Here is a 57,671-nt window from a genome sequence, read left to right as displayed (position 1 = left end):
TAGCAGCTCGACCATTGGCGCATTGAGCCACAAAGGCACGCCCTTCTGATCGAGCGACAGCTTGAGCCGCCCGATCAGCGCATTGCCCCCGGTCAGCCGGCGCGAGCGCTTGGTCTTGAAGCGCCACGGAATGTCGAAAATGTAGCGCGTCATCAGCTTGAACAGCAAAGACTTGGCGCCGGGGCTCATCGTCAGCAGCAGCTTCGCCTCTTCCATCGTCCAGGTGAAGCGGCCGAAGGTGAGGGTGAGCGTGTGCGGCGGCTCCATCCGCTCGAAATCCTTGCCGAGCCGGTCGGCCATCAGCGGGATCGGATCGTGCGTCCGCCAGCCGCCGCGCGCGCCCGCCACGTCCATATGATAATCGGCATAGGCATAGGCGGTGTAATGCACCTCGGACTTCTGCTCGAGGTAGCTCAACATGCGATGCGCATTGTCGATATAGGCATGGAGCTTGGCATCGGGGACGTCGTCGCCGATCAGTGCCTTGATGTAGCCGAAAGCCTCGCCGGGATCGTCGGCATGGCCCTTGGCGCGTGCGTCGTCGCTATTGGGGATCCAGATGCCGCCGCCCGAGGTGGCGGAGGTGCCGCCGAACTTCGCCGCCTTTTCCACCACCAGCACGCTCGCACCGACGTCGGCCGCGGTGAATGCGGCGGTCAGCCCGCCCGCGCCCGAGCCGATGACGAGCAGGTCGACTTCCTCATTCGCTGCCACGGTAAAGCAATCCCTCTCTTGTTTGCCGGCGGTTGTCGCACGCGAAATGCGTTACGAAAAGAGAAAATTAATACGCAAAGTGTGATATTCGACCGTGTTCGGTGAAGCGTGTTGACGATCGGGCGCGCAAATGTACATCTGCACCCAACTGGAGAAATTGCGTTGCGAGCAGAAGCCAAGGGGGAACGTCGCGGACGCGGCAAGGCCCAGAACGGCAGGGAAGCTGCCGAGTTCGAAACCGACGATATGGATGAGCGGATCATCGCCGCGCTGCGCCAGAACGGCCGCATCGCCAACCGCGATCTCGCGCGCGACATGGGCGTCAACGAAGCCACCGTCCGCACCCGGCTGCGCCGGCTGGAGGAGGCCAATATGTTGCGCGTCGTCGCGATGCGCGATCTGTCGGCGATGGGCTTCGAATATCTCGCGCCGGTCGGGGTGCAGGTGAAGGGCCGCGCGGCGACCGCGGTGGGCGAGGAGCTGGCGCGGCTCGAACGGGTGATCACCGTCAACGTCGCGATTGGCACGCACGATCTGGAAATCCAGGTCGTGTCGAGCTCGCTCGCCGAAATGGAGGAATTGCTCACCAACGTCATCGCCAAGATCGACGGGGTCGAGCGGCTGTTCCCGAGCCTTGCGCTCAAGGTCCTCAAATACAATCCGGAATGGGCACCTCTATGACTCGCATCGCGCTCGACGAACTGGACGAGCGGATCATCGAGCGGCTGGGGCACGACGCGCGCGTCTCCAATCGCGAGATCGGCCGCGAATTCGGGCTGACCGAAGGGACGATCCGCTCGCGGCTCAAGCGGCTGCTCGACAATAAGGTGATCCGCGTCGCCGCGGTGACCAATGCCAATCGGCTGCGCAACCCGATCCTCGCCTATCTGTGGGTCGAGGCGAACAGCGCGTCTGATATCGAGCGGGTGTCGCGCGCGCTGGCCGATCTGCCCGAGATCGGCTTCGTCGCGACGATCCTCGGCCGCGCCGACGTATTGGCGATGACCCTGGTGGAAAATGGCGCGGAACTGACCGACTATCTCCACCAGACGATCGACAAGATCCCCGGCGTCCACCGCATCCGCTACAGCCTCGGGCAAAATTTCATCAAGCACGACTATCGCTGGTGCTCGCTGGTCGATTGAGCGAAAAAGGGGCGGATAGGTTACCGCCCCGGCGAAGGCCGGGGTCCAGCATCGGGCCGATCGTAACTGGACCCCGGCCTTCGCCGGGGTGGTTAGTCTTTGTGTCCCCGCGAAGGCGGGGACACAGACTGGGCTCCCGCCTTCGCGGGAGCACAAGTTCTGTCGCGTCCCTACCCGGCCGCGACCCAGCCGGCCTTCACCCCCTCCGGCCCGATCGCGCCGTCGACGATCGCGCGCGGTTCGGAGCGCGAATAGCAGATGCGCCAGCCCTCGGGGGTCTTGCGATAGCGATCCTGATAGAAGTTCGCGAGCAGGCGGAAGGTGCCGCTGCGCGGATCGTAGGTCGCATAGCCGAGGTTCCAGCGCGCCTTGGCCTCGTCGCCGTCGACCTCGATCTCGCCATTATGCCCCTGATGGACGTCGACGATCGGCGTGGTCGCCGCCATTTGCGTGAACACGTCGATCAGCCCGTCGACCCCGAAGGTGCCGATCGGCGGAAAGTCGATCTCCGCGTCGGGGGTGAAGCAGGCGCGGATCGCGTCGACATCCTTCGCGTCGCAGGCGTTGAGATAGCGCGCCTTCAAGCGGCGGATATCGCTTTCCGCTTCCAGCCGCGCGATGCGGGTTTCGAGATCACTCATGCAAATTTCTCCACGCGTGTCACCGGCACGGGATGCTCGGTCGCCCCCGTCCAGCGCAGCAGCATCGTGCCGTGTCCGTGCCCGGCGGTGTCGACCCAATTGCCGAAGCCGGGATCGCGCGCGGCGACCACGATCGTCACCGTGCCATTCGGATTCAGCGTCGCGCTATGCGCGTTCACATGCACCTTATGGTGGCGATAATCGAGCGATTCGAACCAGATATTGTCGACCTGGAAATTCCAGAAGGTGCAATCGGGCACCGGCGTTTCGATCACCAGCATCTCGTCCCGTGCGAGCTTCCAATAGCCGTGAAGGTAGAAGATCGTCGGATCGCCGCCGGCCTTGTAGAACATCGTCTGGTCGGTGGTGGCGAGCTGGTTGAGCGCCGGCATCAGCATATCGGTCCAGCGCAGGAAGGTCCGCGCGGTGCCCTCGACGAAGGCGGCGGCGCGTTGCAGCCCTTGCTCCAGCTTTTCCGCGGTGAGCGGCTCGGGGGTTTCGCGCGGGCGATCGATCGCCTCGATTTTCACCGTCGCCGGCACCTCATTGTCGCGATCGAGGAAGGTTTGGCGGACGAGCAGCATCGATGAATCGTCGGCCAGCGGCAGCCAGTTGCCGTTCTCGCGCTCCTTGCTCGCGATGATCTGGAAGCTGCCGTCTTCCTCGAACTCGATATCCGCCGAATCGAGTTCGCCGGTGGAGGCCATCGTCCCGTCGATCGCATAGCGGTTCGCCTTGGTGCCGAAGCTCAGGATCGGCACCGACCCGCGATTGCCGCTGATGCGATAGCGCCGCGCCCCGCTGATCGCGGCGTTCATGTAGATATTGTCGGGATTGTCCGCGCCGATCTTCGCCGTCGGGTGCGACGCGGCGTAGAAGCCGGGGAAATCGGTGTCGGCATTCTCCAGATGCATATCGAGTGCGATGCGCGTCAGCCGGCTGAGGTAGCGATAGCCTTCGGCCTGATCGATCGGGGTGTCGGCGATCCTGGTGCTCAGCACCACCTCGCCGATCGCCTCCAGCCGGCGGCAGAAATCGCGCCACACCTCGCCCGAGGCGACGCGCTGTTCGGTGTCCTTGGTCATGATCAGGGTGCCATATACTGGCCGCCATTCACGTCGAGCGACGCGCCGGTGACGACCTTGGAATAATCGGAGAGGAAGAACAGCACCGCCTTGGCGCAATCTTCCTCGGGCGGAATGATGTTGAGCGGGATGCGCGAGGTGATCTCGCCTTCCACTTCGGCGCGGTCGCGCCCGGCGGCGACTTCGCGCGCGATCCAGTCATAGACCGGTTTGCCGCCGATCCACCCCATGCGGGTCGCGTTGACGCGGATGCCGTGCGGGCCGAAATCCTTCGCCATATGCCGGGTCAGCGCGTTGAGCGCGCCCTTCCCCGAGGCATAGCCGCCCTCGCCGGGGAAGGGGTTAACGGTCGACATCGTCGAAACATTGATGATCGCGCCGCTGCCCTGCGCCTTCATCGTCGGGAACACCGCCTGCGCCATGCGCAGCGCGCCGAGGCAATTGACGTCGAGCACCTTGAGCCAGTCGGCGGGATCGGCCCGATCGACGGTAGTCCATTCGCCGTGGATATAGGCGGTATTGACGAGGCCGTCGATGCGCCCGAACGCGTCGAGCGCCGCCTGCACGAGCGCCTGGCACTGGCCCGCATCGGTCACGTCGGTCGAGCGGGCGACGGCTTCGCCGCCCGCGGCGCGGATTTCGCCCGCCACCTCATCGAGAAATTTCTGGCTACGCGCGCCCAATGCGACCTTGGCGCCTTCCTCGGCGGCGATGCGGGCGAGCGACTGCCCCATCCCAGGGCCGACCCCGCTGACCACGATGACTTTGCCTTTGAGCAACATATGTTTTCCTCTCTCCTCCCCGCGGCTGCCCCTGCCGTCATGCCGGGCTCGACCCGGCATCCAGAGCCACGGGCGATGTCCCTTGTGGCTCTGGATGCCGGATCAAGTCCGGCATGACGATGAAGGGGTGTTCGGGTTCATTCGCTTCAATCCAATCAGTAACGAAAAAAGATGCGGACCAGCGGTTCAGCCCGCCTTCTCCGGCGTGAAATTCTGCGGCGGATCCTTGACCCACGGGTCGGCCTCGGCGCGGCGCGTGATGCGCCAGCCGTCGGGGGTGCGGACGAGATCGTCGACATAGGTTGCGCCGACGAAGAACAGGTGATCGCCGCCCGGCTGCGCGAGCTGCATCGGGTTGAACAGCATCGTGCGCGAGGTGGCACGATCGCCGTCGACGCGGATCAGCGGCAGCCCGATCAGATGCTGGGTGACGGGGAAGGGGGCCAACGCCTTGGCGAGCCACGGCTTGATCGTGGCATAATCGCCGATCTCGCCGCCGGTCACCGAATAATCGAACGTCGCGTCCGGGGTGAACACGCGATCGAGCGTGTCGAAATCCTTGGCGTCGATCGCATAGACATAAGTGGCGAGGAGCTGCTGGATCTCGATGATGTCCGATACGGCGCGCAGGTCCATGCCCTTCCTCTCCCTTATCCGTCAGTCGAAATTGGCCTGCCCGCCGTCGAGCGGGATCGTCGCGCCGGTGAGATAGGCGAATTCGGGGCCGCACAGCCCGGCCACCGCCTCGCCGATATCCTCTTCGCATTCGCCGACACGGCGCAGCGGGATCGTGCGGAAAAAGGCTTCGGCCTCCGCCGGGTTGTTCTCGATCCACTGGACGAGCCCAGGCGATTTGGCGTGGGGCGCGATCGTCAACACGCGGATTCCGTCGACGCCCCATTCGGCCGCCGCGGCGCGGCTCAGCGAGCGGATCGCCTGTTTCACCGCGGCATAGGCGCCGTAATTGGCCATGTCCCAGCGCACCGCCGCCGAGCTGGCGAGGTTGAAGATCACCCCGCCGCCGCGCCGCTTCATGTGCGGGTGACATGCCTTCATGAAACGGAAGGTGGCGAGCGGGCCGGAGTCGAACCCGGCCTCGAATGCCGCGTCGCTCACCGCCATCAGCGGGCCGAGCGGGACTTCCTGCGCATTGTTGACGAGGATATCGACCCCGCCGAACGCGCTTGTCACCCCCGCCACGGCATCGCCGATCGAGGCGGCATCCTTGACGTCGCAGGCGAAGCCCTGTGCCGTCCCGCCGAACGCGGCGATCTCCGTCGCGACGCTATCGAGCTTGGCCTTGGTTCGCCCGAGCAACGCCAGCGTGGCGCCGCGCTTCGCCAGCGCCAGCGCGATGCCGCGCCCGACGCCTTGGCCGGCGCCGGTGACGATCGCGACCTTGCCGGAGAGCGCAGCCATCGCCTTAGACGCCCAGACCGGCGGGCGCGCCGGGGAGCACCGGCTGGTAATAGCCGGCGGTCCAGCCGCCATCGACCGCCAGTTCGGCGCCGCTGATATAGCTGGCCTCGTCGGAAGCCAGGAACAGGCTGGCGCGCGCGATTTCCTCGGGCTCGCCGATGCGCTGGAGCGGCACGCGCTCATAGCCGCGGTTGAGATCGGCGCCGGTCGCGCCCATCGGGTTGCCCATCTGGGTATTGACCCCGCCCGGATGGACCGAGCAGACGCGCACGCCGCGCGGTCCCAATTCCATCGCCAGCGATTTGGTCAGCCCGCGCACCGCCCATTTGCTCGCGGTGTAGATCGGCAGGCCGTTGCAGCCGCGGAGGCCGTCGACCGACGAGATGTTGATGATCACGCCGCGCCCTGCCTTGGTCATCACCGGGGCGATATGCTTGGCGCCGAGCATCGTGCCGATCACGTTGATCGACAGCACGCGCTCGGCGTCCTCGACCTTCAATTCCTCGATCGCGGTGAAATGGACCACCGCGGCGTTGTTGATGAGGATGTCGACCGTGCCGAACGCCTCGGTCGCGGTGGCGACGATCGCCGCCCAATCCGCCTCGGAGCGGACGTCGAGCTTTGAGAAGCGCGCAGCGGCGCCGATCTCGGCGGCGAGCGCCTGGCCCTTGTCCTCGACCACGTCGCCGATCACGACCTTCGCGCCCTCGGCGGCGAACAGCCGCGCGGTTGCCGCGCCCATGCCCTGCGAGCCGCCGGTGACGATCGCCACCTTGCCGTTCAATCGTCCCAAAAATTCTCTCCTCGAAATAGCATGGCGGAATTGAAATCCTCCGCCGTCATGCCGGGCTCGACCCGGCATCCTGAGTCACGAGCGATGGCCTTTATGGCTCTGGATGCCGGATCAAGTCCGGCATGACGGTATCTAACTAGGCGGCTTGTTCTTCGTCCCACGGCGCGGTGGTGGTGCCGCGCGTCACGGTGGTGCCGTTGACGCGCTTCTGGAATTCGCCGGCGCGGGCGCGCGGGTTGTAGAATTGGCGATACCAGATGCGGACCTTGCCGATCGGCCCGTCGCCGCGCACCGCCAGCGGGTTGAAGCACGGGCGCTTGTTCGACCAGATCTCGAAATCCTGGCTGAACGCGGCGAGGCTGGCATCCTGATAGGCGCGGGCGAGACCGATATCTTCTTCGGTGGGCGTCGCATTGCCGACCTTGACGAGCAGGCCATGCCACACGCGCACCACGCCGTCCTCGACCGGGGTATGCGCGATGAGGATGATCGAGGGATATTCCCCCGCCATCTCAGAGATCAAGATGCCCGGCCCGGTATACCAGGTGTTGGTATAGAGCGCGCCCTCGGTAACCAGCGTGCGGTGCCCCGAGCGGAAGCGCTGGACGACGATATGATCGTTGAAATCATTCTCGAACAGCTCGATCCCCTCCGAGCCGTGGACCGGGCCGAAATGGCCGCGATCGGCCATATTGTCGAGGATTTCGATCGGGTGGCTCTTGAGCTCGCCGAGCTGGTCGATCTTCCAGTCGACCCAATGCGGGGTGCCATATTCGGCGAAGGCGGGAAGATCGTAATCGGGCTCGCCACCCTCGGGATCGTTCCACATCCAGATGCAGCCAGCGCGCTCCTCGACCGGCCAGCTCGGCAGGCACGCGGCCGCCGGGATCTTCTGCGGCGAATAGGGGATTTCGTTGCATTTGCCGTCCGGCCCGAAGCGCCAGCCGTGATAGGGGCAACGGATCGAATCGCCCTCGATCTGCTCATCGTCGCGGATGACATAGGAGGTGGTGTTCTTCGCCAGATGCGCGCCCATGTGCGGGCAATAAGCGTCGACGAGATAGACCTTGCCCGAACGCCCGCGATACAGGACCATGTCGCGCCCGAAAAACCGGACGGCGTGGGCCTTGTGCCCCTCCAGCTCGTCCGACGCCGCGATCATGAACCAGCCGCGCGGGAACTGATGTTCGCCGAGACCATATTCGGCGGTCGTTGCCATGTTTGCCTCTCTCTATCCGCAGATGTCCGTCGGTAAAATCACAATATGCGTGTTTTTCACGCTTATCAATTGCGCATTTCGATGTAACCTCGCATGAACGGCCGCATCATGCAAGGCAAGCAGAGCTAATGGAGGATGTAATGGGCGATGAACGGCTCTTTCCGGAGGGCGCGGCGCTGATCTTCGGCGCGACGGGCGGGATCGGGCGCGTCGTCGCGCTGGAATTCGCGCGCGCGGGCAGCGATGTCGCGATCACCTGGCGGTCGAAGCGCGAGGAGGCCGAATCCATCGCGCGCGAGATCGAATCGCTCGGCCGTCGCGCCAGCGTCCACGAATGCGACGTCACCGACACGGCGATGCTCGATGCGACGATCGCGGCGGCAGCGGCGGCGCACGGGCGGGTGCATACGATGGTCTGGGGCGCGGGGCCGCTGGTGGCGCAGGTGTTCCTCACCGAGACGACGCCCGAGCAATGGCGCCGTGCGATCGATGTCGAGGTGCATGGCTTCTTCAACGCCAGCCGCGCGGCGATCGCGCATATGCGCGGCGCGGGCGGCGGGTCGATCGTCCATCTCGGCTCGGCGGGCGATTTGCGTTGGCCCGACAAGGACGGGCTGTCGGTCGCGCCCAAGGCCGCGAACGAGGCGCTGGTGAAGGGCTTCGCGCGCGAGGAGGGCAAGAACGGCATCCGCGCCAACACCGTGCTGGTCGGGGTGATCGAGGCGGGGATGTTCCTCGAACTCAGCAAGCAGGGCGTGTTCGACGAGGAATGGACCCGCGAGGTCCACAAGAATCTCGCGCTCAAGCGCTGGGGCCAGCCCGAGGAGATCGGCCATGCCGCGGTGTTCCTCGCTTCGTCCAAGGCCGCCTATGTCACCGGGCAGCAGATCGCCGTGGCAGGCGGCTATGGGATTTGACGATAGGGTCACCAACCCGTTTATCTAACTCGTCATTCCCGCGAAGGCGGGAATCCATTCACTCAGCCCTCCGCGAAGAATCGCAACGGCAGCGTCAATGGATTCCCGCCTTCGCGGGAATGACGGAGAGAAGATGGCGGAGTCCTGCCTCCCCCTACAGCCCGAACGCGCGGCGAAGATCGGCACCGGCGAGATCGAGCGCGGCGTCCGCCGGGGGCAGCACGCCGGGCATGCTGGCGAAGCCGTGGAACACCCCGCCGACCCGCTCCAGCCGCACCGGCACGCCGGTCGCCTGCAACCGCTCTGCATAAGCCACGTCCTCGTCGCGCAGCGGGTCATATTCGGCGGCGATGATCGTCGCGGCGGGCAGCCCGGCGAGATCGGTCGCGCGCAGCGGCGCGGCGAGCGCGGGGGGATTGTCCACCGCGTCGCCGACATATTGCTCCCAGAACCAGCGCATCATCGGGCCGGTGAGGAAATAGTCGGTGCCGTTGGTGCGATAGGAGGCACGGGAGAAATCGGTATCGAGCACCGGATAGATCAGCAGCTGATGCGCGATCGCCGGGCCGCCGCGCTCCTTGGCGAGCAGGCACAAGGCCGCAGCGAGATTGCCCCCGGCGCTGTCGCCAGCGACCGCGATTCGACTGGCGTCGACATTCGGCCCGACGGTGGCAAGCGCCGCGAGCGCGCGATAGCTCGCGTCGAGCGGGGCGGGGAATGGGTGCTCCGGCGCACGCGGATAATCGAGCGACACCACCGGCAGCCCCGCCTTGAGCGCGAGCGCGCGGCAGGTGACGTCATGCGTTTCGATATTGCCGCATACCCAGCCGCCGCCGTGGAGAAACAGGATCACCGGCAGCTTTTCGTCGGGGCGCGGGTGATAGAGCCGCGCCGGCTGCGCGGCGAGAATCAGGTCGCGCACCTCGGCCACCGGGGGCTTGGGGAACGGCATCGGCTGCGTATCGCCGACGCGGAACGCCTCGACCGTGAACGGCCCGACGGCGGACGGAAGCTGCTTCATCATCTCGAGGATCGACGCCGCGGCGGGGTGCAGGGCCATAGTCATTCTCCGTTGGTGGTCGGTGGGAAAGGGGAATGGGTATTTCCGCGCTTACCGTCATGCCGGACCTGATCCGGCATCCAGAGCAACAGGCGCTGCCGTTCGTGGCTCTGGATGCCGGGTCGAGCCCGGCATGACGATGGGTGGGCGGGATGTAGATTCCCCTCTAAAGGAAACGGCATGGCGAAACGAGATCAGGACGGGTTTTCGGCCCTGCTGGAAGCGCTTTACGGCGGGTTGCTGCAACAGGCGCCGTGGGAGCCGTTCCTGCGCGCGCTCGCGGCGTGGCTCGATGCGACTTATGCAACGCTGATCCTCACCGCGCCCGGCATGACGACGCCGGGGACGATCCTCACCCCCGGTGCGCCGACGGTAACCGCCGACGAATATGCCGAGAGCTTCTTCGCCAGCGATCCGTTCAAGGGATTGCCCGAGGGCAAGGTGACCGCCTTCGCCGAATTCCTCGGCGGCGAGGCGGCGCGCGACAGCGATTTCTACCGCGATTTCCTCGCCGCGGCGGGGGGCGACCAGATCCTCGGGGTCGATCTGCGGTTCGAGAGCGGGTTCGAGGCGCGGCTGCGCGCGACGCGCGATCGCAGCCTGCCCGATTTCGGCTCGGCCGAGCGCGAAGCGTTCCAGGCGATCGTCCCGCATCTGCGCCACGCGATCGGGCTGTTCGAGCGGCTCCAGGTCTCGGGCGCCGAACACGGCGTCTATCGCGGCACGGTCGAGCAGATGGGGGTCGCCGCGATCATCCTCAATCGCGACGGGCGGGTGGTGCGCACTAATGTCGTCGCCGATCGCCTGCTGGAGGCGGGGGACGGGCTCACCCTCGCCGATTGCCGGCTGCGGCTGAAGGACGGGGCGCAGCGCAAAGAGTTGGAGGCCTTGCTCAAATCGCTCGACGCCAACCCCGCGCCGCAGCGCTTTCGCATCGCCCGCGCCTCGGGGCGCGATCTCGCCGCGATCGCCAAGCCGATTGCCGCGCCCGCGTTCATGCGCGGCGGCGCGGCGCTCGCGCTGTTCGTCAGCGATCCGGGGCAGGAGGCGCAGCTCGAACCCGAGGCGATCCGCGATCTGTTCCAGCTCACCCGGATGGAGGCCAATCTCGCGGTCGCGCTGGCGAGCGGGCGATCGCTGGTCGATGCTGCCGATGCGCTGGGCATCGCGCACAATACCGCGCGATCGCATCTGCGCTCGATCTTCGCCAAGACCGGCGCGCGCCGACAGTCGCAGCTCGTCCATCTGCTCCACGGCGGCGTGCAATAGGCTTGAAAGATTTTGCGTCTCTGCTAGCATGAATTGATACGAATCCTGTGAATCAAGCGCAGGAATGACATCGATATGCGAAGGAGAGACGGCGTGGGTCAAGAGCGTGTTCCGGATCGTGAGGCGCTGGTCGCCGAGGCGCGAGCGCAGACCGGGTTGGGTGATTTCGGCAACACTTGGTTTTTCGCCAATATCGATGCGCTGATCCCGTCGCTGAACAATGATGCGCAGCTCAGCCCCGCGGGGGTCGCGGTGGCGAAGGGGATGATCGTCAACGGGCTGGTCAACCGGCTGCGGCATGTCGAGCTGCTCAAGCAGCATCCCGAAATCCTCGACGAGAAGGTCGAGGTTGCCGCGGTGGTGGTCGGGTTGCCGCGCACCGGCAGCACGATGCTCCACCGCATGCTCGCCGCCGCCCCGGGGATGACCGGGGTGCGCTGGTTCGAGGCGCAGAATTATTCGCCTTTCCCCGGCGAGGAGCGCGGCAATCCCGCGCAGCGGCGCGCGGCGGCGCAGGGGCTGCTCGACTATATGGTCGCCAATATCCCCGATCTGATGTCGATCCACCCGATGAGCCTCGACCAACCCGACGAGGAACTGATCGTGCTCGGCCAGCTTTATTCGAGCACGATGATCGAGGGCACCTATCACGTCCCCGGCTTCGCGCACTGGCTGACCGCGCCGGAAACCGATCGCACGCAATGCTATCGCGATCTCAAGCAGATTCTCCAGTCGCTCCAGTGGCAGGATCCGTCGCGCAAGGGCGCGCGCTGGGTGCTCAAGACCCCGGGGCATCTGATGGCGCTCGATGCGGTGATCGAGGTGTTTCCCGAGGCCAAAATCGTGATGACGCATCGCGATCCGGTGGCGACCGTGCCGTCTTACTGCAGCATGGAATATAGCCTCTATCAGATGGTCTCCGAGACGATCGATCGCGAAAGTGTCGCGCGTTTCTGGGTGCCGCGGCTGGCCGAATTGCTCGACGGATTCATGCGGGTGCGGCGGGAGACCGGCGGGCGCAATTTCGTCGACGTGCGTTATGCCGACCTCCTGTCCGATCCGATCGGGCAGGGCGCGCGGGTGCTGGAAGCCGCGGGGGTCGATGTTACCCCCGAGGTGCGCGGCGGGATGGAACAATGGGTCGAGCACAACAAGCGCGAGGATCGCGCGCCGCATAAATACAGCCTCGAGGATTTCGGGCTGAACAAGGCCGAGGTCGAGCGTCCGTTTGCCGATTATCGCGCCAAATTCCTCGCGGCCTGAGCGGTGGGCGGCGATGCCTATGAGGAAATACGCGCGCTCAAGGCGCGCTATTTCCGCGCGATCGATACGCAGGACTGGGCGCTGCTGCGCACCCTGTTCACCGACGATGCCGTGACCGATTTCCGCGATTCCGTGTCCCCGCGCGACGAGGCGTTGCTGATCCGCGGGGCGGACAGCTTCGTCGCGTCGGTGTCGGGGGCGCTGGCGGGGGCGCGGTCGGCGCATCACGGGCATAATCCCGAAATCACGCTCACCGGCAGCGACACCGCTGAGGGCATCTGGGCGATGGACGATTATATTTGGGCCGGCCCTGCTTGCGCGTTGCCGTTCGGGACGCTCCACGGTTTCGGCCATTATCACGAACCTTATGTCCGCCAGGACGGTCGCTGGCTGATCGCCGAAACCCGTCTGACCCGCATCCGCGTCGAGACGCATTGAGCGACTTCCAATCCGTCATTCCCGCGCAGGCGGGAATCCATTCTCGCAGGTCGTCGAAAGAGCCGTTCCGCCAGCCAGAATGGATTCCCGCCTGCGCGGGAATGACGTGAACCTCACGCCGCGGGCATCGGCGGATAGCTGGCGAGGAACCCTGCGTCGGCGATCATATATTGGCCGTTGATCCCCCCCGAGCGCGGGCTGGCGAGGAACAGCGCCAGTTCGGCGATATGCTGCGGGGTGAGCATCCCGGCATAGGGCGTCGCTTCGAGCGTATCGGCCGGGGCAATCGAGGGCACGCCCTCGATCCCGAGAATCGCGGTCGCCACCGGGCCGGGGCAGATGCCGTTGACGCGCGTGCCGCGCGCCGCGAATGCCTGCGACGAGGAGCGTACCAGCCCGATCACGCCATGTTTGGCCGAGCTATAGGCGGCGGCGACGCTGAGCCCGATCACGCCGGAGGTGGACGCGGTGACCACCGCCGCGCCATTCTTCGACAGCGCCGGGAGCACCGCCTTCAGCCCGAGGAACGCGCCCTTGAGGTTGATCGCGAACATCCGCTCGAAATTGGCTTCGGTTTCTTCCTCGAACGGCGTCTGCACATAAGCGCCGGCGTTGAGATAGGCGGCGTCGAGCGCGCCGAACCGGTCGATCGCGGCCTTGACCATCGCCTGATTGTCGTCGGCCTTGGCCACGTCTGCGGCGACGGCATGCGCGCGCGCGCCGGTCTTGCGGATCAGCTCGGCGACGGCTTCCGCGCCATCGCGGTTCATGTCGGCGACGACCACCGCCGCGCCTTCCTCGGCGAAACGTTGCGCCGCGGCGGCGCCGATCCCCGACGCCGCACCCGTCACCAGCACTGCCTTGCCTTCGAACATGCCCATCTTTCGCGATCCTCTCCTAAGTGGCGCGAGCCTAGCCGCGCGCGGGCGGCGGCGCCTGCTCCAAATGGACCAGATGGGGCGATGACGAATTGGTCCAAATTGATGAGGCGGGGGTGGGGGTGCCGATTACGGTCGGCGGGGTAGTTCATGTGAGAAACGCTATGAAATTCTCGATCATTTACGAAGCCCAGATGGTGGACACGTCGCGCGAGAACGAGGCGCGGACGTTCCATGAAATCATCGAGCAGTCGTTGCTCGCCGAGGAAATGGGCTTCGATAACGTGTGGGCGGTCGAGCATACCGCGCTGACCCAATATGCGCATATGTCGGCGCCCGAGACCTTCCTCGCCTTCCTCGCCGGCAGGACCACGCGGCTCGGGATCGGTCACGGCGTCGTCTGCCTGCCGCCCGCGATGAACCACCCGGTCAAGGTCGCCGAGCGCATCGCGACGCTCGATATCCTGTCCAACGGCCGCGTCCATTTCGGCATGGGCAAGGGCGGCACGCAGCAGGAGGCCGGGACGTTCGGTTACGACCTGAATGACCTTCAGCCGATGATCGACGAGTCGATGTATCTGATCCCCAAGATCATGGTGCAGGACGAGATCGAGCACGAAGGCACCTACATCAAGATCCCGCGCCGCCCGATCCACCCCAAGCCGTTCCAGAACCCGCACCCGCCGATCTATATGGCCTGCACCCGCGAGGCGACGCTCGTCGCCGCCGGTTCGCGCGGCATCGGCGCTTTGGTGCTGGGCTTCTCCGGACCCGATGAGATCGCCAAGAAGAATGCGATCTACCGCGAGGCATTCCGCACCCGCGCGGCAAGGGATCAGGTCGGCTTCCGCCCGACCGAGCATCTCGCGGCCTTATGCGCCTCGGTGGTGCTCGACGATCGCGAGAAGGCGCGGCGGATCGGGTTGCGCGGCCAGCGTTTCTTCGCCGAGGCGATCGCGCATTGGTATCAGGGCGGGCCGAAGCCGACGATCGACGAGGAGCTGACCGGCGATCAGCAGGCCGCGATCCTCCAGCAGGAGAAGGAGGCGGTGGTCGCCTATCTCTCGGAAGAGAAAATCCCGGTCGGCGACGAGGTGACGAGCAATTACACCGTCGCGCAGGATGCCTATGGCACGCCGGAGGATTGCATCCGCTATGTCCAGCGGTTGTTCGACTCAGGCGCCGACGAGATCCTGTTCCTGTTTCAGATGGGCGGCGTGCCGCACGCCGTGATCATGGAGACGATCCGCAACATCGGCGAAAAGGTCATCCCGCACTTCCGGGGGAAATAAACCCAGGCATATGTGTCCCCGCCTTCGCGGGGACACGATTCAGAACGCGAACCCCGCAGTCAGCCCGAAGGTGCGCGGCACCTGATAGACGCCGATCACCGTGGTCGACAGATTGCGCGCGAATTCCAGCGCCTTGTTGTCGGTGAGATTCTGCACCCAGGCGCTGACCTTCACCTTGGTCCCCGCGACCGGCAGGTCGAACACCGACAGCCGCGCGTTGATGTCGAACCGCGAGGGTAACGTCGTCAGATTGCCGGTCGCGCTGTTGGGCAAAGGATCGCTCAGCCTCTTGTCGCGGAAGAAGCCGTCGATGCGGAGCGAGGCATAGCTGCCGTTGGAGAGATGCACGAAATCATATTGGCCGCCGACGCTGGTGGTGAACCGCGGTGCGAGCGAATTGACCGGGCCGTTGACCGGATCGGGCGACAATTTGTTGTCGAGATAGCCGAACGAGGCGTTGAAGGTCAGCCCCGCGGTGGGGAGCGCGGTCAGCTCGAGCTCGAAGCCATTTTCGCGCGCCGTGGGGGCGGAGATGATATAGGTCCCCGCCGCGGCGGTGAACGCCAGCGTCTGCACGTTGCGCCGATCGGCGTGGAACAGCGCCGCGTTGATTCGCAAGGTCCGCCCGATCAGGTCGCCCTTGAAGCCGATTTCGTAGCTGTTCATCGTCTCGGGCTTGAACGGGATCCCGCCGACCACCCCGCCGGAAAGATAGCCGGTCGCGAACCGCGCATAGGCGCGCATATTGGGGTTGAAGATCCAGGTCGCGGTCGCGTCGAAATCCCAATGATCGCTCGACGCGGCGAAGGTGGCGGCGGGGATTGCGAAGGGCCGCAGCCCGCCGGCGATGATCCTCTCCAGCCGATCGTCCTTGGTGTAGCGGAACCCGCCCGCCAGCTCGATATGATCGGTCTTGTAGGCGAGGTGGCCGTACCCCGCGATCGACTTGTTGCGTACCGCGACGTTCGATCCCGCGAGATAGTCGCTCGGCACCCCGAACAGGCTGGTCGTCGTCCCGGTGCCGGGCCCCTGGCTGGGGACGATCGTGCCGTCGGTCGGAAACAGATCGCCGAGAAACACCGGATTGTCGTCGCGCCCCACCTCGCGGAACCAGAAGCCACCGAGGATCCAGTCGAACCGCCCGGTCTTGCCGAGCAATTGCACTTCCTCGCTCCATTGGTTCTGGTGGCGATCCTCGACGCTGCTGATCACGGTGAACGGCCGCCCCGTGCCGGTGAACGGATCGACCAAAGCCGCGCCGTCGATATCGTTGCCGCCGACGAACTCGTCGAGCTTGCGATAGGCGGTGATGCTCTTGATCGAGATATCGTCGGTCACATCGTAGCGCAGCGTCAGGCTGTGGCCCTGGATGCGCAGCCGCGACGGGGTGGTGAAATCGAGCGGCAACGCATCCTGCCGCCTGGTCGAGGGCGGGATGACGACGCTTGCGCCGCGATAGATCGCGCCGGCGGTGGCGGCGAAGCTCGGATCGAAGCCGAGCAATTGCTGGCCGAGCTGGGTGCTGACCTTATCGGTATAATCGAATTTGTAATCGGCGACGAAGCGCCCGAGATCGAGCCGCGCCGCGACGCCGACCGCATCGGTATTCTCCGCGCCGAAGCTGTCGGCCGAGCGGATCGTGCCGAATGGCGCGGCGAAATTGTAGCTGCGCCCCGGGGTCAGGTTACGGACATAGCCGTCATGCTGATCGTGGAGGTAGCTGACGCGGACCGAGAGCGGACCGAGCGCGGGCAGGTTGACCGTGATCTTGCCGCCGTAACGATCGAAATTGCCGACCGTCGCCTCGGCCCTGATGCCGAACGTCCCGGTCGGCGCGGCGGTGATGTAATTGATCGCGCCGCCGGTCGAATTGCGGCCGAACAAGGTGCCCTGCGGGCCGCGCAATACCTCGACGCGCTCGATATCGGCAAGATCGAACGCGGTGCCGGCGGGGCGGCCGAGATAGACGCCGTCGATATAGAGCCCGATCCCCGCATCGCTCTCGAACTTGAGCGAACCGGTGGAGATGCCGCGCAGATAGAATTGCGGCGCACTGGCCGAGCCGAACTGTCGCTGGACGTCGAGATTGGGGACGGTCTTGCCGATATCGGCGAAGCTCTTGATGTCGAGCGCGGCGATCTGCGCCTCGTTATAGCCGGTGACCGCGGCGGGAACGTCCTGCAGCCTTTCCTCGGTACGCCGCGCGGTGACGACGACATCGCCCAGCCCGGTAGGCGCGCGGCTCGTCTGATCGGTGGGCGGGGGTGCCTGTTCCTGCGCCCGGGCCAGCGCCGGGCACAGCGCCGCGGCGGCCGAATAGCCAAGCAACATCGCGCGCGAAAACCGCATCGTTCCTCTCCCCAACCTGCCCGATTGTTCGGGCTTTTGCGTTGGGGTGAGCTTCAGCGAGGTGGGCGCGCGCCACTACGTCAAAATTGACTAGGGCGGCGGGAAAATCGCCCCTTCTTCTCCCCTCCCTGGTGAAGGGGGGAGTGATGTCGTCAGTTGGCCCGGCTCGGCCGGATCACGTCGAGCGCGCGGCCGTGGGCGGTGAGGTCGCCGATCAGGTCGTTCGCCATATGCCGCTCGACGAACCGCCAGCGGCCGTCGCGCTTCTCCACCGTGTCGCGATAATCGCCGCCGATCACTGCGCGCAGCGGCCCGTCCGGCACCTGCTGGAACACCATGACATAGGAACTGACGATCGCTCGATCTTCCCCCGCGGGCATGATCATCACATTGGCGAGCATGTGGCGCGTGCGAGGGGTGCCGTCGGGATAGACGATCACCCAGTCGCGGAATGCCCGCGCATAGGCCGCCGCGTCGCGATCGGCGAGCAACGTGCCGCCGCTATACACCCGCGCCTCGGCGAACAATTGCCCGACCGCGTCGAAATCGCCGCGATCGAGCGCATAGGGATATTGGAACAGCAGATTCTGGATCGCGAACCAGTCGTCGGCCTGCATAGGTCACTCCTTGGAGAATGCGGCGGTCGTGCGCCGGGCGAAGGCGGCCGACCGGCGCGTGCGGCGCTCGGCGGCGAGCAGCGGCAGCAGCACCAGCGCGGCGACGAACAACAGCCCGATCGTCACCGCGACCGGCAGGGCATAGCTACCCGACCGGTCGTAGAGCAGCCCTGCGAGCGGGGTCATTCCGAACAGGAAGGGCAAGGTAGCGATGCTCATCAACCCGAAGACGCGCGCGAAATTGGCCGGGCCGAACAAATGGCTGAAGATCACCCCTTGCGTTGCCGACACCCCCGCGCCGCACGCGCCGATCAGCACCGCATCGATCACCAGCGCCGGCACCCCGACGGGCGCGAGCAGGATGAAGAAGGTGGCGGATTGCAGCAACGCGTTGGCGATCAGCGCGCCGACCCCGCCGATCCGGTCGGCGAGCCAGCCAAACAGCGGCGAGCCGAGCATCCCCGCGCCGCCCGAGATCGCGAGCAGCAGGGTCGCGGTTTCGGCGCTATGGCCCTGGCCGGTGACGATCGCGACGAGATGGCTGATCTTCATGATCCCCGCGCCGACGATGATGCCGCCGGCGATCGCGAGCAGCCAGAATTCGCCGCGTACGAGGATCGCGCCCGATCCCGCACCGAGGTCTTTGCCCGCGCTTGCGCCGGCATAAGGGCCGTCGCGCACCGCAAAGGCGAAGGGCAGCACCGCGAGATGCGCGACCGCGACGCAGGCGAAGACCGCGCTCAGCCCGTGCGCCGCGAGGATCGCTGTGCTGGCGAGCGGGACGAGGGTGATGAACAATGGCATGTTGACCAGCCCGAGCGCGCGCCCCGGCCGGTCGCCGAACCAGCTCGACACCAAGGTGTTCGACGGCAAGGCCCCGAACATGACGAGGCTGGGGCCGATGATCAGCAGATAGATGGCGAGCGCCGCGCGGATATCGTCGACCAGCGCGAGCGACGCATAACCCCCCGCACCGAGCACGATCCCCGCGATCATCACGCGACGGATCGGCACACGGCGCACCAGCACCGTGCCGAGGAACGGCGCGAGCAGCGACAAGCTGACCACCGCGAGCGAAACCCCGAGCGAGGCGAGGGTGCGCGTGGTGCGGAACTGCGCCTCGATCGCCAGCACGATCGCGCCGAACGACCCGAAGGTGAGGCCGGTCGCGCTGTTCTGCGTCAGAAAGGCGAGCGCCGCCATCCGCCACGCACCGGGCGGCGGAAGCGATTGCGGGGGACCGGTCATGGCGCACCTCTCCGTCGCGCCGGATCGGCCCGGTCGCATGTTTGCCGCAAGCATAGGGCGCGCGGCGCGCGGCGCTTAGTCCGTTTGGAGGAGATGGGCGTTTAGCTCTCCCATTATCACCCCGATCTTGAGGCGGGGTGATGTGGCTTACGCCGCGCCGCGCTGATGCCCCGCCAGCTCGGGCATGCTGGTGTGGATCAGATGAACGAGCTGCGACTGCCGGCACACCCCGGTCTTGGCGTAGATCGCGCGGAGATGCGCGCGCGCGGTGTTGATCGCGATCCCCAGCCGATCGGCGCTGTCCTGCACCGTCAGCCCGTTGGCGAGGCACGCCGCGATGCGCGATTCGGTGCGCGTCAGCTCGAATAATTCGCGCAACGCGTCGCTGGTCACGTCGAACTGCCGCTCGGGATCGCCGAGGAACAAGGCGATCGCGGGCGCGCTGCCGGCGTGGAGGAAATCGGGGGTCGCCACCGGGCGCGCGACCACGCCGAGATCGCGCTTTCCCGACGGGCGCTGGACGCGGAAGATATGCCCTTGCGCATCGCCTTCCTCGCCCGGCACTTTCTTGAGGAAGGCGCGGAAGGCGGCATCCTGACCGGGGGTGGCGAGCACGATCCGCGTGCCCGATAGCGCGATCCCGTCCGTCTCCTTCAATATCCCGTCGGCGATCGAATTGTGGCGGATGACGTTATACTGGCGATCGAGAATGATCGTACCGACCGCGAATTGCTCGATCGCCCCCGAATAAACCGCATGTTCGGAGCGCGACGCTTCGAGCCGCTGGAAGATCTCGATCGCCTGCCGCAGATGCGGGACGATCGCGGCGCAGCGCTGCCGGTCCCCGGCGGTGAAGGCCCTGTCGCCGCGCGCGCGGGTGATGCGCAGCCGCGTCTCGAATCCGCCGCTGCCGTGGAGATCGACCCCCAGGATATGCGCCGCATCCTCGAATTGCAGATAGTCGCGGTTGAATTCGGATTCGGTGAAATCGCCGAGGAAATCGTGGAGCGACACCACTTCGCCCTCGGGCAGATTGACGAACGGATCGATGCGGAAGAGGTGATCGCGATACGCCTCGATATGCGACGGGTCGGCGGTCGGGGTGATCATCAGGCTCGGCGGGGTCGCCGGCGAGCGGGTGATGATCAGCGTCGCATGTTTGGCGTGCATGTACTGGCGCAGCCTGGAGAGGAAGGCGCGCCACGGCTCGTCCTCGACCAGCGATCCGTAGAGCGCGGTGATCAGCGTGAGCAATTCGCTCGTCGTGGCCTGTTCTGCCGGCATCGTCGCCACGAAGCTTAGCGGTTTCGCGAGGGCTAACAAGGCGCGGCGCTCCGACGGAAGGCGGCGAGCGCCGCGACGAGCAGGCCCAGCGCCGAGGTCGCGACGCCGACGCCGATGAACGCGCCGTTCGCGCCCAATGCCGTGCGCAGCGGATCGGCGGCGAGCGGGTTGAGGAACTGGCCGATGAACATCGCGCTGATCATGATGCTCGAGGCGCGGGCGTGGAGCGCATGCGGGGTGCGGCCGAGGATCGTCGATCCGATATTGGGCTCGACCAGCCCCGCGCCGACGCCGATCACTGCGAAGCCGATCAGCAACGCCGGTGCGCCGCCCGCGGCGGCGGCGATCAGGCACCCGGCGCCCATCAGCAGCGCGGTCGCGGCGAGCAGCGGCAGCGCGTCGACCCGCGCGCGCAAGGCAGCGAACATCGCCGAAGAGAGCGTCGCGCCGAGCGGACAGGCGGCGACGATCAGCCCGGCGGTCGCGGCGCCCTCGATCCCCTTGGCGGCGACGAGGAACGGCCCCTGGATTCCCGGCATGAACATCGCCAGCGTGAAGGCGAGGATCAGCGCATAATAGAGCATCAGCGGCTTGAGCGCGGCGAGGCTGCCGCCACGCGGCGGGCGCTCCCCGGCGACGCCGCGCTCGACCGCCAGCAGGACGAGGATGAGCACCGGCACGCCGAGCAGATAGAGCGAGAAGGCACCGCGCCATCCGAACAGGTCGACCAGCCGCCCGCCGAGCACCAGCCCGCCGATCGCCGCCGCCGACGAGACGCTGACGATATTGCCGAGCACGCGCTCGCGCCCGCCCGGCGCGTACCAGCGCCCGACCAGCGCGAGCGTGCAGGTCTGCAACGCGCCGCCCGAGAGGCCGAGCAGCAACCGCGTCGCAGCGAGCGCGGTGAAGCCGGAAAGCAACAGCCCGGCCGATCCGGCGACGGTGAACAGCGCGGCGGCGGCGGCGAAGGTGGTGCGGATGCCGATCCGCTCGCACGCGATGCTCGCCGCGGGCGCGCCGAGGATCAGCATGATCGCCGGCATCGTCATGATCATCTGCGCGAAGAACGCGCCGTCGCGCCCCGGCGCGAGATCGCGTGCCATCGCGGGCAGCGCCGAGGCGACCGCCATCGGGATCAGCGCGACGAGGGCAGGGGCCGCGAGCGCGAGCGTCACGCGGCATTGCGCTTGAAAAGCGAGGCTGGCTTTACCCACCACCGTCAGGCCGGGCTCGATTTGATGACCACCCCGGCCTTCGCCGGAGTGGTCGGGATCCAGTCTGGGCTCCCGCCCTCGCGGGAGCACAAGCGCGCGCGGTCAGCCACTCATGCCTCCGCGATCATATAGCCGCCGCTTGCCACCAGGCATTCGCCGGTGACGAACGCCGCGGCGGGGCTAGCGAGGAACAGCACCGGGCCGGCGATATCCGCAGGGTCGCCCCAGCGGCCGAGCGCCATGCGTTGCGCGGTGCCGGGGCCGTAGATCGGGTCGTCGGCGAAGCGCGCGGTCATCGCGGTGCGCACCGGGCCGGGCGCGACCGCGTTGACCCGGATCCCGCGCGGCCCCCAGCCTTGCGCGAGCGAGCGGGTCAGCAGCAAAAGCCCGGCCTTGGCGGCGCTGTATCCGGGGAAGATCGAATTGCCGAAGATCGCCATCATCGACACGATCGATACGACCGCGCCGCCGCCCGGCATGTCGCTGCGCTCGAGCAACGGCGCGAGCGCGGTGGTCAGGCGGTGCACGCCCTTGAGATTGACATCGATTGCGGCGTCGAAATCCTCGGGCGCGCTCGTCGCGCCGGCGTTGTTGATCAGGATATCGAGCCGGTCGAACGACGCGGCGAGCGCATCGGTGCTGGCGTGGTCGCCGAGCTGGAAGCGGCGATAATCCGCGCCGGGCAGCGCGGCGGCATAATCGCGCGCGGCGGCGCGGGTGCCGGTAATCGTCACCGCGGCACCGCCTTCGAGAAACGCCTGCGCGATCGCCGCGCCGATCCCGCTCGTCGCCCCGGTCACCAGCACCCTGCGCCCGGTGAAGTCGAACCCGTTCATATCCTCACCCCGCGGTCTGGCCGGCGTCGACCGGCAAGGCGATGCCGGTGATCTTGCGCGCCGCGTCGGAGGCGAGGAAGGCGACCGCTTCGGCGATATCCTCCGGCTCGCACAGATCGCCGAGCTTGGGCGCGTTGCGCATCACCAGCGCCATATCGACCCCGTCGGGGAGCGCGACGCTGCCGTGCATCGCGGTCTTGACCCCCGTCGGGCAGATGGCATTGACCCGCACTCCAGCAGCGGCGAACTCCACCGCCAGCGATTTGGTCAGCGCGTTCACCCCCGCCTTCGCAGCGCAATAAGCGGTGGTATAGGGGATGCCGACCAGCCCCGCGGCCGAGCTCATGTTGACGATCGTTCCCTTGCTCTCGACGAGGTGCGGCATCGCCGCGCGGCACATGTGGAACACGCCGGAAAGGTTGATGCGCAGCATCCGTTCCCAGCGCGCGTCGTCGAACGTGTCGAGCGGTCCCCAGTCCATGATCCCGGCGATGTTGCACAGCACATCGAGCCGCCCGGTCGCCGCGATCGTCTCGGCGACGAGCTGACGGCAGGAAGCTGCATCGCCCGCGTCGAACGGGATCGCGATGCATCCTGCTCGGGTGACGCGGTCGATGTCCTTGCGAACCTTGCCAAGCGCCTCGGCATTGACGTCGGCGATCACCACTCGCGCGCCGCGTACCCCGAGCAGTTTCGCGGTGGCGCGGCCGATCCCCGATGCGGCGCCGGTGACCAATGCGATCCTGCCCTGCATCAGATCGTCTCCGCCAGTTGCGCGGCATCGTGCATCGCGCCCTCGATATAGCCGACCCCGGTGCAATCCCCGGCGGTGTGGACGCTGAAGCCCGCGGCGCGCAGTTGTTCGGCGAGCGTGGTGTCGCCGGTCGCGCCCTTGGCGACGATCACCTCGTCGGCGTGGATCGTGCGCGTCTGGCCGAGCGTGTTGCGATAGCTCACCGTCTTGTCGCCGATCGCGATGTCGCTCGCCTCGGGGAGCAGGGTGACGCCCAGCTCCTTGAGTTCGTCGAGTACCCGCCAGCGCCGTACCACCTGAAGCCCCGCGCCGAACTTCGCGCCCTCGTCGAGCACAATCACCTTGCGCCCGCGCTTGGCGAGGAATTCCGCCAGCTCCAGCCCGACCAGTTCGCCGCCGACGATCGCGACCGTGTCGTCGAACGGCATCCAATATTCGCTCGCGGTGCGGATGAAGCCAGGGCGTTTGGTGAGCCCGGTCATCGCGCCCGCCTTCATCGCCGCGCGGGTTGCCCAGCCGGTCTTGTCGGCGATCGCGCCGAGATCCTGCCCGAGCATCAGCTTGCGCATATCGTCGCCGCTATAGACATTGGCGCGATCGGCGCCGGGGATCGCGGGCATCGCGCGTCGCGCGCCGGTCGCGACCACCACTTCCTCGACTCCCATGTTGCGCAGCAATTCCGGGGTGGCGGGCGTGCCCAGCCGCACCTCGACCCCTTCGGCGCGAAGCTCGCGCTTGAGCCAGTCGACGATCCCCTGGTTGGGCTTGTAGGCGATCGAGGCGAATTGCGCGGTGCCGCCGAGCCGCCCCGTCGCCTCGATCAGCGTTATGCGGTGACCACGCCGCGCGAGCCGTCGCGCGCTTTCCATCCCCGCCGGCCCGCCGCCGATCACCGCCACATGCTTGGGCGCGGCGGTGCGCGGCAGGGTGCGCTCCAGCTCGAACCCGGTTTCGGGATTGACCGCACATTTCACCGGGCGGCTGAAGAAGATCTGGCTGATGCAGGTGTAGCAATAGATGCACGGCCGCACCGCCTCGCGCTGCCCTTCGGCGAGCTTGCGCGGCAGATGCGGATCGGCGAGCAATTTGCGCCCCATCGTCACGAAATCGAGCTTGCCCGCCGCGATGAAGCGATCGGCATCCTCGGGCTCGATCCGCCCGGGGCAGATCACGGGGATGCCGAGCCCGGCCTTGATCCGCGCCGCGGCGGCGACGAAATTGTTGGGGATATCGGTGGCATGCCCGGTCGAATAAGTCGCCCCGCGCCCCGGATGACCGTCCGCCGAGACGTGGATCGCATCGGCGCCGGCCGCCTCGGCAAGCCGCGCGGTCGCCGCGGCATCCTCGACCGTGATCCCGCCGTCGATCAGGAAATGCTGGCTGTCGAGCCGCGGCCAGACCGGCACATCGCGGCCGACCGTGGCCTTCACCGCGCGGATGATCTCGCACAAGAGCCGCGCGCGGTTTTCGATCGGGCCGCCATAGTCGTCGTCGCGCCGGTTGGAGAGTGGCGAAAGAAACGACGAGATCAGATAACCATGCCCGGCGTGAAGCTCGATCGCATCGACCCCGGCGCGCACCGCGCGCTCCGCCGCGCGCGCGAACATCGCGATCAGCGCCTTGATGTCGTCGGCGGTCATCACCTGAAAACGGATCTCGTCCATCGCCGCCATCGGCGCGGTGAAGATGCGATATTCGTCCTCGAGGAACCCCTCCATCATGTCGCCGCTGTCCTTGCCGACCAGCGGGATCGAGGGGGTCCATAACGGCCGCCCGGCGAGCATGTCGTTCATCGCCACCAGCCCGGCATGCTGGAGCTGGATCGCCAGCTTCGCGCCATGCGCGTGGAGCGTATCGGCGAGCGCGCGGACCCCGGGGATATGGCGCTCGTCGGAGATCGCCTCGTTGCGCCAATTGCCCGATCCGTCGGGATAGCCGATCGACACCGATCCCATCGTGATCAGCGCCGCGCCCCCCTTGGCGCGCTCGACATAATAAGCACGCAACCGCTCGCCGGTGATCCCGTCCTCATCGGCGAGGTTGGAGCCCATCGGCGTCATGAAGATGCGGTTGCGCAATTCCATCGCGCCGATCCGGCCGGGCGAAAGCAGGTGGCGGAAATGCCGCGACATTCTTGTTCCTCTCCGTTGCGCGTCGGTCAGCCGATCGCGCCGTCCTTCACCGCCTGCCACGTCGCGCTCGTGCCCAGCGCGCGCTCGACGACCTGCGGGTTCACATATTCGCGCCAGCGCGTGATGCGCCCGTCGGCGAACTCGAACAGGCTGATGTAGTTGTTCGAATAAGGCGCGCCGGTCGGCAGATATTCGCTGTGCGAGCTATATTCGGCGATCAATTTGCCGGGGTCGGCCATGTCGTGGATCGCCGCGATGCGATAGGCATAGGGGGTGAAATCGCGCAGGCTCTCCTCCAGCGCATCGCGCAGCCAGCGCGCGCCGCATTGCTCGGTCGGAAAACCGTCCATCACCGGATAGGGCCATTCGAGCAGGATATCGTCGGCGAGGCACGCCTCGAACGTATCGAAATCCTTGGTGCCCAGCGCCACCAGCATGCGCTCGAACAGCGCGACGTTTGCCGGATCGGTCATCCTTCGCCTCTCGATTATCGTTTTTCGCGCTCAGGCTATTGCCCCGCGAAGAAGCGCGCCTAGTCAATTCTGAGGAGATCGCGGATCATCGCCGCGGTTAAGCTCGACCGAAATCGAGTGGGAGAAGGATCGCCGTGGCGCTCAGGCTGGAAGATATCGAGCTGATCAAGCAGCTCAAACACCGTTACTGTCGCTTCCTCGACACGGCGGATGCCGCGGGGCTGACGAGCGTGCTCGCGCCGGACGTGGTGGTCGATTATGTCGGCGCGACCTATCATTTCCACGCCGAGGGTAGCGCCGAGGTCGTGCCGCTGCTCACCGCCGCGTTCCACGAGGATTTCGTCGGCGTGCACACCGTCCACCAGCCCGAAATCACGGTCCACGACAGCGGGGAGAGTGCCGAGGGGCGCTGGACGCTGACCGACTGGGCGGTCGACCTGCGCACCGGGATCGAGACCAGCGGCGCGTGCCTCTATCGGGACGAATACCGCCGCATCGACGGCGAATGGCGGATCAGCCGCTCGGCCTATCGTCGGCTGTTCGAGAAGGTGGCGAAGCTCGATCCGCTGCCCGACTTCCCGGCGCGTTATCTCGCCGAAAAAGCCCAGCGCCCGGAGATTTGAGCATGAGCTATCCGCGCGAGGAAGTGGCGGCGGCGATCAGCGGCCTCAAGGACGCGTTCGTCGAGGCCGAGCGGCGCAATCAATGGTCGTGGCTGGCAGACGAATTCTACCACGAGGATTGCGTCTACATTTGCCCCTATGGCGGCGCGATGCCGGTGGTGGCGAACGGGCGCGAGGAAATCCGCCGCACGCATTACGGGCGCGATATGGACGTCGGCTCGGGCTGGGAGGGATGGAGCTTCCCGATCCTCGACTGGGCGATCGAGGGCGACCGGATCATCAGCCATTGGGTCAACCGCGGCCCCGGCCGCCGCGCCGACGGGAGTTTTTACGAAACCCACGGGGTTTCGCTGATCACCTACGGCGGCGGGGGCAAGTTCAGCTACCAAATGGATCTGTTCGATATCGCGCACCAGATGCGGCTGTGCGACGAGCTCGATGAAGCCGGACTGCTCAGCGCGACGTTGAAGCGCGATTGGGTGCAGCCGATGAAGGCGCGGCTGGTCGCGATGTTGCAGGTTTAGGCTCCCGCCTTTGCGGGAGCACAAGGGGTTTCCGCCCGCTGCCGATCCGGCCTAAGAGTCCGCACAACGAGCGTCGACCGGGGGAGGGCAGGGCAAGTGAAGACGGAGCGGCTCCACGGCCAGTCGGTCTATCTCGTCGAGGCGGTGAAACGCGCGCTCAAGGATCGCGGCATGACCTATGCCGATGTCGCCGCCGCGCTCGGGCTGAGCCACGCCAGCACCAAGCGGATCTTCGCGCAACGCAGCTTCACGATCGATCGCGTCGAGCAATTGTGCGAGCTGATCGGGATCAGCTTCCTCGATCTCGCGCGGATGGCGGAGGAGGGGCGGCCTGCCGCGCGCGACACGCTCAACGATGCGCTCGAACAGGCATTGGTCGACGATCCGATGCTGCTGTTCTGTTTTCACCTGCTGCTCGGCGGCTGGACGGTGGCGCGGATCGAGAACCATTATGGCGTCGGGCAGGCGATGCTGATCCCCGCATTGGTCAAGCTCGAACGGATGGGGCTGATCCAGCTCCTCCCCGGCAATGCAGTGCGGCTGATGACCGCGCGCAACATCAAATGGCGCCCCGGCGGCCCGATCCGCCGCTTCTTCGACCAGCGCGTGAAAGAGGAATTCCTCGCGCGCGATTTCTCCTCGCCCGGCTCGGTATGGGAATTCGAGATCGGCGAGCTTTCCGAGGCGTCGCGCGCCCTGTTGTCGCGGCGCATCGCCAATCTTTTCCGCGAGGTGCGCGATCTCGTCGCGCAGGATGCGGCGCTGCCCCCGGCGCTCAAGACCAATGTCGGGATGTTGATCGCCTCGACCCCGGTGCCGCTCGAACTGCTTGCCCGCGATATAGCTGATAGTCTTGAAAGTCAGGCTCCCGAGTATTGAAATACGCTACTTCGTAACCCGCGCTCGCGTTGATCGGGCGCGTCTGACGATACTCTTGTCCAAAGCCGGCACGAACCGGCGACAAGAGGAGATGATGCGATGGCGGCGCTCGCCCTTGAAGCACCGGCTGAACCACCGACGCTGGACGGTGGCTTACCCCTGTTGGGGCATCTGACGGATTTCTTCCGCGACCCGGTAAAGTTGCTGCGCGATGGCTATAACAAGCGCGGGCCGATCTTCAGCTTTCGCATGGGCGGGCGGCGGATGGTCGTGCTGCTCGGGCCGGACAATAACCGCTTCGTCTTCCAGGAAACCGACAAACTTCTGTCGATCCGCGAGTCGATGCCGTTCTTCCACAAGATGTTCTCGCCGAACTTCTACTCCTTCGCGGAGATGGAAGAATATCTCCGTCAGCGCGCGGTGATCATGCCGCGCTTCAAGGCGTCGGCCATGAAGCAATATGTGCCGGTGATGGCCGAGGAGTCGATGGCGCTGGCCTATAGCCTCGGCGACAGCGGCGAATTCGATCTGGTGCAGACGCTGGGGCCGGTGGTGATGGATATCGCCGCGCACAGCTTCATGGGGCGCGATTTCAAGCAGAAGCTGGGCCACGAATTCTTCGATCTGTTCCGCGATTTTTCGGGCGGGATGGAATTCGTGCTGCCCTTGTGGGTGCCGACGCGCAAGATGCGCAAGAGCCAGGCGGCGAAGCGCAAGCTCCACCGCATCCTCACCGACTGGATCGCCGAGCGCCGCCGCAACCCGGTCGAGCCGGCCGATTTCTTCCAGGATATCGTCGCGGCGACCTATCCGGACGGCACCCCGATCCCCGACGAGTTGATCATCCATATGATCCTGCTGCTCGTCTGGGCCGGGCATGAGACGACCACCGGGCAGGTGAGCTGGGCGTTGATCGATATCCTGCAGAACCCGGGTTATCGCGAGACGCTCCAGGGTGAATTGCAACAGGTCCTCGGCTCGACCTCCGGCGCGGATATGAGCTGGGATCAGGCGATCGCGATGCAGAAGATGGATCTCGCATTACGCGAGACCGAGCGGCTCCACCCGGTCGCCTTCACGATGATCCGCAAGGCCGCTGCCGATTTCGAGCGCGAGGGTTATCAAGTGCATAAGGGCGACTGGGTGCTGCTCGCACCCTCGGTCAGCCACCGGATGAGCGAGGTGTTCACCGCTCCCGATGAGTATCGCCCCGAGCGGTTCGATACCGAGCGCGCCGATGCGAAGGTGGAGAGCAACAGCCTGATCGGCTTCGGCGGCGGGATGCACCGCTGCGCCGGAGTCAATTTCGCGCGGATGGAGATGAAGGTGCTGCTCGCGGTGCTGCTCCAGCGTTACGATATGCAATTGATCGACGAGCCGCGGCCGATCGCGGGGGCAGGCACCTATTGGCCGGCGCAGCCGTGTCGGGTGCGTTATCGCCGCCGCAAACTGGAGGAGGCCGCGCCCGCCGATATCGCCGCGCTTGCCGCCGCGGCCGGTTGCCCCGCCCATGCCAAGGGTGGTGCCTGATGGCGCGGGTCACTTACGTCCAGCCCGACGGCAGCGCGCGGACCTGCACCAATTTCGAGGGCATGGCGGTGATGCACCTCGCGGTCGGCAATCTCGTCGACGGGATCGACGCCTTGTGCGGCGGCGTGCGCCAGTGCGGCACCTGCCACGTCTATGTCGACGATGCCTGGGCGGCGCGGGTCGGCGGGCCGGGCGAAGACGAAGCGGCGATGCTCGAGGCGCTGGGCGACAGGATCGAAGTCAGGCCGACGAGCCGGCTAAGTTGCCAGATCCATATTACCGAAGAACTCGACGGTCTTGTCGTGCATGTGCCCGACGATCAGCCCGGCGTATAACGCGTTTGCGCGCAAAATATCATAACAAACCTCAATTTGCGTATTGATTTTCGGTTACGAAGTACGCAGTCTCGCGGGGAATTCGATCCGAAAGAATCAAGCGCCCGATCAAGAGGCGTGGTTTTCCACATGCGTAATTCGACGTCGGCCACGCTTTGTCGGGGGATCGGCGCGACCAGTTTCGGGGAGGGATGATGCTGAAAAAGTCACTTCGCACCGCGCTGTTTTCGTTCACGGCGGTCGGCGCGCTGAGTTCATCGCAAGCGTTCGCACAGGCCACCGATGCCGCCCAGGCCGCGCCCGCGGCGGCGAGCACAGGGGGCGGGCTGAGCGATATCGTCGTCACCGCGCAGCGCCGCGCGGAGAATTTGCAGAACGTGCCGGTCGCGGTTACCGCGCTCAACCAGGATACGTTGGGCAATTTTCGCGTCACCGACGTATCGGACCTGACCGGACTTGCGCCGAACCTGCAGATCCTGAGTCAGGGTTTGCAGTCGATTCCGACCATCTCTATTCGTGGCATCAGCTCGGGTGTATCCAACAACTCTGTAGACCCCAAGGTTGGTATCTATCTTGACGGCGTCTATATTGGTCGCTCGGTCGGCGCGATCTTCGATCTCGCCGATATCGAGCGGGTCGAGGTGTTGCGTGGGCCGCAGGGTACGCTGTTCGGGCGCAACGCGACGGGCGGCGCGATCAGCCTCGTCACCGCGGCGCCGACCGGCGAGTTCGGCGTCAATGCTTATGCCTCCTATGGCAATTACGACGCCTTCCGCACGCGGGTGACAGTCAATCTCCCCGCGCTTGGCCCGCTTAGCGTCAAGGTTACCTACCTTCACGATCAGAATAACGGCTATATGAAGAATCTGATCGGCGGGCGTTCGATCAATCTCAGCCTGCGCGACCCGAGTTTCGGCACGCTGACTTATGGCGATCGCTTCGGCGCGAAGAACGTCAACGCCTTTCAGGTCGCGGCGCGACTGCAGGCGACCGATAACCTGACCGTCGATTACAAGTTCGACTATACCCAGAGCAAGACGATGGGCAGCGCGGTGCAGTTGCTCGGCACGCCGGCGGGGCCGACCGCGCCGCTGGCGGGGGGGATCCTGGCGTTCCAGCCGCTGTTCGGCGGCATCACCAACCTCAGCACGACGCGGCTCGATCCGGTGGCCAACGCCACCAGCCCCGAAGATCTCAACGTGCAGGGCCATAACGTCACCGTCACGCTCCACGCCAACGACAATCTCGAAGTCAAGAGCATCACCGGCTTCCGCAGCTTCGATCAGCAGCCGAATATCTTCGATCTCGCCGGCACCGGCGGGATCCGTTTCACCGCGGGGCAATTGGCGGCGTTGCTCCAGGGCAATGTCCCCGGCGTCTTCAACCCGGCGGTCGCGCCCGGACCGAACGACAGCATGTTCTCGCTGCTGACGTCGCGCAAGACGCGGCAGAAGCAGTTCAGCGAGGAACTGCAGTTCGTCGTCACCACCAAGGCGATCGACTTGACCGCGGGCCTGTTCTACTTCCACGAGCGCTCGCCGGCGACCGATATTCTCGGCATCTTCCAGCCGGTCGCCAGTGGAGTGGTCATTCCCACGCCGTTCGATTCGATCTTCGGCAGCGGCGTGACCGAATCGATCGCGGTCAACAGCTCGATGGCGGCTTATGCGCAGGGCACCTATCATGTCACCCCCAAGCTCGACATCACGCTCGGCGGCCGCTTCACCGCGGACAATCGCGAGACGATCCTGATCCGCACCGGGTCCCCCGGCGTGGGTGGCGGCGGGATCCTGCCGCCGGGGACCTATAAGAAGAGCTATGAGAAGTTCAATTATACCGGCATCCTGACCTATCGGCCGACCGGTGACATCACGGCTTATGCCAAGATCGCGACCGGCTATGTCGCTGGCGGCATTCTGAGCGCGATTCCGTACAATCCCGAAACCGTGACGTCTTACGAGCTCGGGCTGAAGTCGGAATTGTTCAATCGCCGGTTGCGCGCGAACTTTGCCGGTTTCTACGTCAACTATAAGGATCTCCAGATCCAGACCTTCCAGAACGGCGTCCAGCGGTTCGAAAATGCCGGCAAGGCGCGCATCTGGGGCGTCGAGGCGGAAATCGATGCGATCCCGGTCGAGCGGCTCACGCTGAGCGGAACCGCCGGCTATACGGACTTCAAATATCTGAAATATGTGTCCGAACTCGGCGACATCACCGATATCGTCCGCGCCAATTATATCCCCAAGTGGAACGTGCGCCTCTCGGGACAATATGACTTCCCCGAATTCGGCGGTGGCGGGAATATGTATTTCCGCATGGACGGCCGTTGGCAGTCCAAGGCCTATCCCGGCGCGCTGCCGACCGGGGTGCCCGCGCTCGACGCGCTCGCGGTCACCAGGCCTTATTGGATCGTCGACGGGCGCTTCGGCCTCGTCAACCTGCCGATGGGCGGGGTGAAGCTCGGCGCGTCCTTGTGGGTCAAGAACCTGCTCGACAAGAATGACGTATTCGTCTTCGGCCCGCAGGTGATCAACCAGACCGCCGAATTCCTCGTCGGCCGCACCTTCGGCGCCGACGTGACCGTGAAGTTCTGATCGTCATGAAACGCGTGTTTGCTTTCGGTCTTTTGTGTTGCACTGCGCTGGTCGGCGCCGCTCTGCCGGGCGACACCTTCCGGCCGGTGGCGGGGGCGGCGATCGGCAAGGCGGCGCCGTGGAGCGCCGCGCCGGTCGCCGATGCCGAGACATTGCGTTTCGCGGTGATCGGCGACCGCACCGGGCTCGCGCGGCCCGGGGTGTTCGAGCAGGCGATGAACCAGATCGGCTGGATGCGCCCCGAATTCGTCATCAACGCGGGCGATCTGATCGAAGGCTATACCGACGACAAGGGAGAGATCGGCGCCGAATGGGATCATATCAAAGGGGCGGTCGCCAAATTGGGCGTGCCGTTCTTCTACGTCCCCGGCAATCACGATCTGGGCACCGATGCCGAGTTGCAGGTGTGGCGCGAGCGGCACGGCAGCCCTTATTATGCGTTCGAATACAAGAACGTGCTGTTCCTGTGCCTCGACACCGAAGACCCGCCGATGCCGATGTCGCCGGAAATGTCGAAGCAGTTCCGCGGGGTGCTCAAGGCGCTCGCCGCCGATCCGGTCGGGACGGAAAAGGCGATCAATGCGCAGCTCGCGCAGGTCAACAAATCGCGCGCGCTGGAAACCGCCGGGATCAATGGCGCGCGGTTCAGCGACGCGCAGGTCGATTTCGTGCGTCGCACGCTCGCCGCGCATCGCAACGTGCGCTGGACCTTCGTGCTGATGCACAAGCCGGCGTGGACGCTCAAGTCCGCCGCGTTCGACAAGATCGAGGCGATGCTGGCGAACCGGAAATATACCGTGATCGCGGGGCACAATCATTATTACAGCCATGAGCTGCGCAACGGCCGCGACTATTTCCAGATGGGGACGGTCGGCGCGATCTCGCATCAGGAAGGGCCGGGCAAGATGGATCATCTCGCCTGGGTGACGGTCGACAAGGCCGGGCCGCATTATGCGCTGGTCCGGCTGACCGGGCTGCTCGATAAGAATGGCGAGACCGGGCAGACGTTGGCGCGTTAGCCTCGCTTGTGCTCCCGCGAAGGCGGGAGCCCAGACTGGGTCCCCGCCTTCGCGGGGACACAAGCGGGCTTGGGCCGCCGCTCGATTTTAACCCTGCGACATTTCCCGCAGCTGCGTCAGATCGAGCGGCCGCGCCGCGCTCAGCACCGCGTGCCAGCCCCGCGGCAAGTGGCTTTCGGCGCGATCCGCCACCGCGAGCGCCGAAAGCTCGCGGCGGTGGCGCTCGATCATCTCCGCCATTTGCGCCGCGCCGGCCTCCGACAGCTTGATCACCGTCGAGCCGTAAACCGCGTCGTCCGCGCTGAAATCCATTTCGAGGAACTGGCGCTTCATCTGCAATTCGAACTGACGCCGCATCGGCAGCTTGCGCCATACGATATGCGGATTGATCCGCGTGCGCGCACGGCCGCCGGGCAGCCGATCGATCAACGCCAGTTTGTAGAGCCGGCCGAGCATCGCCTCCATCGTCGCCGCGGGGATCGCGAGATCCTGCGCCAGTTCCTGCCAATTCTCCCCGCTCAGGATCGCGATGAACAGGAAGGAGAGCAGGATATCCTCGCTCAACGCCTTTTCCTGCGCGAGCGTCAGCTCGTTGGCGAGGTGCGGCGGGGGCGCCTCGCTCTCGCGGACCAGATCGGCGAGCGACACGTCGCACAAGCCTGCCAGCGCCTCCAGCCGACCGAGCGTCAGCCCGCGCCCGGCGAGCCAGCGCTTGATCGTCGGCTCGCTCGCCGCCAGCGCCTCGGCGATGCGCCGTACGCTCCACCCGGCGCCGCGCAAATGGCGCCGCAGCACCGCGAGCAACGCCTCCTGACCAGGGGAGCGATTCACCGTTCGAAGATCATCTGGCGATCCATATCGTATCTTTATGTGATCCGATTGACCCTGTCCAATTTGGTCCGCGCGGCGCGGCGTGAGCATAATCGCCGGGTGTTTGAACGAGTCCCGGCGAACGGGTCGGGCACAAGGAGAGGAAGAGGCAATGAGCGCGATTCTGATCAAGGGCGGTACGGTGGTCGACGGCACCGGCGCGCCGGCATTCGCCGCCGACGTGCGGGTGAAGGGCAAGACGATCGCGGAGGTCGCGCCCGGCCTCACCCCGCATGACGACGAGCGGGTGATCGACGCCACCGGCTGCTATGTCACCCCCGGTTTCATCGAGAGCCACACCCATTTCGATGCGACGATGTGGTGGCAGCCCGATCTCGATCCGCTCCCCAGCTATGGCGCGACGACGGTGGTGATGGGCAATTGCGGCTTTTCCGCCGCGCCGATCTCCGACGATCCCGAAGTCGCGTTCGAGATGATCAAGATCTTCTCCTTCTTCGAGGATATCCCCGAAGGGCCGTTCCAGAAGAATTTGCCGTGGGATTGGCGCACATGGTCCGAATATCAGCGGTCGATGACGACGCGGCTCAAGATCCCGGCCAATTACGGCGCCTTCGTCGGGCATCTCGCGATCCGGCTCGCCGCAATGGGAATGGACGCGTGGAAGCGCGTCGCCACCCCCGCCGAAATCGCCAAGATGGCCGAGTTGCTCGAAGACGCGATGGAGGCCGGCGCGCTCGGCATGTCGTCCAACCTGCTCGATCATGACGGGCAGGACCGGCCGGTGCCGACCTTGATCGCCGACGATGCCGAATTCGCCGCGCTGATCGACGTGCTGGCACGCTACCCCGGCTGCACGATGCAGGTGATCGTCGACACCTTCATGCGCATGTCCGCCCCGGCGAGCCTCGAACGGCTGGTGCGGCTGCTCAAGGGCAAGAAATTGCGCGTCCAGATCGCCGGCGCGATCCCGACGCTCGAATTCCAGAAGCCCGCGCTGGAGATCATGAAGCCGCTGGTCGAGCAGGCGCAGGCCGACGGCTATGATATCTGGCCGGGCTTCGCGCATGTCTCGCCGACCAACACCTTGTCGCTCACCCGCTCGCTGATCTTCGCCCAGTCGAACGATTATGTCTGGCATGAGGTGGTGCTGGCCGAGACCGAGGAAGCCAAGCTCGCGCTGCTCAACGATCCCGACTGGCGCGCGCGGGCGCGCGAAAGCTGGGATACCAAGGTGTGGCCGCACGCCCCGATGAACAATCCGCACCGGCTGCACTTGCGCAACTCGGACAACGGCATGGGGCCGATCAACATCACGCTCAAGGAATATGCCGACTCGCGCGGGCTGCATCATTCGGATGCGATGGCCGAGTGGATCATCGCCAATGGCGTCCGTTCGACGGTGCATATGGCCCCGTTCCCCAAGCTCGAGGACCTCACGGTCGAATTGCTCAAGCATCCGCAGACCGTCGGCAACATCTCCGACGCGCCCGCGCACGGCCAGATGTTCTGCGGCGGCGGCGAGAATATCCTGCTGCTCACCAAATATTGCCGCGACGAAGGCAAGGTGACGATCGAAGAAGCGATCCATGTCATGACGGGCAAGCTCGCCGGGCATTTCGGCTTCCACGATCGCGGCGCGATCAAGCCGGGGCTGCGCGCCGATATCGCGGTGTTCGATCTCAACGAAATCCAGCGGCGCGAGGAATATAAACGCTTCGACGTGCCGACCGGCGATTTCGGGGTGACGTGGCGCTACACCCGCGATGCGGCGCCGATGCGGCTGACGATGGTCAACGGCATGCCGACCTTCTTCGAGGGCCGTTTCACCGGCGCGATGCCGGGCGAATTCGTCAGCCCGCCCGCCGCACCCGCGCTGGCGCAGGCAGCGGAATGATCGGAGCGGCCCGCGACGCACGCGCGTCGCGGGCCTGATTTTTCAGGAGAGATCGTCATGGTCGAAGTCAGCCAGGCCGATTACGAATATTTCAACGGCTCGATCGTCCAGCATGCCACCGAAAGCTCGGTGCTGATCAGCTCGTCAAAATATCTCAACAACGCCCCGCTCCGCGCGCTGATCGCGCAGGAGATGTTGCGCCGCAACGGGCCCGATATGCCCAACACCGCTTTCATCCCCGAGGTGGCGCAGATCCTGCACAATCTGGAGGACATGCCCGCGATCTTCCGGCTGTTCGAGGAGGAAAAGGCGCGGCTGCCGGAATTCCGCGACTGGCTCGATCGCCGTGTGCTGTCCGACTTCAAGGTCGAGGACGTCAAACATTGCAAGCCCGGCACTTTGGGCCATGTAATCCACGATTTCCTCGCCAACAGCGGCTATCAGATGGATTATTTCTTCCAGGGGATGAAGGTCGACAGCGATTACACTTTCTATCTCAAGGAACGCACCTTCACCCACGATATCGAGCATATGGTGACCGGCTTCGAGACCAATCACGCCGGCGAGGTCGCGCTGCTCACCGCCAATATGTACGCCTTCTACAATTATTTCTGTCCCGAGCTGGCGGCGTTCTTCAACCGCGTCTCGACCTATCTTCGCGCCAAGACCTATATGAAGAGCGGGCTGCATTATCCGGAAGGCTTCAAGGTCCAGCTCGATGCCGAATTCGTCGGCGCGGAGCAGGGGCGGAACTGGAAGATGCCGCTGATGCTGGTGCCGTGGCGCGAGATGATCGACCGTCCGCTGGTCGAGATCCGCGCTGAATATGGCATCACAGACGTGCTCCCGGCGGGGCATTGGGACTGGACCACCGCGGTGGCGGAGGACCCGCGCCCGACCGAACCTGCGCTCGCGGCTGCGGCGGAGTAAGCCCTTGCTACCACCCCGGCGAAGGCCGGGGTCCAGCATCGGGCCGGTCGTGACTGGACCCCGGCCTTCGCCGGGGTGGAAGGGAAGGGGGGCGGCCCTAACATCCGCCTTCTTGTGTCCCCGCGAAGGCGGGGACCCAGGGGCCAAGTCAAACAACGGCGTATTGTTTGGCTCTGGGTCCGCGCCTTCGCGGGGACACAAGGAGGCGGAACGTCCCGCCTCGTCGAGCGTTGAGACCACAGCCGGTCGTTCCGGCTGGGAAATGACACCATGGCCCCGATCGCACAGGAAACCGATCACGCGCTGATCCTGTCCAGCCGCGTCAACGGCACCCCGGTCTTCGATCGCGCCGGCAACCGGCTCGGCCATGTCGACGATCTCTCGATCGACAAGGTGAGCGGGCGGGTGCTCTATGCGATCATGTCGTTCGGCGGCTTTCTCGGCATCGGCGAGCGTTTTCATCCGGTGCCCTGGGGATTGCTCGATTATGCGCCGGGGCACGGCGGGTTCGTCGTTCCGCTCGATCGCAACATCCTCAAGGATGCGCCCAATTACGATGCGGTCGAGCTGCGCAACCTCGGCGGGCCGAGCTTCCGCAGCTACAGCGATATCATCTTCGGCTATTATGGCGCGCCGCCCTGGTAGACGCAGGTCGATCCTCGCAACCCCTCCTTCGTCATTCCCGCGAAGGCGGGAATCCATTCATACCGTCGTTGCGCTTCTATCGCTGAGGTCTGGGTGAATGGATTCCCGCCTTCGCGGGAATGACGAACGAAAGGCATTTTCACCCGATCGTTACGTCGCCGTTGACGCGCGCCATCTTGTCGATAGGGCGCGGCGATGGCGTTTGAAGATCCCACACGTTCGCTCGCCGCGACATCCGATGAGACACTGGGGCCGCTGCTCCACGATTTCCTGCGCGCTGCGGTCGCGCATCATGCCGACCGGCCGGCGCTGGATATTCCGCCGGGGCGCAACCGTCCCGCGCGCCAGCAGCTGAGCTATGCCGAGCTCGACGCCGCCTCCGATCGGCTCGCGCAGCATCTCGCGGGGCTGGTGCAGGGCGAGGAGATCGTCGCGATCCACCTGCCGCGCACCTCGTCGGCGCTGTACGTCGCGCAGCTCGCCGCGCTGAAGGCCGGCGCCGCCTTCACCTGCCTCGACGCATCTTTCCCCGACGAGCGGATGCGCGAGATCGTCGAGGACGCGAGCGCGGTCGCGGTGTTGACCGACCAGCCGGGCATCGCGCGGCTCGCGCCGGTGTGCGGCGACATGACGCGGTTGCTCGATGTGCCCGCGTTGCTCGCCGAGGCGCCCGCAGCGAACGCGTTGCCGCAGGATATCGCCGCCGATCGGCTGGCGTATGTCATCTACACCTCGGGCACCACCGGGCGCCCCAAGGGGGTGATGATCGAGCATCGCAACATCGCCAATCTCGTCGCCTCGGATCTGGGGGAGTTCGCGCTGGGGCCGGGCGATCGCGTCGTGCAGGGATCGTCCTCGGCCTATGATTCCTCGATCGAGGAAACCTGGCTCGCCTTCGCCGCGGGCGCGACATTGCTGGTGATGGACGATGATGCGGCGCGGCTCGGCCCCGATATCATCGGCTGGCTGCGCGACGAGAAGGCGACGGTCTTCTGCCCGCCGCCGACCTTGCTGCGCAGCAGCGGGTGCAGCAATCCCGCCGCCGCGCTGCCCGATCTCAAATTGCTCTATGTCGGCGGCGAGGCGCTGCCGCGCGATATCGCCGATCTGTGGTCCGAAGGGCGGCGGCTGGTCAACGGCTACGGCCCGACCGAATGTGCGGTGACCTGTCTGCGCGGCGATATCGTCGCGGGCGGCCCGATCACGATCGGCTGGCCGGTGCCGGGGATGACCGGCTTCGTGCTCGACGACGATCTCGCGGTACTGCCCGACGGGCAGCAGGGCGAGTTGTGCATCAGTGGGGCGGGGGTCGCGCGGGGCTACCGCAACCGGCCCGAGCTGACGCTCGAGAAGTTCGTCGATCATCCGCGGCTCGGGCGGCTCTATCGCACCGGCGATCTCGTCCACCGCGAGGAAGACGGGAGTTTCTTCTACCACGGCCGGATCGACGCGCAGGTCAAGATCCGCGGCTATCGCGTCGAGCTCGGCGAGATCGAGACGCGGCTTGCCAGCCTGCCCGGCGTCCGCGCGGCGGGGTGCCGGTTGCAGGATCATCGCGGCACGGCGGAGCTGGTCGCGTTCGTCGTCGCCGAGGATCCGGCGACGCCGCCCGACGGCGATGCGCTCCGCGCGCAGCTCGCCACGACCTTGCCGCGCTATATGGTGCCGACGCGGATCGGGGTGATCGACGAATTGCCGGTCAGCGTCGGCGGCAAGCTTAACCGCGCCGCGCTGCCGATGCTCGAACTCGCGGCTGTGGTGGTCGATCGCCACAATGTCCCGGCCGAGACCGAGATGGAGCAACTGCTCGCCGTTGGCGTCGCGGATATCCTCAAGCGGCCGGCGGCCGTATCGGTCGAGGACGATTTCTTCGAGGACCTCGGCGGCGACTCGCTCAGCGCCGCCTTGCTCGTCACTTTGCTGCGCGAAGACCCGCGCACCGACTGGATCACCGTCAGCGATATCTATGACGCGCGCACCGTCCGCGCGCTGGCGCTGCTCGCCGATCGCGCGGTACCGGAGGACGACGCCGGCGAGGTGCTCGTGCGCGAGGGGCAGGTGCGCCCGGTGCTCGCCAATGTCGTCCAGCTAAGCTGGCTCACCGGCGAGTTGCTGATCGGATCGTGGGTGACGTGGATCGCGGCGTTCCGCTTGCTCCCGCCGGTGTTCGGGCGGCTCGGGCTCGTCTCGTTCATCCTGCTCTCCCCGCTGATCGCGATCGCCGCGGCGGCGGTTTACGTGCCGGTGTCGATCGCCTTTGCGGTGGCGGTGAAGCGTGTCGTGATCGGCCGCTATCGCGCGATCCGCGCCCCGGTGTGGAGCAATTATTATCTCCGCCACTGGGTGGTGTTCCAGGCGGTGCGGCTGATTCCGTGGCCGCTGCTGCAAGGCACGGTGTTCCAGCAGATCGCGTTGCGTGCGCTCGGCGCGCGGATTGGGCGCGGGGTGCATCTCCATCGCGGGGTCGATCTCAGGCGCGGCGGCTGGGATCTGCTCGAGATCGGCGATTATGCCGCGATCGGGCAGGATGCGCGCGTCGGGCTGGTCGAGCTCGACCGCGGCGATATCGTCGTCGCCCCGATCACGCTCGAAGCCGGCGCGACGATGCGCGTACGCTCGGGCGTCGAGGGCAATTGCCGCGTTGGCGCAGGGAGTGTGCTGACCGCGCTTTCGGTGCTCAACGCCGGCAAGTCGATCCCGCCGGGCGAATTGTGGGACGGGGTGCCCGCCGGACCCGTCGGCCCCGCGCCCGCCGCGCCGCCGGTGCCGCCACGCCAGCTTTCCCCGCTGGCGCACGGCGTATCGCTGATGCTCGCCGAGGGCGCCGCCGCCTTCGTCGCGGCGCTCCCTGCCGAGCTGCTGACGATCGCCACCTGCCTCGCCGCCGGGATCGGCTTCGAGGAGGTGTGGCGCTGGATCTATCACCCGACGTTCGACTCACGCGTCGCGGTGGCGGTGCTCGGGCTGACGGTGCTCAGCATCCCGCTGACCCTGATCTGGACCGCGCTCATGTCGCGGATGATGGGCCGCGTCCGCGCGGGGACGATCGGGCTGAGGAGCCCGGCCTATATCCGCGTCTGGGTCAAGACCGGCCTCCTGATCCGCGCCGGCGAATGGCTCAGCGGCACCTTGTTCTGGTCGATGTGGCTGCGGCTGGCGGGGATGCGCGTCGGGCGCAAATGCGAGATCAGCACGATCATCGACGTCACCCCCGAGCTGTGCGAGATCGGCGCCGAGACCTTCTTCGCCGATGGCATCTATCTCGGCGGCGGCGAGGCGCGCAACGGCAGCATCGCGCTCGCGCCGATCCGGCTCGGGCGCAACACCTTCCTCGGCAATCACGCGGTGATCCCGGCGGGCGAACATCTCCCCGACAATATCCTGATCGGCATCGCCACCGTCGCGGATTCGCGCGAGATCGTCACCGGCCAGTCGCGTTTCGGCCATCCGAGCTTCGATCTGCCGCGCCGCGAGGTGATCGAGGTCGATCGCAGCCTGACCCACGATCCCTCGGCGATCCGCTACATCAACCGGATGTTCTGGGAGGTGCTGCGCTTCACCCTGCCGATCGTCCCGCTGCTGCTGACCGCCGTCTGGTATGCGATGCTGGTCCACGCGCAGGATATGGTGGCCTCGCCTCTGGTTTATCTCCTGTTGGTGGTCCCGGCGGCGACGCTCGTCCCGCTGGTGGCCTTGTGCTTCACCGTGCTGGCGCTCAAATGGCTGCTGATCGGGCGGGTGAAGCCGGGGCAGCATGCCTTGTGGTCATGCTGGTGCAGCCGTTGGGACTTCGTCTACGTCGCCTGGGCCAAGCTCGCCAACCTCGTGCTGCAAGGGCTGGAGGGGACGTTCATCCTGCCGATCTACCTCCGCCTGATGGGGCTGACGATCGGCAAGCGCGCGGTGCTCGGGCCGCAATTCGCGCAGGTCGTCGATCCCGACATGATCCATATCGGCGACGGCGCGACGGTCAGCGCGATGTTCCAGGCACATACCTTCGAGGATCGCGTGCTCAAGACCGACAAGGTGTTCATCGGCAAGGGCGCGACCGTATCGGGGGCGACCGTGCCGCTCTACGGCGCGGTGATCGGCGACCACACGCATGTCGGGCCGCATAGCGTGATCATGAAGCACGAGCATCTGCTGCCGGGGCTGCGCTTTCAGGGTGTGCCGACCAAGGTGTACGGGCGCGAGGGGTAAGATCGCCCCCCCCCCCCCCGTTCGCCCTGAGCTTGTCGAAGGGCTGCCCTTCTTCCTCGGAAGAAAGACAGGGCTTCGACAGGCTCAGCCCGAACGGGGAGAGCGCGGGGCGCTATTTCAATGCGCCCGGCGATCCTTGCCGCCGCCATGTCCGCCGCCGTGGCGCGGCGGGAATTTCTTCCCCGGCTTGCCGCCGCGCGGCCCGTCATGACGCGGCCCGCTCTCCCCCGTCCGGCGTGGCTTGTGGACCTTGCCGTGCGCGCCCGGCTGCGGCGCGCCGGGCGCCGGCTCGATGCGGATGCCGCTTTCGTCCTCGGCGCCCTCGCGCGCGGTGCGTTGCAGCGCCGAGCGGAACTTCGCCTCGATCGCGCGGCGCACCTCGAAATGCGTCTCATTGGCGAGGATGCGGATCGCGCCGACATCCGCGCGGGTGATATGCCCGCGGCGGCACAGCAGCGGCAGGATCCAGCGCGGATCGGCATTCTGCCGCCGCCCGATATCCATGCGGAACCACGCGGTGTCCTCGAAGCCGGGGCGATGCTGTTTCTCGCCCGCCTCGCCGCGGCGGTTTTCCGCCGAGGAAAGGTCGATCAGCTCCTCGGGCTGCGGCATCGTCTGGCTGTGCGCGCGGACCAAAGCCAGCGCGATATTCTCCGGCGTCTGCTCGGCGAGCAGCCGCTGGGCGAGCTGGGTTTCCTCCTCGGTCGCCTCGACCGGCTCGGCGAGCTTTGCCAGCAGCCGATTGCGATCCTGTTCGCGGATCGACGCCGCGCTCGGGGCGGGCATCCACTCCGCCTCGATGCGGGCGGAGCGCAGGATGCCCTCGACCCGGCGCCGCCGCGAGAAGGGAACGATCAGCACCGCGGTGCCCTTGCGCCCGGCGCGGCCGGTGCGCCCTGAGCGGTGCTGGAGCACCTCGGCGTCGCGCGGCACCTCGACATGGATGACGAGGCTCAGGCTGGCGACGTCGATCCCGCGCGCCGCGACGTCGGTCGCGACGCATACCCGCGCACGGCCGTCGCGCAGCGCCTGCAGCGCGTGGTTGCGTTCGTTCTGGCTATGCTCGCCCGACAGCGCCACCGCGGCGAACCCGCGTTCGACCAGCGACGCGTGGAGGTGGCGGACATTGTCGCGCGTCGCGCAGAACAGCATCGCCGTCTCCGCCTCGTGGAAGCGCAGCAGGTTGATGACGGCATTCTCGATATCCGATGGGGACACCGCAACCGCCTGATAGGAAATGTCGCCATGCCCCTGACGCTCGTCGAGCGTCGAGATGCGCAGCGCATCGCGCTGATAGCGCTTCGCCAGCGCGACGATCGGGCGCGGCATCGTCGCGGAGAACAGCAGGGTGCGGCGGTTGTCGGGGGTCGCGTCGAGGATTTCCTCGAGATCCTCGCGGAACCCCATGTCGAGCATCTCGTCGGCCTCGTCGAGCACCGCGCAGCGCAGTGCCGAGAGATCGAGCGCGCCGCGTTCGAGGTGATCGCGCAACCGCCCCGGAGTCCCGACGACGATATGCGTGCCGTGCGACAGGTTACGCCGCTCGCGCGCCGAATCCATCCCGCCGACGCAGGTCGCGATCCGCGCGCGCGCCGGGGCATAGAGCCATTCGAGCTCGCGGCTGACCTGCATCGCCAGTTCGCGGGTCGGCGCGATGATCAGCGCCAGCGGCGCGCCGGGGGTGGAGAGGTTGCCGTCGGCGTCGAGCAATTGTTGCGCCATCGCAAGGCCGAACGCGACGGTCTTGCCCGAGCCGGTCTGCGCCGAAACGAGCAGGTCGCGCGCCTCGGCGTCGCTTTCGATCACCGCCGCCTGCACCGGCGTAGGTTGAGTGTAGCCGCGGCCGACGAGCGCGTCGGCAATAGATTGCGGAAGTTGCGAAAAGGGCATGTTTCTCCGTCGGGTGCGCAGGCTCGTCGGCGATTGTTCGCGCGACCTTTTGCGTGCTTGAGCTGAGCGTGCAGCAGCCCGTCAGCAAAAGGCCAGGCACGTCCGTTGCGCGCCCCTTAGCCGAAATGATCCCCGCGCGCCATGCCAATCGCGCGAGGGGTGTCAGCGACGCGAATGGCGCCGCATCTCGTGGAGATTTACGTGTCATCCCAACCCCGTTCGCCCTGAGCTTGTCGAAGGGCTGTCCTTCTTCCTTGGAAGAAAAGTGCAGGGCTTCGACAAGCTCAGCCCGAACGGGGTTGGGGGTCCTTCAATCGGTGCCGGGCGTGGTTTTCGTCCGCCCGGCACCTGCCGGATCAGAACCCGACGCTCAGCTGCACGCCATAGCTGCGCGGCTCGCCGAACATCGCGCCGGGCAGCCCGGTGTTGAAATAAGCGGCGTAATATTTCTCGTCGGTCAGGTTCTTGGCATAGACCGCCAGCTCCCACTTGCCGAAGCCGACCGGGATGTCGGACAACGTGAGCCGCGCGTTGAGCAGCCCGTAATCGCCGACGATATAACGCGGATCGTTCGACGACGTGTATTTCTTGCTCTGCATATAATATTGCACGTTGGCCGAGAAAGTGCCGATCGACGTCTTGGGGAAATAATATTCCGCGCTTGCACTCAGCGTGTTCTTCGGTGCCTCGACGAAGAAGTAATTCTTCGTGACATCGGCGCCGGTCTGCGACACGATCTTCAGATATTTCGCGTCGAGATAGGCGTAATTGAGAGACACCGACAGATTGCTCGACGGCTTCATCGTCAGATCGAATTCGGCGCCCTTGATCCGCGCCTTGCCGGCGTTGAGGATATCGGTGATCGCGGGGTTGGTCGGGTCGCTCTGCACGTTGACCTGGATGTCGCGATAGTTCGACTGGAACACCGCGAGATTGGCGCGCAAATGGTTGTTGAGCCAGCTCGACTTGATGCCCGCCTCATAGGAATCGAGCGATTCCGGGCCGAAACCCTGCTCGAAGCGCGCGATCGTGCTGGCGCGCAGATTATAGCCGCCGGCCTTATAGCCCTTGGCATATTTGAGGTAGAGGTTGACGTCGCGATTGACGTTATACCCCAGTACCACCGTCGGGCTGACGTTGGAGAAACTGTTGTCGCCCGCACCCGGCGCCAGCGGGATCGACGCCCCGGCCGCCGGGACGACGGTCTGCGCCAGCGTCGCCTGGCGCTGATCGTGCGACCAGCGCAGTCCCCCGGTCAGATACAGGCCGGTGAGGAAGGTCGGGCGCCACGTCGCCTGGGCATAGACCGCATAAGCGGTGTTGTGGACGGTCGCGGTGCGCGCCAGCGACGGGCGGCCCGCCGGCACCGTCGTGTCGAAGCTGTGCGCTTTCTCGTCGAACCAGTAACCGCCCAGCACATATTCGAGCTGGTGATCGGCGGTCGATCCGATCAGTTGGAGCTCCTCGCTCCACTGGTGCTGATGCTGGTCGAAATTGGTGATGAACAGCGGGAAGGGGCCGACCGCGCCGGTGAGGTAATTCTGGTCGGTGCGGTTATCGAGCTGGCGATAGCCGGTCAGCGACTTGAGCGTGATATCGTCGCTGACCTGCCAGCTCGCGGTCAGGCTATGGCCCTGCACCAGCACGCGATTGGGCCGCAGGTTGCGGACCGCGGGCGAGCCCTGCGTCGGACGGTCGATCACCGACGGATAGAATGCCGGCACATAAGCGATATAGGCCGGGGTATCGCGGGTCAGCGAGCGATCGTAGCTGTAGCGCAGCTCGACCGTGTCGACCGGCTTCCATTCCACCGCCGCGCGATAGGCATCACGCAGCTGATCGCCGAACCGTGCCTCTCCGGTGCCGGCGTTCCGGACGAAGCCGTCCTTCTGGCTGTGGAGATAGGCGAGCTGCACCGCGAGCTTGTCGCCGATCGGCACGTTGAGGTTGGTGCGCGTGGTGAAGGCGTTGTAATTGCCGTAATCGATCGTCTGCTTGCCCGAGAAGACGCCGAGCTCGGGGGCCTTGGTGATATAATTGATCGCGCCGCCGGTGGCGTTGCGGCCGTAGAGCGAGCCCTGCGGGCCGCGCAGCACCTCGATCCGCTCGACTTCGGCGATATCGGAGGTCAGCCCCTGGCCGCGCGCGATATAGATGCCGTCGAGATAGACCGCGACGCTGGGATCGACGGTGATCTGATCGTCATTGTTGCCGACGCCGCGGATGAACACGCGCGCGGTGGTCGCGCTGTTCGGGTGCGGGGTGACCTGCAGGCTGGGGACGACCGAGCGCAGATCGGTGATGTCGGCGATGCCGAGCTTGTTGATGTCGGCGCCGGTCACCGCCATGATCGAGATCGGGGTCTTCTGCAGCGGCTCGGCGCGCTTCTGCGCGGTGACGACTACCTCGCTCAGCCCGCCCGACGTGTCGGCGGCCGGCGCGGCGGCGGTCTGGGCCATCGCCGAAGCGGCGCAACCGGAAAGAAGCAGGGCAATCGCCCGGATCGAAATGTCTGCGGCCTTCATCTGCAAACCCCTCCCCAATCATCTGGGCTAGTTAAGCCTCAGAGATCACATGAAATATTCCTGCGCGTTCGCTGTTGCGGCGCGCTCAACCCTGTTGCCGATGGACCGATGCCGCGCTCCGTCCCGGAGCAAGGCGACGGGTGTCATCGCGACTCGCTATCTACCTTCAAGTAGGTAAAACTCAAGCGTGATCGGCGGTTTTTCGCGCAAACCGGTGTGGAACTGCCGGATTTGCCTTCATTTGCGTAGTTTTGGGCGGGCGCTGTGATGGTGCGCAATACACGCCGCCGTCGTGCGGCGGCGCGTCATACGTGTGAACTTCGTGAACTTTGGCGGTGTGCGGGGGCGGCGCTCAGGCGAGAACCGCGGCGCAGCAGGTGCGGTGGAGCAGCGCGCGAAACTCGCGCAGCATATCGGGATCGGAGGGGGAATAGGCGCGGGCGTCGCCGAGCTGGCGGCCGTTGCAGACGTAGAACAAGGTCGCCGCCGAGACGCCGTTGATCACCAGCATCGTGTTGATCGGGCGGAAGCAACCGGCGCGCACGCCTTCCTCGATGACGGCATCCATATCGCTGAGCGCGAGCTCGGAAAAGCGCACCGGATTGCCGTGGCGCGGGGTGACGTCGGCGACCAGCCGCTGCAGGATGCGCGCGGCGGTCGGGCGCTGGACGATATAATCGAGCCACGCGTCGAGCAGCGCCAGCAGCCGTTCGAGCGGGCCTTGCGCTTGCTTGAGCGCCAGCCGGCTCGCGGCGTGCATCTTCTCGAACAGATCGGATTCTACCGCGTCGTAGAGATCCTGCTTGCTCGGAAAATGATAGACGATCGACGGCCGGCGGATCCCCACCACCTGCGCCACATCCTCCATCCGCGCGGCTTCATAGCCGACATCGGCGAAGACCTGTTCGGCGGCGGCCAGGATGGCCTTGCGCGTGGCCTCTCCACGCGGGTGTTTGGACATCGTCAATTCGGCATCCCCCACGGCGCGGCTCGAGGCGATGTTCTAGAGCCAGTCGCGAACCGGCGACAAGGGGCGTGGCGGTCAGCGCGCGGGGCTGAGTCGTCCGAGGAAGATCAGCGCGTCGAACGCGATGCCCGGTTTCACCAGCAGTTCGTCGGTGAAATTGGTCCGCACGCTGCGCTCCCGGGCAAGCCAGCCGTCGTGTCGCACGGGGCGCAGATCGAGGAGGAAGCGGTCGCGCCACGTGCGGGCGAGCGCCGTATCGAGATCGGTGTCGGGACCGGCCGGCGAAACGATCGGCACGATCAGCAGCCGCGCGCCGAGCGCTGCCTTCAGATGCACTCCCATCGCCGCGGGGGCGCGACGATAGACCGACCAGCTTCCCCCGCGCGTTGCCGCGTTCATGATATGCCCGTCGTGCGCGAACAGCAGCAGGCGGCCGTTGGGGGCTTCGCGCCGGCTGGCCCATAACGCATTCTCCGCCATCGCCGCGTCGCGCGCGATATCGGCCTTGTAATCGTCCGGCGAGAGTTCGTCGTCCGCCGTTGGCGGCCGCGATACGCGAAACAACCGTTCGAGCTGTCGTGCGCCGACCGCATTGCGCCGCGCCCACGCCCAATCCGCATCGTCCGTGCGATGGCGATCGAGGGAGCCGATCAAGGCGGCGATCGCGCGGCGCAGCCGGCTGCGCTCGGCCGCCGTCATCGCGGCATAGCCCGGCGCACTGAACCGGTCGAGGAAGGGGGCGAGCGCCTTCCGCACCGGCCGCGACCGATCGGGCATGACGCGCGCGAGATAGGCGATGCTCGCGCGCAGCGTGACCGCGGCGTTGCGCCACGCGCCGCTCTTGTCGCCGCCGCTCAGGTCGATGCCGTAGAGGTGGAGCTTCCGCGTATGCGCCGGATCGGCATTATAGCCGCGCATCCATTCGAGCAGCGCGACATTCTCGGCGTACCGTCCGAACCCCCAGGAGAAATTGTCGCGCGCGAGCTGGCGTGCATCGCCGCTGTCGCCCGCGACATAATCGTCGAGCGCCCGCGACTCGCTGACCCCGGTTTCGAGGGCGATCGCTGTGAAGCCGTGATGTTCGACGAGATAGCGGAACAGGCAATTGCGCAGCGCGAGCGGCTCCTGCGCACCGTGCGCCGGCTCGCCGAGCGCGACCAGGTCGACGTTGCCGACGATCGTGCCGACCTTTTCCCACTGCTTGCTATCGGGCGGGCAGGGGGGCAGCGCGACCGCATGCTGCGCGGCCCAGGTGGTGAAATGCGCGGCGGGCTGCGCGGCGGCGGCGAGCGGCGCGAGCAGCGCGGCCGCGCTCCACCGCAGCCAGCGCTTCACGGCAGATCGATGCGATAGAGCGGGACGCCCGACATCGTCAGCCGCTGCGCCTGCCCGTCGATGACCGTGTCGAACGCCAGCCGCTCGGGGGCGAACGCGGGTTCGGCGAAGCGGAAATGCGTCTCGTCGATTGCCGCCAGCGGGGTGGGGGGCGCATTGGTGTCCGCGTAGGATATCATAAGTTGCCCTTGCTGGACGAAGACGCGGACGCCGGGGCCTTCCTCGCCGTGCGTCGCGTACCGGCCGACGAATGCCCGATAGCCGGCCGGCGCGGCGGCGGGGGCGGGACTTCCTTCGCGTGCATAGTCCGACGCTCCTTCCGACACCCCGGTGATAACGCCCCCGGCATCGCGCCGGAACTGGAAGGTGCGCGGCCCATGGGGGGTGAGATACGCGCCCCACAAATCGTTCGCGAGCCGGGTCAGCGGCTGGTCGCCAGCGCGCAGCCCGCCGTCGTTCGTCGCCGCAAAGGTGAGCGCCGCCCCGTCGCGCGCGACGAAGCGCCCGGCGAACGAGGATGTCGCGGCAGGCGGCGTCGTTTTGGGGAGCGTCGGCGTGTCGCGCGACAGCCGCGCGACGATCCGCCCGAGCAATGCCCCGTCGAGCGGGCCGTTGGAGAGGAACACCAAAGCGAAATTCTCGGTCGGGTGCATCTCGAGATAGGATTGGAAACCCGCGATCCCGCCGCTGTGCGAGAGCACCCGGCCGTCGTGCGCAATGTTCATGCCATAGCCATAGCCATCGAGCACCGGGGTCGCGAACCGCTCGAACGCCCTGGCCGAGACCAGCCGCCCATTGGGCAGCGCGCCGCGATTGAGCAGCATCCGCGCATAACGGCTCATATCCGCGGCGGTGGAGGTGATCGCGCCGTCTGCGGCGAGATAGCTGAACCACGGCGCCGCGACGAGCCGTCCGTCGACCTGGCGGGTATAGCTGACCGGCAGCGTCGCGCGCAGCCGGTCGTCGATCTGCGGCGTGGTTTCCGTCATGCCCAGCCGATCGAGCGTGCGGTGCTGGAGGATCAGCGGGAAGGGCAGCTTGTCGATCCGCTCGGCGGCATAGCCGAGCAATTGATAGCCCGAATTGGAATACCAGAAATGCGCGCCGGGCGCGTAGCCCGGCTCGATCCCGTTGAGCGCGGCGATCAGGAACCGCATCGACGCGACGTTGGTGATGTAATTGGGCAGCCCGGCGGTGTGGGTCAGCAGCGCGTGGCCGGTGATCGCCGGATAGGGCGAGCGCGGGTGGAAATCGGGCAGATAGCGCGCGATCGGCGCGGCGGGATCGAACCGGCCCTCGTCGGCCATCTGCATCAGCGTCAGCGCGGTGAAGGATTTGGAGATCGAGCCGATCGCGAAATGCGTCTCCGCGGTCACCGCGCGCTTGGCGGCGATATCGGCATAGCCGTGCGTCGCGACGAGCAGCACCTGCTCGCGATCGGTGACCGCGACGACCAGCCCGGCCTCGCCCGGTGCCGCCTCGATCATCGCGCGGATATCGCGCAACGCCGCTTCGCGCGGGGTTTCGGCGTTCGCGGCGGGCGCCAGCGAGAGCAGGAGGAGCGCGGCGAGCGCGCGGGTCAATCGATGCATGAATCTACCAGCGCGTCGAGCGCCGCTCCCTGTCGCATTGGATCGGCCACCGGCATGCCCCAGCGATCGGTGCATTCGGCGATCACTTTCGCCGCTGCCTCGGCGGAAAGCCCGGCGGTATTGAGCGATACCCCGCCGCAGCGCGCATCCGGATTGGTGAGCCGTGCGAGCCGGAGCGTGAGGTCCACCGCCTCGCCGATTGCGGGCAGCGGGTAATCGGGCAGCCCGACGATCCGCCTGCGGCCATAAGCGTGGCACAGCACGATGACGTCGGGCTGCGATCCGTGGAGCAGCCCGAGCGAGACGCCGGCATAGGAAGGGTGGAAGATCGATCCCTGGCCCTCGATCACGTCCCAATGATCGGGCGCGGCATCGGGGCTGAGCAGTTCCGCCGCGCCCGCGACGAAATCGGCGATCACCGAATCGATCGGGATGCCGGCGCCCGCGATCATGATCCCGGTCTGCCCGGTGGCGCGGAAATCGGCGGCGAGCCCACGCGCGCGGAACGCCTCGGCGAGCGCCAGCGCGGTGTATTTCTTGCCGAGCGCGCAATCGGTGCCGACGGTCAGCAGGCGTTTGCCGCTGCGTTTGCGCCCGGTCGCGACCGGCAGGTCGGCGGGGGGCGTGCGGACGTCGATCAATTGCCGGCCGAGTGCTTCGGCGCGCGCCCTGACCTGTGGATTGTCGGCGAGCCGGTGATGTGCACCGCTGACGATATCGAGCCCCGCCTCGAGCGCCTCGATCAGACACGCGGTCCAGCTTGCCGGGATCGCCCCGCCGATCGACGCCGCCGACAGCAGCATCGCGCGCGCGCCGGCGGCATGCGCCTCGCGCGGCGTCATCGCCGGCAGCCCCAGCGTCGCGCCCGCGCCGGGGCATTTATATTCGGCGACGCATTGCCCCGGCGCCCAGTCGCGCAGCCCGAGCCCGGTCTTCAGGAAGGTCGTGTCGTCGGCGTCGCCCAGGAACAGGAGGTACGGCCGCGGCAGATCGAGCGGGGTCATCGGCGCATCCCCGAATAGACCGGGCGGCCGGGCCGCACATCGGGCACCAGTTCGCCGCGATCGACCACCAATATGCCGTTGACCATTACGTACTGAAATCCTTCCGAATATTGCGCGGCATCGCCATAGACCGCGCGCGCGCCGACGGTGCGCGGGTCGAACAGCACGACATCGGCGTCCGCGCCGGCCTGCAACCGCCCCTTGCGCCGCATCGCGGGGACGAAGGATTGCAACCGCTCGGCCGGCATCAGCGCCATCTTGCGGATCGCGTCGCTCAACGAGAGCGTCTTGGCCTCGCGGACATAATGGCCGAGCATCCGCGCGAAGGTGCCGGCGGAGCGCGGGTGGCCGTTGGGTCCGTCGATATTGCCGCCGTCGCTCGCCACCAGCACCAGCGGGTCCTTGAGCAAGGCCTCGATCGTCGCCTCGCTGTTCATGTGCATGATCACGCCGTCGTCGCCGGTGCCGCTGCGCAGCGCGTCGAATTCCGCCTGGGTCAGCCTTTTGCCCGTGACGCGCGATTGCAGGTCGCCGACCTTCACCCCCCAGCGCTTCTCCCAGCCGGGATCGAAGATCACGCTGCGGATCACATCGACCGAGCCGTCCCACGGATAGGTTTCGGTCGAGACGTCGACGCCGTGCGACCGCGCATCATGCATCAGCCGCACCATCAGCGGCGCGTCGGACATCGCCATGCTGTTGATGTGAACGATATGGACGCAGGCGCCGGTGATCGCCGCATTGGCGATATTCTCCTGCACCGCCTCCAGCGTGCTCCCCGGCTCGACGAGGCTGCCGTAGCGGATGTGGGTGAAGACGCAGCTATGCGCCTTGCCCGCGACGCGGGTGACGTCGAGCATCTCGCGCCGCGTGATCCCGGGCGAATATTGCGTCCCGCTGCCGACCCCGATCGCGCCCTGCCGCAAGCCTTCTTCGAGCAGAGGCGTCAGCCGCGCATAAGCCGCATCGGGAATCATCTGCGAGATTTCCGGCGCGCTGAACATCGCGTCCGGGTCCTTGAGCGCGGCAAGCCCCGCCGCGCCCCCGCCTTTCTGGAGGAAATAGCGGATCGCGGTATGCCCGACGCTGGTGCCGTAATTGATCAGCGCCTGTCCCTGCCGCGCGGCGTACCAGCGATCGACCGGATAGGTGCCGAGTTCCAGCTCCAGTCGCGTCGTGACCCCGTCCTTTGCCTGATAGCGCGCGGTCTCGAAATTGCCGGCGTGCGAGTGGAGGTCGATGAACCCCGGCGCGGCGACCAGCCCGCGCGCGTCGATCGTCCTCTTGCCCTGCAGCTTGGCGGCGGTGACGGCGGTGATCCTATCGCCGTCGATCGCGATGTTGCGGATCGCGTCGAGCCCGCTCGCCGGATCGATCGCGCGCGCGCCGAGATAGACCACATCGTGGACCTTCGCCCCGACCGGCGCCGCCAGCAGCGCGAGCGCCGCGGTCGCGGCGAACAATCCGCGCATCGTCAAAAGGTCCGCCGCAGCGAGAGGGTGAAGCTGCGCGGCTCGCCGACCACGTTGCCATAGAACAGGGTCTGGTAATTGTTGATGTAATAATGCTTGTCGAAGATGTTCTTGAGGTTGAGCTGCAACCGCCACTTGCCGAGATTGTACCCGGCCGAAGCGTCGACCAAGGTGTAGGACGGCAGATCGCGGGTCGAGCCGTCGAACGAGGTCTTCACCGCATCGACGAAGCGCACGCCCGCGCCGAGGAACAGCCCGAAGTTGAAGTCATAGCTGGTATAGAGGCTGGCGGTGGTACGGGGGAGATAGGTCTCGGCCTTGCCGATCACCGTCGGATCGTCGTCCTTCCTGATCTTGGCGTCGAGCAGGGTGAAGCCGGCGTTGACCTGCCACGATCCGGTGATGCGGCCGATCGCCTCCAGCTCCAGCCCGCGATGCCGCGTCTCGCCGAGCGCGCGGTAGCGGTCGGTGCCGTCGGGGCCGATCTCGTCGAACAGCGCCTGATTGGCCTGGGTGATGTCGAACAAGGCGGCGGTGAGCAGCAGCCGGCGGTCGGGCGAGACATATTTGGCGCCCAGCTCATACTGACGCCCGGTGAGCGGTTGCAGGATGCGTCCGGCGACGTCGATCCTGAGCTGCGGCTGGAAGGATTCGCTGTACGATCCGTAGAGGTTGACCCCGGTGACCGGCTCCACCGTCAGCGCGGCGCGATAGCTCATCTTGCTGTTGCCGCTGAAATCCTGCCACGGGCTGTCGAGCCGCGTGCTGTTGTCGGGCTTCGACCACGAAAGCCCGCCGAGCACGGTCGCCCACGGGGTCACCTTGAGCACCGCCTGGCCCGACAGCGTGAGATATTTCAGCCGCTGCCCGTAATTGTAGATCGGGCCGGGGAAGGCCGCGCTGGCGATTGTCGCCTCGATAGCCTTCACCCCGTCGAAGATATTCGCCGTGCCGGTATCGCTGCCGTCGATCTGCGGCGTGCTGCCCACCGCGGTGAGCGAGGTTTCGTGGTAGATCGCCGAGGCGGAGAGGAAGCTGTCGGCCATCCCCACGCCGTCGAGCTTGAGGATCGACGAGGCGCCGATGCTGAAATCGCGCTTGTCGTTCTTGAGGAGATTCTGGATCGAATAGGAAAAGTCGCCGTTGGGCATCAGATCGAAGCCATAGGCGGCGGGGCCGTGGGTATTGGCGTCCTGGAAATTGGTCTTGAGGCTCACCGACCAGGCCGACGAGACCTTCCAGTCGAGCCCCGCGCTGACGCGCTTGACCGTGGTGGTCAGCACGAAATCGCGCGCGCCGATGAAGAACGAGCGGTCGACCGGGGCGGGGGTGCCGTCGGGCAGCGTCGGGATGCCGTCGAACGCGGTGCGGCGATAGCGTTCGTAAGCCGCGTGGATATAGCCGGTCAGCCCGCTCGCGATATCGGCATCGACCCCGCCATAGAGCACGGTCTTGCGCGAGCGGACGTCGGTCATGAAGCTATTGGCTTCCTCATGCGCGGCGACCCCGATCGCGCGGATCGAGCCCGAGCTGTTGAGCGCGCCCGCAACCTGCCCCTCCAGCCGCCAGCGGCCCCACGATCCGCCGAGCGCCTCGACATAGCTTGGCGTATTGGCGCGCGCGGCCTTGGTCACGAGGTTGATCAGCCCGCCGGGGCTCGCCGCGCCATAGACCACCGAGGACGGGCCCTTGACGATCTCCATCCGGTCGATCGTCGCATAATCGGGGTCGAAATCGAGCGAACCGACCGTCAGCCCGTCGACCGCGCTGCCGGCGGTGAAGCCGCGCAGCTTGACGATGCTGCCGAACCCTTCCTGATTGCCCGCGAACAAGGCGCCGGGCGAATATTGCGCAATTTCGCCTAAGGACTTGAGGTCCGCAGCCTTGAGGAAATCCTGGCTGACGAGGCTGATCGACTGCGGCACCTCCTCGATCGGCAGCGGCAGGCCGGTGGTGCCGCTGGTATCCTCGCTGAGATAACGATAGCCCGAAACGACGATATCGCCGCCGGTGTCGGCGGGCGCCGCCGCGGCACCCTGCGTTTGCGTCTGCGCCAGCGCGGGCGAGGCGAGCGCCACCAATGCGCTCGCCGCCAATAGCCCGCCGATCCTTTGCCGAGAAACCTTCATCACCGCGCCTCCCCATCCGGCAGCATGTTCGAAATTCGCGCGCCGATCCCTGCGGCGTCGTGGCGTGTGATAGAGCGGTAGTGAAATATTTCTGTCAATTGATAGTTTTGTTGGACAACTAACATCTGAGGAGATAGCCAGATCGCGGCGAAACGGGAGGAGCGCGATGGACAAAGGCGAAATCGACGGCGCGGATTCGCAGGCGATCCCCAACGTCCCGTTGCTGCGGCGGCTACAGGCCGGGCTCGACGATTATACCAGCGCCGAGCGGGCGATCGCGCAGCATATCCTGGCGCATTATGCGACGCTCGCATTCGAAACGGCGGTGTCGCTGGCCGATCGCGTGGGGGTGAGCGAGATCACCGTCGGCCGCTTCGCGCGCCGACTGGGCTACCGCAATTTCAAGGCGTTGAAGCATGATCTGAAGGACAGCGCGACCGATGCTTTGCCGTGGCTGATCGGGGACGATCTGGTCGAATTCGTCGAATCCGCCGATCGCGCGCCCGATGCCAGCTTCCAGCGCGAGATGGCGTCGTTGATGGCGGTCTATCGCCTGACCGAGACCGATAATTGGGCCGAGTGCGTCCGGCTGCTCGCGCAATCGCGCACGGTGCAGATCGCGGGGTTCCAGACCGAGCGCGGGATCGCGATGCTGCTCGCCAACCATTTGCAATTCATGCGCGACGGGGTGCGGCTGGTCGATCTGACCGCGGGCAATTACGCCGATGTGTTCGCCAGCGACGAGGCCGATTCATGCCTCGTGGTGATCGATATCCGGCGCTATTCGCGACAATCCTATCTGATCGCCGAACAGGCCAGCCAGCGCGGTATCCCGCTGATCATGCTGACCGATATCTTCTGCGATTGGGCACCGCGCTTCACCCCCAACGTCGTCGCGGTGCCGACCCAGACCGGGATGTTCTGGAGTTCGCCGGTGGCGCTGGTCTGCGCGGTCAATCTGTTGGTCAATGCGGTGATCCGCCAAATCGGACCGCGGGTCGAACAGCGGCTCGAACAGCTGACGCGGCTGCATCAGACCTTCACCGGGTTCGCGGGCCACCAGCCGCCGCGGGCACGACGCGAGTGACGATGCCGGGAAGTTAGTTTTGCCGTCCAAAGCAACATGGACAGAAAAATCCCACCTCCTTACCCGTCGTTTGAAACAAGGCCGGGAGCGGGTGTTGGCGACAGACAGAAATGGTTCGCGCGATCGGGAAGGTTCGGGGCGGAGAAATGCCGTGCTGGCCGCGCTGGCGCTGCTGCTGCCCGGCGCCGCGCCGGCGCCCGACCGCGCGCAGCAATGGATGGCGGATGTCGGAGAGATCGCCAGCGATGCCAATGAGGGGCGCGAGACGGGATCGCGCGGCCATTTGCGCGCTGCGCTTTACGTCGAGCAGCGCTTTCGCGCGATCGGGCTGGCGCCGGCCGGCGAGAAGGGCGGTTTCCGCCAGCAGGTCACGTTCGAACAGCAAATTATCGATCATGCCGCGTCGACCGCCGCGCTGATCGGCCCGGATGGCAAGGCTGCGCCGCTCGCGCTCGGCGCGGACATGCTGATCTCGGCCGACGGCGGGCCGCGCCCGGCGACTGTCGACGCGCCTTTGGTCTTCGCCGGCTATGGCCTGCATCTCCCCGAGCGCGGGCATGACGATTTCGCCGGGCTCGACATCAAGGGCAAGATCGTCGTGACGATCGCGGGCGGCCCGGCCAGCCTGCTCGGCCCCGACAAGGCGAGCAACCGCGCCGAGCGCGCCAAATTCCTCGCGCGCGCCGGGGCGGTCGGGCTGATCACGCTCACCCCGCCGGCGCAGATCGAGATCCCGTGGGAGCGGCAGAAGCTGCTCGCCGGGCAGCCCGGCATGTATCTCGCCGATCCCGCGCTGCGCGAGGTGCCCGCCGGGTTCCTCGTCGCACGGGTCGATGCCGCGACGAGCGAGCGGCTGCTCGCCGGCTCGGGGCATAATTTCGCCGATCTCGCCGCCGCCTCGGATGCGTCGCGCCCGATCCCGGCCTTCGCGCTGCCGCAACGCCTGCGCGCGAGCATCGTCACCCGGCATCGCCAGTTGGTCTCGCCCAATCTGGTCGCGAAGATCGTCGGGAGCGATCCGGCGCTGGCGCGCGAGCATGTCGTCATATCGGCGCATCTCGATCATGTCGGGATCGGCCCCGCGATCGGCGGCGACCGCATCTACAACGGCGCGATCGACGACGGCTCGGGGGTCGCCACGGTGCTCGATATCGCGCAGCAGATCGCCAAAGGGCCGCGGCCCAAGCGGTCGATCCTGTTCGTCATCGTCACCGCGGAGGAGGCGGGGCTGCTCGGATCGAGCTATTTCGCCAAGCGGCCGAGCGTTGCCGGCACGATCGTCGCCGATATCAATTTCGACGTCCTGCTCCCGCTCTGGCCGCTAACCAGCGTCCAGGCGCAGGGCGACCGCGAGAGCACGCTCGGCGACATCGCGCGCGCGACCGCCGCGCGGCACGGGCTGGAGATCGTCCCCGATCCCTTGCCCAACCGCAACAGCTTCACCCGCACCGACCAGTACAGCTTCGTCCGCGCGGGAATCCCGGCGCTGGCGTTCAAATTCGGCTTCACCCCCGGCAGCGAGGCGTTCCGCATCGAGCATGACTGGCGCGCGACGCGCTATCATTCGCCGAGCGACGATATCCACCAGCCCGGGCTGCGCCCCGCCGAAGCGATCCGGCTCGATGATTTCGCTGCGGATGTGGCGCGATCGATTGCCGATGATCCGCAGCACCCGCAGTGGCTGGAGACCAGTCTTTTCCGATCACGCTAGGGTCCAGACCCATAAGCGGCAACGGCCTCGACGGAGCGGATTTTGGCGTCAGGCAAGGAGCAAGGAGGGAGCGATGCATTATGCATCGTGACCGACGCGCGACGCCGCATGGCGTCAAAAGACGCCCGCCGCG

General features: G+C 66.2%; 48 protein-coding genes (1 of these 48 running past the window's edge). 20 read left to right on the top strand and 28 right to left on the bottom strand.

The annotated features are described in order from the left end of the window. Positions 1–714 carry the 5' end (the start) of an FAD-dependent oxidoreductase gene (locus NED98_RS11855; protein ID WP_265313152.1) on the bottom strand. 972 nt of this gene lie to the left of the window's left edge, so only the first 714 of its 1,686 coding nucleotides appear in the window; its start codon is at positions 712–714; its stop codon lies off the left edge, out of view. Positions 715–876: 162 nt separating this feature from the next. On the opposite strand from NED98_RS11855, the gene NED98_RS11850 reads away from it, so the two are divergent. Both NED98_RS11850 and NED98_RS11845 read left to right on the top strand, forming a co-directional pair. Then, the gene (locus NED98_RS11850; protein ID WP_265268625.1) at positions 877–1,395 is read left to right on the top strand and encodes an Lrp/AsnC family transcriptional regulator; all 519 of its coding nucleotides are present in this window, start codon (positions 877–879) and stop codon (positions 1,393–1,395) included. After that, positions 1,392–1,859 (top strand): Lrp/AsnC family transcriptional regulator, encoded by a 468-nt coding sequence (locus NED98_RS11845; RefSeq protein WP_179511102.1) that lies wholly within the window; start codon positions 1,392–1,394, stop codon positions 1,857–1,859. The genes NED98_RS11850 and NED98_RS11845 overlap by 4 nt, the downstream gene beginning before the upstream one ends. Positions 1,860–2,029: 170 nt before the next feature. On the opposite strand, the gene NED98_RS11840 is transcribed toward NED98_RS11845, so the two are convergent. The 7 genes from NED98_RS11840 to NED98_RS11810 form a co-directional block, all read right to left on the bottom strand. Continuing rightward, positions 2,030–2,500 (bottom strand): nuclear transport factor 2 family protein, encoded by a 471-nt coding sequence (locus NED98_RS11840; protein ID WP_265268626.1) that lies wholly within the window; start codon positions 2,498–2,500, stop codon positions 2,030–2,032. Beyond that, positions 2,497–3,585 (bottom strand): DUF1214 domain-containing protein, encoded by a 1,089-nt coding sequence (locus NED98_RS11835; protein WP_265313151.1) that lies wholly within the window; start codon positions 3,583–3,585, stop codon positions 2,497–2,499. Before NED98_RS11835 ends, NED98_RS11840 begins: the two co-directional genes overlap by 4 nt. A gap of 2 nt (positions 3,586–3,587) precedes the next feature. Then, positions 3,588–4,367 (bottom strand): SDR family oxidoreductase, encoded by a 780-nt coding sequence (locus NED98_RS11830; protein WP_265313150.1) that lies wholly within the window; start codon positions 4,365–4,367, stop codon positions 3,588–3,590. A 186-nt stretch (positions 4,368–4,553) separates the two neighbouring features. Next, positions 4,554–5,003, bottom strand: coding sequence for a nuclear transport factor 2 family protein (locus tag NED98_RS11825; protein ID WP_265313149.1), 450 nt, complete (start codon positions 5,001–5,003; stop codon positions 4,554–4,556). Positions 5,004–5,024: 21 nt separating this feature from the next. Continuing rightward, positions 5,025–5,786: an SDR family NAD(P)-dependent oxidoreductase gene (locus NED98_RS11820; RefSeq protein WP_265313148.1), complete on the bottom strand. Its 762-nt coding sequence runs from the start codon at positions 5,784–5,786 to the stop codon at positions 5,025–5,027. A 4-nt stretch (positions 5,787–5,790) separates the two neighbouring features. Next, positions 5,791–6,579 (bottom strand): SDR family NAD(P)-dependent oxidoreductase, encoded by a 789-nt coding sequence (locus tag NED98_RS11815; RefSeq protein ID WP_265268630.1) that lies wholly within the window; start codon positions 6,577–6,579, stop codon positions 5,791–5,793. A 136-nt stretch (positions 6,580–6,715) separates the two neighbouring features. Then, a complete protein-coding gene (locus NED98_RS11810; protein WP_265268631.1) occupies positions 6,716–7,798 on the bottom strand; it encodes an aromatic ring-hydroxylating dioxygenase subunit alpha in 1,083 nt (360 codons plus the stop codon). A gap of 140 nt (positions 7,799–7,938) precedes the next feature. Here NED98_RS11810 and NED98_RS11805 point away from each other — a divergent pair, with 140 nt between their 5' ends. Next, a complete protein-coding gene (locus NED98_RS11805) occupies positions 7,939–8,715 on the top strand; it encodes an SDR family NAD(P)-dependent oxidoreductase (RefSeq protein ID WP_265313147.1) in 777 nt (258 codons plus the stop codon). 154 nt (positions 8,716–8,869) lie between these two features. Here the strand turns inward: NED98_RS11805 and NED98_RS11800 are convergent, their stop codons facing one another. Continuing rightward, positions 8,870–9,775, bottom strand: a complete 906-nt coding sequence (locus NED98_RS11800; RefSeq protein WP_265313146.1) for an alpha/beta hydrolase — start codon at positions 9,773–9,775, stop codon at positions 8,870–8,872. A gap of 180 nt (positions 9,776–9,955) precedes the next feature. Here NED98_RS11800 and NED98_RS11795 point away from each other — a divergent pair, with 180 nt between their 5' ends. The 3 genes from NED98_RS11795 to NED98_RS11785 all read left to right on the top strand — a co-directional run bounded on the left by NED98_RS11795 (position 9,956) and on the right by NED98_RS11785 (position 12,745). After that, complete coding sequence (locus tag NED98_RS11795) at positions 9,956–11,044, top strand: helix-turn-helix transcriptional regulator (RefSeq protein WP_265313145.1); 1,089 nt, start codon at positions 9,956–9,958, stop codon at positions 11,042–11,044. A gap of 93 nt (positions 11,045–11,137) precedes the next feature. Beyond that, the gene (locus NED98_RS11790) at positions 11,138–12,307 is read left to right on the top strand and encodes a sulfotransferase family protein (RefSeq protein WP_265313144.1); all 1,170 of its coding nucleotides are present in this window, start codon (positions 11,138–11,140) and stop codon (positions 12,305–12,307) included. Between the two features lie 3 nt (positions 12,308–12,310). Then, a complete protein-coding gene (locus NED98_RS11785) occupies positions 12,311–12,745 on the top strand; it encodes a nuclear transport factor 2 family protein (protein WP_265313143.1) in 435 nt (144 codons plus the stop codon). A gap of 113 nt (positions 12,746–12,858) precedes the next feature. Here the strand turns inward: NED98_RS11785 and NED98_RS11780 are convergent, their stop codons facing one another. After that, entirely contained in the window at positions 12,859–13,626 is a 768-nt protein-coding gene (locus NED98_RS11780) for an SDR family NAD(P)-dependent oxidoreductase (protein ID WP_265313142.1), read from the bottom strand. A gap of 161 nt (positions 13,627–13,787) precedes the next feature. On the opposite strand from NED98_RS11780, the gene NED98_RS11775 reads away from it, so the two are divergent. Continuing rightward, entirely contained in the window at positions 13,788–14,915 is a 1,128-nt protein-coding gene (locus NED98_RS11775) for an LLM class flavin-dependent oxidoreductase (RefSeq protein ID WP_265313141.1), read from the top strand. 39 nt (positions 14,916–14,954) lie between these two features. On the opposite strand, the gene NED98_RS11770 is transcribed toward NED98_RS11775, so the two are convergent. From NED98_RS11770 to NED98_RS11730, 9 genes are all read right to left on the bottom strand, one after another. Next, a complete protein-coding gene (locus NED98_RS11770; protein ID WP_265313140.1) occupies positions 14,955–17,264 on the bottom strand; it encodes a TonB-dependent receptor in 2,310 nt (769 codons plus the stop codon). A 152-nt stretch (positions 17,265–17,416) separates the two neighbouring features. Further along, positions 17,417–17,881, bottom strand: a complete 465-nt coding sequence (locus tag NED98_RS11765; RefSeq protein ID WP_265313139.1) for a nuclear transport factor 2 family protein — start codon at positions 17,879–17,881, stop codon at positions 17,417–17,419. A 3-nt stretch (positions 17,882–17,884) separates the two neighbouring features. Continuing rightward, complete coding sequence (locus NED98_RS11760) at positions 17,885–19,129, bottom strand: MFS transporter (RefSeq protein WP_265313138.1); 1,245 nt, start codon at positions 19,127–19,129, stop codon at positions 17,885–17,887. A 147-nt stretch (positions 19,130–19,276) separates the two neighbouring features. Next, positions 19,277–20,413 (bottom strand): helix-turn-helix transcriptional regulator, encoded by a 1,137-nt coding sequence (locus NED98_RS11755; protein ID WP_265313137.1) that lies wholly within the window; start codon positions 20,411–20,413, stop codon positions 19,277–19,279. A 32-nt stretch (positions 20,414–20,445) separates the two neighbouring features. After that, complete coding sequence (locus NED98_RS11750; RefSeq protein ID WP_265313136.1) at positions 20,446–21,588, bottom strand: MFS transporter; 1,143 nt, start codon at positions 21,586–21,588, stop codon at positions 20,446–20,448. 149 nt (positions 21,589–21,737) lie between these two features. Continuing rightward, entirely contained in the window at positions 21,738–22,463 is a 726-nt protein-coding gene (locus tag NED98_RS11745; protein ID WP_265313135.1) for an SDR family NAD(P)-dependent oxidoreductase, read from the bottom strand. Between the two features lie 4 nt (positions 22,464–22,467). After that, complete coding sequence (locus NED98_RS11740) at positions 22,468–23,217, bottom strand: SDR family NAD(P)-dependent oxidoreductase (RefSeq protein WP_265268644.1); 750 nt, start codon at positions 23,215–23,217, stop codon at positions 22,468–22,470. After that, the gene (locus NED98_RS11735) at positions 23,217–25,349 is read right to left on the bottom strand and encodes an oxidoreductase (RefSeq protein WP_265313134.1); all 2,133 of its coding nucleotides are present in this window, start codon (positions 25,347–25,349) and stop codon (positions 23,217–23,219) included. Before NED98_RS11735 ends, NED98_RS11740 begins: the two co-directional genes overlap by 1 nt. Positions 25,350–25,375: 26 nt before the next feature. Next, positions 25,376–25,822: a nuclear transport factor 2 family protein gene (locus NED98_RS11730; RefSeq protein WP_265313133.1), complete on the bottom strand. Its 447-nt coding sequence runs from the start codon at positions 25,820–25,822 to the stop codon at positions 25,376–25,378. A 134-nt stretch (positions 25,823–25,956) separates the two neighbouring features. On the opposite strand from NED98_RS11730, the gene NED98_RS11725 reads away from it, so the two are divergent. The 7 genes from NED98_RS11725 (at position 25,957) to NED98_RS11695 (ending at position 33,326) form a co-directional block, all read left to right on the top strand. After that, positions 25,957–26,445 carry a nuclear transport factor 2 family protein gene (locus NED98_RS11725; protein ID WP_265313132.1) on the top strand — a complete coding sequence of 163 codons (489 nt, stop codon included), beginning with the start codon at positions 25,957–25,959 and terminating at the stop codon, positions 26,443–26,445. A gap of 2 nt (positions 26,446–26,447) precedes the next feature. Continuing rightward, on the top strand, positions 26,448–26,969 hold the full coding sequence (locus NED98_RS11720; protein ID WP_265313131.1) for a nuclear transport factor 2 family protein: 522 nt from the start codon (positions 26,448–26,450) through the stop codon (positions 26,967–26,969). Positions 26,970–27,065: 96 nt separating this feature from the next. Then, the gene (locus NED98_RS11715; RefSeq protein WP_265268648.1) at positions 27,066–27,848 is read left to right on the top strand and encodes a helix-turn-helix domain-containing protein; all 783 of its coding nucleotides are present in this window, start codon (positions 27,066–27,068) and stop codon (positions 27,846–27,848) included. A gap of 99 nt (positions 27,849–27,947) precedes the next feature. Further along, a complete protein-coding gene (locus NED98_RS11710; RefSeq protein WP_265313130.1) occupies positions 27,948–29,378 on the top strand; it encodes a cytochrome P450 in 1,431 nt (476 codons plus the stop codon). Further along, a complete protein-coding gene (locus NED98_RS11705; protein ID WP_265313129.1) occupies positions 29,378–29,713 on the top strand; it encodes a 2Fe-2S iron-sulfur cluster-binding protein in 336 nt (111 codons plus the stop codon). Before NED98_RS11710 ends, NED98_RS11705 begins: the two co-directional genes overlap by 1 nt. 194 nt (positions 29,714–29,907) lie before the next feature. Beyond that, entirely contained in the window at positions 29,908–32,307 is a 2,400-nt protein-coding gene (locus NED98_RS11700) for a TonB-dependent receptor (protein ID WP_265313128.1), read from the top strand. A gap of 5 nt (positions 32,308–32,312) precedes the next feature. Next, complete coding sequence (locus tag NED98_RS11695; protein ID WP_265313127.1) at positions 32,313–33,326, top strand: metallophosphoesterase family protein; 1,014 nt, start codon at positions 32,313–32,315, stop codon at positions 33,324–33,326. A gap of 87 nt (positions 33,327–33,413) precedes the next feature. On the opposite strand, the gene NED98_RS11690 is transcribed toward NED98_RS11695, so the two are convergent. Then, on the bottom strand, positions 33,414–34,157 hold the full coding sequence (locus NED98_RS11690; protein ID WP_265313126.1) for a helix-turn-helix domain-containing protein: 744 nt from the start codon (positions 34,155–34,157) through the stop codon (positions 33,414–33,416). Positions 34,158–34,308: 151 nt separating this feature from the next. On the opposite strand from NED98_RS11690, the gene NED98_RS11685 reads away from it, so the two are divergent. The 4 genes from NED98_RS11685 (at position 34,309) to NED98_RS11670 (ending at position 41,826) form a co-directional block, all read left to right on the top strand. Further along, positions 34,309–36,051, top strand: a complete 1,743-nt coding sequence (locus NED98_RS11685) for an N-acyl-D-amino-acid deacylase family protein (protein WP_265268654.1) — start codon at positions 34,309–34,311, stop codon at positions 36,049–36,051. Between the two features lie 57 nt (positions 36,052–36,108). Next, positions 36,109–36,981, top strand: a complete 873-nt coding sequence (locus tag NED98_RS11680; protein ID WP_265313125.1) for a Coq4 family protein — start codon at positions 36,109–36,111, stop codon at positions 36,979–36,981. Positions 36,982–37,251: 270 nt separating this feature from the next. Further along, entirely contained in the window at positions 37,252–37,626 is a 375-nt protein-coding gene (locus NED98_RS11675; RefSeq protein ID WP_265268656.1) for a PRC-barrel domain-containing protein, read from the top strand. A 195-nt stretch (positions 37,627–37,821) separates the two neighbouring features. After that, a complete protein-coding gene (locus tag NED98_RS11670; protein WP_265313124.1) occupies positions 37,822–41,826 on the top strand; it encodes a non-ribosomal peptide synthetase in 4,005 nt (1,334 codons plus the stop codon). 117 nt (positions 41,827–41,943) lie between these two features. On the opposite strand, the gene NED98_RS11665 is transcribed toward NED98_RS11670, so the two are convergent. The 8 genes from NED98_RS11665 to NED98_RS11630 all read right to left on the bottom strand — a co-directional run bounded on the left by NED98_RS11665 (position 41,944) and on the right by NED98_RS11630 (position 54,740). Continuing rightward, positions 41,944–43,716, bottom strand: a complete 1,773-nt coding sequence (locus tag NED98_RS11665; protein ID WP_265268658.1) for a DEAD/DEAH box helicase — start codon at positions 43,714–43,716, stop codon at positions 41,944–41,946. Positions 43,717–44,072: 356 nt separating this feature from the next. After that, on the bottom strand, positions 44,073–46,241 hold the full coding sequence (locus NED98_RS11660) for a TonB-dependent receptor (RefSeq protein WP_265313123.1): 2,169 nt from the start codon (positions 46,239–46,241) through the stop codon (positions 44,073–44,075). A 352-nt stretch (positions 46,242–46,593) separates the two neighbouring features. Further along, complete coding sequence (locus NED98_RS11655; RefSeq protein WP_179513577.1) at positions 46,594–47,202, bottom strand: TetR/AcrR family transcriptional regulator; 609 nt, start codon at positions 47,200–47,202, stop codon at positions 46,594–46,596. An 81-nt stretch (positions 47,203–47,283) separates the two neighbouring features. Then, positions 47,284–48,543, bottom strand: coding sequence for an erythromycin esterase family protein (locus NED98_RS11650; RefSeq protein WP_265313122.1), 1,260 nt, complete (start codon positions 48,541–48,543; stop codon positions 47,284–47,286). Beyond that, the gene (locus tag NED98_RS11645; RefSeq protein ID WP_265313121.1) at positions 48,540–50,135 is read right to left on the bottom strand and encodes a serine hydrolase domain-containing protein; all 1,596 of its coding nucleotides are present in this window, start codon (positions 50,133–50,135) and stop codon (positions 48,540–48,542) included. The genes NED98_RS11650 and NED98_RS11645 overlap by 4 nt, the downstream gene beginning before the upstream one ends. After that, positions 50,123–51,139 (bottom strand): N-acetyltransferase DgcN family protein, encoded by a 1,017-nt coding sequence (locus tag NED98_RS11640; protein ID WP_265313120.1) that lies wholly within the window; start codon positions 51,137–51,139, stop codon positions 50,123–50,125. The genes NED98_RS11645 and NED98_RS11640 overlap by 13 nt, the downstream gene beginning before the upstream one ends. Further along, a complete protein-coding gene (locus NED98_RS11635; RefSeq protein WP_265313119.1) occupies positions 51,136–52,611 on the bottom strand; it encodes an amidohydrolase family protein in 1,476 nt (491 codons plus the stop codon). Before NED98_RS11635 ends, NED98_RS11640 begins: the two co-directional genes overlap by 4 nt. A 2-nt stretch (positions 52,612–52,613) precedes the next feature. Next, positions 52,614–54,740 (bottom strand): TonB-dependent siderophore receptor, encoded by a 2,127-nt coding sequence (locus tag NED98_RS11630; RefSeq protein ID WP_265313118.1) that lies wholly within the window; start codon positions 54,738–54,740, stop codon positions 52,614–52,616. Between the two features lie 166 nt (positions 54,741–54,906). Between NED98_RS11630 and NED98_RS11625 the strand changes: the two genes are divergently transcribed. Together NED98_RS11625 and NED98_RS11620 are read left to right on the top strand one after the other, a co-directional pair. Continuing rightward, the gene (locus NED98_RS11625) at positions 54,907–55,827 is read left to right on the top strand and encodes a MurR/RpiR family transcriptional regulator (RefSeq protein ID WP_265313117.1); all 921 of its coding nucleotides are present in this window, start codon (positions 54,907–54,909) and stop codon (positions 55,825–55,827) included. Positions 55,828–55,978: 151 nt separating this feature from the next. Next, positions 55,979–57,538, top strand: coding sequence for a M28 family metallopeptidase (locus NED98_RS11620; RefSeq protein ID WP_265313116.1), 1,560 nt, complete (start codon positions 55,979–55,981; stop codon positions 57,536–57,538). The last annotated feature ends 133 nt before the right edge of the window (positions 57,539–57,671 follow it).

Origin of the sequence: Sphingomonas lycopersici, assembly GCF_026130605.1 — a bacterium.
Lineage (GTDB): Bacteria > Pseudomonadota > Alphaproteobacteria > Sphingomonadales > Sphingomonadaceae > Sphingomonas > Sphingomonas lycopersici.
The sequence above is the reverse complement of the archived record's forward strand: the minus strand, read 5'-3'. Positions and strand labels throughout refer to the sequence as shown.

Bases quoted from the DNA above. Each gene is read 5' to 3' on its own strand.
- NED98_RS11810 (WP_265268631.1), bottom strand. From the start codon at position 7,798: ATGGCAACGACCGCCGAATATGGTCTCGGCGAACATCAGTTCCCGCGC.
- NED98_RS11680 (WP_265313125.1), top strand. From the start codon at position 36,109: ATGGTCGAAGTCAGCCAGGCCGATTACGAATATTTCAACGGCTCGATC.
- NED98_RS11780 (WP_265313142.1), bottom strand. From the start codon at position 13,626: ATGGGCATGTTCGAAGGCAAGGCAGTGCTGGTGACGGGTGCGGCGTCG.
- NED98_RS11705 (WP_265313129.1), top strand. From the start codon at position 29,378: ATGGCGCGGGTCACTTACGTCCAGCCCGACGGCAGCGCGCGGACCTGC.
- NED98_RS11830 (WP_265313150.1), bottom strand. From the start codon at position 4,367: ATGTTGCTCAAAGGCAAAGTCATCGTGGTCAGCGGGGTCGGCCCTGGG.
- NED98_RS11660 (WP_265313123.1), bottom strand. From the start codon at position 46,241: ATGAAGGCCGCAGACATTTCGATCCGGGCGATTGCCCTGCTTCTTTCC.
- NED98_RS11630 (WP_265313118.1), bottom strand. From the start codon at position 54,740: ATGAAGGTTTCTCGGCAAAGGATCGGCGGGCTATTGGCGGCGAGCGCA.
- NED98_RS11835 (WP_265313151.1), bottom strand. From the start codon at position 3,585: ATGACCAAGGACACCGAACAGCGCGTCGCCTCGGGCGAGGTGTGGCGC.
- NED98_RS11805 (WP_265313147.1), top strand. From the start codon at position 7,939: ATGGGCGATGAACGGCTCTTTCCGGAGGGCGCGGCGCTGATCTTCGGC.
- NED98_RS11635 (WP_265313119.1), bottom strand. From the start codon at position 52,611: ATGCGCGGATTGTTCGCCGCGACCGCGGCGCTCGCGCTGCTGGCGGCG.
- NED98_RS11710 (WP_265313130.1), top strand. From the start codon at position 27,948: ATGGCGGCGCTCGCCCTTGAAGCACCGGCTGAACCACCGACGCTGGAC.
- NED98_RS11760 (WP_265313138.1), bottom strand. From the start codon at position 19,129: ATGACCGGTCCCCCGCAATCGCTTCCGCCGCCCGGTGCGTGGCGGATG.
- NED98_RS11685 (WP_265268654.1), top strand. From the start codon at position 34,309: ATGAGCGCGATTCTGATCAAGGGCGGTACGGTGGTCGACGGCACCGGC.
- NED98_RS11720 (WP_265313131.1), top strand. From the start codon at position 26,448: ATGAGCTATCCGCGCGAGGAAGTGGCGGCGGCGATCAGCGGCCTCAAG.
- NED98_RS11820 (WP_265313148.1), bottom strand. From the start codon at position 5,786: ATGGCTGCGCTCTCCGGCAAGGTCGCGATCGTCACCGGCGCCGGCCAA.
- NED98_RS11840 (WP_265268626.1), bottom strand. From the start codon at position 2,500: ATGAGTGATCTCGAAACCCGCATCGCGCGGCTGGAAGCGGAAAGCGAT.
- NED98_RS11665 (WP_265268658.1), bottom strand. From the start codon at position 43,716: ATGCCCTTTTCGCAACTTCCGCAATCTATTGCCGACGCGCTCGTCGGC.
- NED98_RS11770 (WP_265313140.1), bottom strand. From the start codon at position 17,264: ATGCGGTTTTCGCGCGCGATGTTGCTTGGCTATTCGGCCGCCGCGGCG.
- NED98_RS11670 (WP_265313124.1), top strand. From the start codon at position 37,822: ATGGCGTTTGAAGATCCCACACGTTCGCTCGCCGCGACATCCGATGAG.
- NED98_RS11655 (WP_179513577.1), bottom strand. From the start codon at position 47,202: ATGTCCAAACACCCGCGTGGAGAGGCCACGCGCAAGGCCATCCTGGCC.
- NED98_RS11745 (WP_265313135.1), bottom strand. From the start codon at position 22,463: ATGAACGGGTTCGACTTCACCGGGCGCAGGGTGCTGGTGACCGGGGCG.
- NED98_RS11625 (WP_265313117.1), top strand. From the start codon at position 54,907: ATGGACAAAGGCGAAATCGACGGCGCGGATTCGCAGGCGATCCCCAAC.
- NED98_RS11740 (WP_265268644.1), bottom strand. From the start codon at position 23,217: ATGCAGGGCAGGATCGCATTGGTCACCGGCGCCGCATCGGGGATCGGC.
- NED98_RS11775 (WP_265313141.1), top strand. From the start codon at position 13,788: ATGAAATTCTCGATCATTTACGAAGCCCAGATGGTGGACACGTCGCGC.
- NED98_RS11825 (WP_265313149.1), bottom strand. From the start codon at position 5,003: ATGGACCTGCGCGCCGTATCGGACATCATCGAGATCCAGCAGCTCCTC.
- NED98_RS11735 (WP_265313134.1), bottom strand. From the start codon at position 25,349: ATGTCGCGGCATTTCCGCCACCTGCTTTCGCCCGGCCGGATCGGCGCG.
- NED98_RS11695 (WP_265313127.1), top strand. From the start codon at position 32,313: ATGAAACGCGTGTTTGCTTTCGGTCTTTTGTGTTGCACTGCGCTGGTC.
- NED98_RS11675 (WP_265268656.1), top strand. From the start codon at position 37,252: ATGGCCCCGATCGCACAGGAAACCGATCACGCGCTGATCCTGTCCAGC.
- NED98_RS11755 (WP_265313137.1), bottom strand. From the start codon at position 20,413: ATGCCGGCAGAACAGGCCACGACGAGCGAATTGCTCACGCTGATCACC.
- NED98_RS11730 (WP_265313133.1), bottom strand. From the start codon at position 25,822: ATGACCGATCCGGCAAACGTCGCGCTGTTCGAGCGCATGCTGGTGGCG.
- NED98_RS11765 (WP_265313139.1), bottom strand. From the start codon at position 17,881: ATGCAGGCCGACGACTGGTTCGCGATCCAGAATCTGCTGTTCCAATAT.
- NED98_RS11845 (WP_179511102.1), top strand. From the start codon at position 1,392: ATGACTCGCATCGCGCTCGACGAACTGGACGAGCGGATCATCGAGCGG.
- NED98_RS11800 (WP_265313146.1), bottom strand. From the start codon at position 9,775: ATGGCCCTGCACCCCGCCGCGGCGTCGATCCTCGAGATGATGAAGCAG.
- NED98_RS11700 (WP_265313128.1), top strand. From the start codon at position 29,908: ATGCTGAAAAAGTCACTTCGCACCGCGCTGTTTTCGTTCACGGCGGTC.
- NED98_RS11645 (WP_265313121.1), bottom strand. From the start codon at position 50,135: ATGCATCGATTGACCCGCGCGCTCGCCGCGCTCCTCCTGCTCTCGCTG.
- NED98_RS11795 (WP_265313145.1), top strand. From the start codon at position 9,956: ATGGCGAAACGAGATCAGGACGGGTTTTCGGCCCTGCTGGAAGCGCTT.
- NED98_RS11640 (WP_265313120.1), bottom strand. From the start codon at position 51,139: ATGACCCCGCTCGATCTGCCGCGGCCGTACCTCCTGTTCCTGGGCGAC.